Consider the following 45,420-nt stretch of genomic DNA (forward strand, 5'->3'; position numbering starts at 1 on the left):
GCCTTGGCGTAGCAAGAAGATTAAAACAAAATGGATATGAGATTATTTTACATGGCAAAAGCCAAAGCGATGCACTAAAAAAGGCTCAAGATGAACTTAATGCAAAGGCTTTAATATTTGATGTAGCAAATACAGATGAGTGCAAAGCAGTACTTGAGGATTATACTAATACCAATCCAGCCTTATGGGGTATAGTTTTAAATGCTGGTATCACTTGCGATAATACTTTTGTAGCTCTTGAAGATGATGAATGGAAGAGAGTGATTGATGTAAATTTAAATAGCTTTTATAATGTTTTAAAGCCACTTTTAATGCCAATTATAAGACAAAAAGCTGGTAGAATCATAGTAATGAGTTCAGTCTCAGGTATAATTGGCAATAGAGGCCAAAGCAATTATAGTGCTTCAAAAGCTGGATTAATAGGTGCTTCAAAAGCCCTAGCTGTTGAATTAGCAAGCCGTAATATTACAGTTAATGTAGTAGCCCCAGGGCTTATTGATACTGAACTTACAAATGATAAAAATCTCCCTATTGAAGAGATTTTAAAAGCTATACCAGCTAGACGCAGTGGAAGCATAGATGAAGTTGGCGGGCTAGTAAATTTTTTATTAAGCAATGAGGCTAGTTATATTACAAGACAAGTTATTGGAGTTAATGGAGGTTTGTGTTGAGAGTATTTATAACAGGATATGGAATTGTAAGTGCCTTTGGTAAGAGTTGGGCTGAGTTTAGGTCTGCTTTATTAAAAAAACAAAATGCGGTTAAATATATGAAAGATTGGGAACAATATAAGGAGCTAACTACATATCTTGGTGCACCAATTTTGGACTATCATTATCCAAAAGATTGGAACAGAAAGCAGCTAAGAAGCCTAGGTAGAGTCTCGCAATATAGTGTTGAAGCAGCTGGGCTGGCTTTACAAATGGCTGGACTTTATAAAGATGAGAGAATTCAAGATGGCAGAATGGGTGTAGCTAGTGGTTCTAGCACTGGAAGTACAGATGCAGTTATGCAACTTGCAAAGCTTTTATTTATGGGAGAGAGTGATTGTAATGCAAACTCATATATAAAATCAATGCCGCACACTACAGCGGCAAATATAGCTATATTTTATGGCTTAAAAGGTAGAATGATTCCTACATCATCAGCTTGTACTTCAGCTTCACACGCTATAGGCTACTCATATGAGGCTATTAAATATGGCCAAATTCCAATGATGCTAGCTGGCGGAGCTGAGGAGTTATGTCCTAGTGAATGCTATGTATTTAATTCTTTATATGCTACTAGCCAAAAAAATAGCACTCCAAATTTAACACCTAGCCCATTTGATGCAAATCGTGATGGTCTTGTTATAGGAGAAGGAGCTTGTATGCTTTTACTTGAATCTGAAGAGAGTATGCTATCAAGAGGCGCAACACCAATTGCTGAGATTGTAGGATTTGGCTCTACTTGTGATGGCGTACATATTACCAAACCAGAGGCCAAAACTATGCAAAGCGCTATGGAGTTAGCCTTAAAAGATGCTCAAATTTTACCTAGCGATATTGGCTACCTAAATGCTCACGCCACAGCAACTAAATGGGGCGATATAGTAGAATCTCACGCTACGCATAAGGTTTTTGGCGAACAAATTGCAATCAGCTCACTAAAAAGCTACATCGGTCATACTCTTGGAGCATGTGGAGCTATAGAGAGTATAGCTAGTATTGAGATGATGAATGAAGGCCTCTTTGCTCCTACAATAAATTTAAAAGATATCGATAAAGAGTGTGCCAAGCTTGATTATTTACAAGATTTTAGAGAGATTAAAACTAATTATGTGATGAATAATAACTTTGCCTTTGGCGGAGTAAATACATCATTAATCTTTAAAAAAGTTTAAAATATAGCTAGAAACATAAGTAAAAAATTAGGTAAATTTAGCTAAAATTAAAACATTTTTAATTTATTTCAAGGGGTTATTTATGAAAAAAATATTAGTTTCTATTAGCTGCATTAGCGCTCTTAGTCTAAGTGCAGTTGCTGCAGATGATATAATATATCTACCTATTAAACCAGCTATTGATGAGGCTATAAAACAAGGCTATATCGATAATAGTGTTAAGTTTAAATTTGGTAGCCAAAGCGGTGCAAAAGATCAAATTTTTATGAAACAACTAACTACAAATAAAAAAGCAAATAAAGTAGGTAAATCTGCTGAAGAATCTTGCACTAGGGCATTTCACTCAGCACTTATTCAATTTTTTCAGCGTGCCAAACAAGAAGGCGGCACTAAAGTTGTAAATCTTACTGGATGGTTTAAAAAGATTCCATATGATTCAAAAACTAATTTTCAATGCGGTGTCGGTACTTTAATGACTGGTGTAACTCTAAAAGGAGATATTGCCAAATAATGCAAATTGGGATTTTAAAAGCAGACGCTATAATATCTTCAAATTTTATACTACCTGATGAATTTAAAAGCTTAAATATATATCAAAAAGATTTTAAGCTTGATTTTTCAGCCTTAGAACAAAGAAGAATGGGTTATGCTTTAAAATCTGCATTAAGTATAGTAAATTCATTTGATCTTAGCCCACAAGAGCTAAAAACAATACCGATAATATTTAGCTCTTTTAGTGGTGAAAGCAAGCAGTGCGTAAATCTGCTTAAAACATTAAAAGATGATTTTGTATCTCCTACTGCATTTTCACTATCTGTATTAAATGCAACCCCAGCCCAAATGGCAATTCTTTACCAAAATCAAAATGAGATATCAAGTATAAGTGCTAAAAATAGTCTTGAATACGGTATTATTGATGCCTTTATAAAGCCCAATCAAAAGGTAATTTTAATCAATTACGAAGAGTTTTCTAGTGATTTATCTGATTTTTCATATTATGCCTTAGGCTTGCTTTTAGATAAAAATACTGGACGAATTTGCTCACTTGAGTTTAATCAAAATCAACCAAAAAATTTGCAAATTTACACAAGTGCATTTAGCCTATTAAAAGCGTTAAATAATAATTTATGCTCTAATTGGAATATAGATTCTACTCTTAGATGGAACTGGACTTTAAATGATAGTAATTAGAATTTTGCTTGTTGGATTTTTATTTTCTTGGTTTGGATTTATCTGTTTGATTGGAAATATTATTTTTTTACCATTAATTGCCATTAGGCTAAATAGGATTAAATTCTTTGAAAATATTGCTAGAGATTTAGTCTATTTAGCATGGAAATTTTTTATATTTTGTACAAAAATTTTAGGCTATTTAGATTATGAATTTAAAGACTGTAGTCGCCTTGGAAAACCTAGCCAAATAATTATAGCCAACCATCCATCTCTTTTAGATGTTGTCTTTATTCTCTCCAAGGTGCGTCGTATAAACTGCGTAGTAAAAAGCGACCTAGCTAAAAATATATTTCTAAGTCCTGCTATTAAAGCTGCTAACTATATCGTAAATAGCGAAGATGAAGAGCTTTTAAACAAAAGCTTAAGCGTACTAAAATCAGGCGATAGCTTGCTTATATTTCCTGAAGGTACACGCACAAAAGATAGTATAAGTTTTCATAAAGCACCATTTTATATAGCAATTCATGGAGCAAAAATACTCACACCAATATTTATTGATATGAATCCTCGTTCACTCCAAAAAGGAGTTAAATGGTATAAAACACCAAAAAGTAAGATAAAATATAAAATCAAAATATCAGATGATTTGATACTTGATAAATTCTTAATCGATAAGCCAAATACAATTCGTGTCAAAACACTACATAAGCAAATGAATGAAATTTATCAAAAGGAGATTAAATGTTAGTTGATGAAATCAAACAATTAATTATAACATCGCTAAATTTGCCAGATTTAAAACTTAGCGATATAGATGAAAATGCGCCACTTTTTAATGATGGCTTAGGTCTTGATAGCGTCGATGCTTTAGAACTTAGCTTAGCTATTAAAAAACAATACAATATAGAACTAAACGCTAAGACAATGGATTTAAAATCTATATTTTATAGTGTAAAAAGCTTAAGTGAATTTATTGCACAACAAAAGGAAAACCAATGAATAAAATGAGCAAAGAAGAGATATTTGATATGCTTAGTAAGGCTTTAGTTGAATTATTTGAGATCCCTAAAGAAAAAATCAAACTTGAAGCAAAACTATATGAAGATCTAGAGATTGATAGCATTGATGCGATTGATATGATTGATCATATCAAGAAAAAAACAGGCTATAGAATGGAGGCTGCAGCCTTTAAAGAGGTTCGCACTTTAGGAGATATTGTAAATGTTGTCTTTGAGAAATTATCACAAATTTCTTAAACTATTTAATATTATCTTAATTTGCATTGGGATTTGTTATCCCTTTGCGCTCTATTTTTTTCCAGAAAGTGAGATATTATTTGCCTCTATGGCTCTTGTTTGTTTATTGCGAATGTTAAGCGTACAAGAGAGTTATCAACAGGCTATTTGGGCAGTATTAAGCGCTATTTTTTTGATATATTTTTTTGCAAATATACAAGAGCTTGCATATTTATATCCAATCTTTATAAATGCTTTACTTGGTACTATTTTTGCCATATCCTTAAAAGATGAGGCACTAATTACTAAAATAGCCAAAAAGCAAGCCAGTCTAAAAGGTAAAATATTAGACCAAAAAGCTATTAGCTATACTAGAAATTTAACCAAAATTTGGATTATATTTTTTATTTTTAACGCACTTATATCATTTATTTTGATATTTTTAGATGATAAAATATATTGGACTTTATATTGTGGTGTAGTTAGCTATATTTTAATTGGAATATTATTTGGTGCTGAGATTTTGTATAGAAATTTTATTTTACAGGTAGAGTAATGAGAGAGATTTTTAACCCAAATTCAACTTTTATATCTCAAAATAAGATAAAAAGCTTTGATGAATTTTTAGAAGATGTATCTAAATTTGCAACATATAATAAATTCGATGAGATTGATATATTTATATATGATGGATACCTATTTTTAGTAGCATTTTTTGGCTCTATTTTATCTGGTGGCAAGCCATATCTTTTGCCATATTATTATTCTAATAATTCTAGACCATTTATTGATGATGAGGTAGTTGGTGATATTTTAACTAGAAACATCGAGTCAAAAAGTTCTAAAATCAAACTAAATTTAAATTCAACCTTTTATATTCAAACCTCAGGTAGTAGCGGAGAGCGTAAAAATATAGAAAAATCAATTGATCAAATGGTCAAAGAGGGTGAGTTGTTACGCTCATTTTTTAATATCAGCAATACTCATACATTTCTCTCAAGTGTATCTCATCAGCATCTTTTTGGCCTTACTTTTAAGGTTTTTACAGCTTTAATTAGCGGCTGTAAAGTCTATACACAAAACTTAACATATCCAGAGATTTTAGCTCAAAATATTGACCTTTGTAGTGCTGATGATGAATTAATTTTAATTAGTTCTCCAGTGCTTTTAGAATCGCTATCTAAGCAAATAAATATGAGCCAATTTAATAAAATTAAAATGATATTTACAGCTGGGTCAAAACTCAATCTAGATATATTAAAAAGCCTACAAAGCAAGTTAAGCGCTACTATAACTGAAATTTATGGCAGCAGTGAAACTGGTATAATAGCCTATGGTGATGGTGAAAATTTTAAAGCTTTTCCTAGTGTTGATATAAAATGCGATGATAAAAACCGTCTAATCATTCGCTCACCATGGCAAGATTTAGATAATGGATTTATATCTAATGATTGCGCAGAATTTAACAAAGATAGCTTTAAAATTATTGGTAGATATGATAGAATAATCAAACTTCACGACCGCAGAGTAAGCCTAGATGGTATAGAAAATCTCATCAAACAAAGCCCGATTATAAATACTGTAGTCATAGCACAAGATGATAGATACAAGCGTTTAGCAGCTATTTTAGTTTTAAGCGATGAGGGAAAAAAGCTATATAAAACTAAAGGGAAAAAAGCTATAGTAGATGAGATAAGCTCTATAGTTAAAAATAAATACGGCAATAAACTTAGATATTTTTATATACGCTCAAGCCCTCCTATAAATAATCAAGGTAAAATACCTAAAAGCGACTTTCTAGCCTCTATAAATGAGCAGATAAAACCTAAATTTAACTTAATTTCAAAAGAGTCAGATTCACTAAAAGCTAGTGCATACATAGATGAAGGGTGTTTTTATTTTAACGGTCACTTTTTAAATTTTCCCCTTGTTCCTGGATTTGTTCAATTAGGATTTGTATTTGATGTTATTAAAGAGCATTTACAAATCCATAACGAATCTATTACACAAATAGAGAGTATTAAATTTACGAATTTTCTACGCCCATGCGATATGGCGCATTTAGAGATTAAAATAACTTCAAATAAACTATATTTCACACTATTTGCTAATGATAAAGAGTGTGCAAATGGTAGGTTAAAGATCGCCCAATGAATATGAAATTTGCATTTTTAATCCCATATTACAATCATCCTGATACAATTGCTAGCTTATGCAATTATTTAAAGCGTTATAATATTGACATTATAATAGTAGATGATGGCTCAGACCAAAATGCTAAAAATGCTCTAAAAAACTTAAATGCTCAGATTTTAACACGGGCGCAAAATGGCGGTAAAGGTGCAGCTATTAAAAGCGGGCTAGCTCTAGCTAATGAACAAAATTACACCCATATATTTCAAATTGATGCTGATATGCAGCACGAACTAAGCAAGATTGATAAAATTTTAGATTTGTCAAAATCAAATCCAAACGCACTAATTTGCACAAATCCAATATATGGAACAGATGCTCCAAAATCTAGACTATACGGCAGGAAAATAACTAGCTTTTGGGTATATATCAATACCTTAGGTGGCGATATAAAAGATACAATGTGTGGAATGAGAGTCTATCCATTAAAGCTAATATATCCACTGCTTATAAAATGCAAAAGCAATAGAATGGATTTTGATATAGATATCTTACTCTTAGCATATAAGGCTAGAATTTGCTTTAAATGGTGTGATGTATTGGTCAAATATAATGGAGGAATATCGCATTTTAAAGCTCTTAGAGATAATTTGTTAATTAGCAAAATGCATGCTAAGCACTTTTTTAGTCTGCCTAAATTCGCATTCGATAAATATTTTAAAAAGAGTAAAAATGGCTAAAAACTGGTGGCAAAGAAAAGAAAAAGCTGGATATTTTTGGCTAAATTTAACTATAAATTTAGTAAATTTACTACCAAGATTTTTACTTAAAATATGTATATTTTTTGTAACTCTTATATACTTTTTAATCTCTAAAGATGAGAGAGTAAATTTAAGAGAGTTTTATGCTCAAATAGCAAAATTTGGCAATAAAAAACGTGATAATTTTATCAAAGAAAACTATAAAATATATCGTAATTTTTATGAATTTGGTATTGCAATTTGTGATAAAATCGCCGTTTGGAAGGATAAAATCAAATATAGTGACCTTGATATAGCAAATATAGATACGCTAAATAGCGAACTAAGAAGTGGATTAAGAGGTTCAATTTTGCTTGTTAGTCACTATGGAAATATCGAAATTGCTCGTGCTTTATCAAATTCATTCTCAAAACTAACAATTGTCATTTTAGCTTACAAAAGTAATTCTAGCAATTTTATGGAAATGATAAATAAAATTAGCAAAAATAAGTTAAAAATTTTATTTATTGATACGCTTGACTTTAGCGCCATTATTGAACTAGAAAAGATAATAGAAAGTGGTGGACATATAGGAATTATGGGTGATAGAGTAGCTTTAGCAAATGATAAGAATATCAAGCTTGATTTTTTAGGAAAGAGTTGTTGTTTTCCTATGGGGGCATACTTGATAGCTGGAATTTTAAAGACTAGAATTAATCTATTATGGTGCGAGCGTATAGATAATAAATACAAAATTGAGCTAGAGACTATCAGCCGCACCGATGAAAATCCAGATGGAGTAGTAAATTTAGGTAAAGATAAAATATCAAACACAACAAAGCTAATGCAATTATATATAAATTCACTCCAAAAAAGAGTTATAGAAAATCCGCAATTATGGTTTAATTTTTACGATTATTGGAATCAAGATGTTAAAACGAAGATATGAATTTAAAGCTGAATTTTTTGATACTGATCCTATGGGGATAATGTGGCATGGAAACTATGTAAAATATCTAGAGATGGCTAGATGTAAGCTACTTGATGAGATTGGTTATAACTATATTAAAATGCAAGATAATGGCTTTACTCTACCTATTGTAAAAATGGATTTAAAATATATAAATCCTATATACTTTAATGAATACTTTATAGTTGAAATCTCAGTAATAGAGTGCGATATAACTTTAAAATTTAAATATACACTATTATCTAAAGATGAACTCACAATAGCTAAAGCAAGCACAACTCAAGTAGCAGTAACGCTAAATAAAGAGACACTATATTCTATTCCAGATGATTTAAAATTTGCATTAAATCAATAAATTTATTAAAAATTAATATATATATAATTGCAGTTTTATTATAATTTTTAAGGAGTTTTGATGTTTAAGAATTTTCTTTTAGGATTAGGTTTAGCAGCAATGCTAAGTGGATATGCTACGATTTTTGGTCAAGGTGGTTATGTTCATTTTGATATCACTTCAGACCCAAATGAAGCTAAAATAATCATTACTGATTTAACTACAAATAAAGTAGTGATAGATACCAAAACCCCATTAGAGATAGACCTAAAAAAATATAATGGCTATTTTTCTGGTAAATCTTAAGTTTTAGTAAGCAAAGAGGGGTATAAAGATATTGAATTTACTATTAATAGTAGAGCAAATGGAATATACTTAGCTGGTAATTTAGTATTTGGTGGTCTTATAGGTTGGCTAGTTGTAGATCCGCTCACAGGTGCAATGTGGAAAAATCCAAATATAGAAAATAAAAGCAACAATGTATCTATCAAACTAATTAGCGATTTAACAGATGACCAAAAGCAAAATCTAAAACCGATCGCTCAATAAATTTAAATAAAGCATATCTAAATCAGATATGCTTTAATTTTTATATAAATTCAAATTTAAAAACTAAATCTCTCAATTAGATCGCTATGATACTTTTTAGCTACATCTGGATGAGATCTAATCATTCTTTTAAAATAATTTTCTGCAACATTTCTAAGTAGTGGATTTTTAGGGTCTGTATCTACTCCGGTACTCTCTTTTTTAAGGTGCTCTGGCAGTTCTAAAATCGGTATATCCTTATCAAGCTGCACACCTAAAAAATATGCAATAGAAAATCTCTCATTAGGCGTCAAATTTACTCTATGGATAGTAGCTTTTAGATAGCCATTTGTCGCAAGTTCTAAAAACTCACCGATATTTACCACCACAGAGCCTTCCATTGGCGGCACATCAATCCACTCGCCATTTAATAACCCTTGTAATCCCGACTCTTTATCTTGTAAAACAAATGTTATTAAACCGCCATCTTTATGCGATCCAACACCTTGAGTGTTGCCATCAAATGCTGGCGGATAGCGTAATAATTTAGCATGAGCGTATGAGTTTTTTCCATAAAGTTTATCAAAAGAGTCTTGTGGCAACTCAAGAGCTATAGCAAATCCTTTTAGAAGTTTTAAAGTCGCTGTGCTTGTTTGCTTAAACCACTCATTAAAAATAGTTTTAAGCTCTGGAATCTCTTTAGGAAATAAATTTGGGCCTTGAATTCTCATCCAAATAGGCGAGTTTTCATCCCAGTTTAAAGCCTCTTTATCGCTACCAGCGTCTATTTGCTCTCTATAATCCTTGCTGCCAGCTGTATATTCACCACCCTCTTTTGAATAACCACGAAATTGTGGCGATTTAAGCATCGAAATTTGCTCTTTTTGTTCTAAACTTAGAGCAAAAAACTCCTTGCTAAGCCTTTGAAGCTCTTTGCAAAGATCTAAATCGATACCATGATTTATCAAATAACAAGTCCCAAAAGTAGTAAATGCTGCCTTTAAATCTGCTATAAATTTTTCTTGATTACTATCTAACTCACTTAGGTCAAGTACTGGTATATTCATACTTTTCTCCTTAGTTTAAATTTAAAATTCTCATTTTATCATATCTTTTATAATAAAATAGAATATATTAACCAAATTTATGTAAAATTAATTCATAATTTATTAAGAAAAAATATAAAAAGGATAAAAAATGTTCAAATTCTTCACTAAAAAAGCGCTACTACCCCCCCCCATATCTTTAAACGATGAGCTTGAGCGACTACGAATACAAAACCAAGAACTCCTAAAAACCAATGAAGAACTAAAAGAACAGATAAAAGCACTCCAAGAAAACCCAAAATCTAACTACTATGAAGCATTTCATAATATTACAATGAGTATGGCAAATAGCTGTGTATCAAATTTAAATCTACTCCAAAGTGAATTTAGCGACTCTATTACACTGCTAAATGATACTCAAGAACTATCAACTAAAAATCAAAAAAATACTATAAAAATCCAAGATATGCTTCTAGATGAGTTAAGCCATATGGAGGATAGATTGCAAGATTTTCATGAGACAGTAAAGCAAGTGCAAAAAGATTTTGTATCTATCTCTGGTGTAATTTCGCTAATCATTGATATATCTGATCAGACAAATTTACTAGCCTTAAATGCTGCTATAGAAGCAGCACGTGCTGGAGAACATGGTAGAGGCTTTGCCGTAGTAGCTGACGAGGTTAGAAACTTAGCTGAGAGAACTCAAAAGGCTACAAAAGAGATTGAGATGAATATGGCAATAGTTCAACAAAATTTTGCTAAAATGCAATCTGCTACTGATGATGTAGTCGAGCATATGCGCTCTTTAGCTAGTCGTAATGAGACAATGAATGATGTTCATGAACTATCAAATACGATTAATTTCAACTCTCAAAAGGCACTTTCTACTATATTTATCAGCCTTGTTAAATTAGATCACCTATTATTTAAAGTTAAAGGTTATAAGGCGATTTTTGATGAAAACTTAAATGAAAAATTTGCCGATTACCATAGTTGTCGTCTTGGCAAATGGTATGAAACAGGACGCGGCAAAGAGCTATTTAGCAAATATCAACACTATGCTAAATTAGAACCAGTTCATAAAGATGTTCATGAAAATATCGCCAACGCACACAAAATAATGGTAGAACACGGCAAGACAAATGGGTGTTTAGATAAAATTTATAAACAACTAAATGCGGCTGAGAGTGCAAGCAAATCTGTTATAGATATTTTAAATACTCTATTAAATGAGAGAATTATGGAGTTAAAAGTTAAATTTAATAAAAAATAACTATATTAAAATAGTGTTGGCTCATCTATGCTTTGAGCCAACACAGCCTCTACATCTTCATAATTTTCAAAAACTAAAGCATATCTAAACTCATCAAGCTTTTTTATATCTTCTATATCATTATATACAAAATCAGCCATAAACGCTACACTACTACTAGCCCTAGCACAGATAATAATATCACTAAATTTCTGCCTTAAAAGCGTAGCCTCTAGCTTAAAAAGCTCTTCATCGCTTTCGCAAATTATCGCTCTATGACTTTGGCCAAATTCTTTAATCACAAAAAATTTATCAACAAAAATCGCCCTAAAATGGCCAAATTTATCAAAACTATGAACCTTAAATCCCACACCATACTCATCAAAAAACCTCATCACACAAACTAAATCTTTTATAAAAATATTAGGAAATTTAAGCTCACTATAGTAATTATTTTTAAATAAAATTGTAGTGTAAAAAAGCGATCCATTATCCATAAGCTCATAATGTAAATCGCTTAGACTATCATCGCTTAAACTTGCATGAGAAAAGCTAAGCCTATCAATCATCGCCTCATCATAGCTTAAAACTACCATATCGTTTTCTGCCTCAAGTATCTGCATAAAAGCTTTACTAATATCACAGCTAAATAGACACATCGATCTAGGTAAATATAAACACTCCAAAATCGAGCTTTGTAACTTTGTAAGATGGATGAAATTTAACTCTTTTTGTGCTGAGAGAAATCTCATCAATCTTATCATTGCCATAACCACACTATCAACTTTGATTATTGCTATTTCATCATCTTTGCTATTTAAGCTCAAATCAGTGATAATAGCATAAGCTCCACTTTTGATAGCAAGCAATGCGTCTTCTATCGTCGCATTTAAAGCAAAATACGCCATACCAACTTTAACCAAATTTGGATCTAGGCAAAATCCATTTATCATACTGATTTTTGGGCTATTTTTTAATTCGCCATTTAATAGCGTGGTTAGGTTTTCTATTCTCATCTATCCTACAATTGCTCCATTTTTTACACTTGCGTGAGTGCCTAGAAGCGTTAGGCTCCCATCTTCAGCGCTAAGAATCATGCCTTCGCTTAAATGCTTAAATATCTTAGCTGGTTTTAAATTAGCTAGGACGCAAACTTGTTTGCCTATTAGGCTTTTTGGCTCATAGTACTTAGCTATACCACTGATAATCTGTCTTGGTTTTTCTTCGCCTAGATCGATTTTAAATTTAAGTAATTTATCGCTACCTTCGATATTATCGCATTCTAAGATAGTTCCTACCTTTATAACACACTTTTTAAAATCATCAATTTTGATCTCTTCATCTTTTGATTTAATCTCATCAATCTTAGCCACCGGTGCTGGTGCCATCAGCTCGTGTTCTATCTTGGCAAATAGAGGAGTTGTGGCGTTGGCTTTGAAGTTGATTAAATTTGAGTTTATTATAAGCTCATTATAGCTATTTGTATTAATTTCAAATTCCAAAGTATCGGCTATTTTTTGAGCAGTTTGTGGCATAGCTGGACTTAGCAAAATAGCAACTCTAGCCAAAAGATTTGCCACCAATGCTACTAAGGCATTTGCTTCATCAAATTTATTATTCTTTACCAAATTCCAAGGCTCATATTTAGCGATAGTGGCATTTGCTATATTTAAAACCTTCCAAAGCTCCTCTAAATATCTATTTGGCGAGATCTCATCTAGGCTAATTAATGCTTGATTTATATGAATTTTAGCACTCTCAAGCTCATTAGAATAAAATTTATTTACATTTGTTGAGTCAATTATATTATCGCAATATTTAGAGCTCATACCAACTATTCTACTTAGTAAATTTCCTAAATCATTACTCAATTCGCTATTTATACGATCTATCAAGGCTCTTTGTGAAAAATCCCCATCTTGACCGAATGGCACCTCTCTTAATAGAAAATATCTAAACGCCTCTAATCCATAAGTATCGGCCACCTCTTTTGGATTTACCACATTGCCAAGGCTCTTACTCATCTTAACCCCGTCTCTAGTCCACCATCCATGTGCTGCTACGCTTACAGGTAAAGGCAAGTCAAGACTCATCAAAAATGCCGGCCAATAGACCGCATGAAAACGCAAAATATCCTTACCAACTATATGTAAGGTGTTATTCCAATACTCCATTCTCTCTTCATCTCTAGTGTATCCTAAGGCTGAGAGATAATTTACCAACGCATCTAGCCATACATACATCACATGTTTTGGCTCATTTAGCTCTTTTGGTAGTTTAATCCCCCACTCAAAGCTGGTTCTAGTGATAGATAGATCTTTTAGACCGCCTTTTACAAAGCTTATAACCTCATTTTTCTTGCCTTTTGGTAGGACGCATTTGTCATTTTCATACCATTTTAACAACCTATCTTGGTATTTTGAAAGGGCAAAAAAGTAACTCTCCTCTTTTACCAACCTAGTCTTTTTACCGCAATCAGGACAGCACTCATCATCTATTAGCTGATTAGCAGCAAAAAAGCTCTCACAACTCACGCAATAGCTACCCTCATACTCGCCCTTATAGATATCTCCATTTTTAAGCATTTTAGTAAAGACATTTTGGCTAGTTATCTTATGATACTCATCAGTTGTGCGTATGAAGTGATCATAGCTTATACCAAACTCATCCCATAAAGCTCTAAATTTAGCACTTATCTCATCTGCGTACTCTTTTGGGCTTTTGCCTCTAGCCTTAGCGGCCTCTTCTATCTTTTGGCCATGCTCATCAGTCCCTGTCAGAAAAAAGACATCATCGCCCCTTAAGCGATAAAATCTAGCCAAGGTATCGCAGATTATTGTAGTATAAGCGTGTCCGATATGTGGGACATCATTGACATAATATATTGGTGTGGTTATAAATTTTTTCATCATTTTCCTTTAAAATTGTTAAAAATCAAATTGACCGCCACGGCCTTCATTCATCTTTTCATATGTGGATTTGACATAATTTTCCCTTATATCGCAATCAAAAATTCTATCACAATCCATGCAACTACTTAGATTATTGGCCTTTTGACAATCTTTGAGCCTAGCTGTGGCAATATCAAATTGTAAAATTACAAACTCCTTAATCCTATCACATCCAAAGACCCGTTGGCACTTTGAACAGCTATCTCCAGATGAGTTTTGAGCGATACAATTTTTTAGAGCTATCTTTTTAGATTCTAGCTCATCAATAGCGCTAAATTCGGTTATTTCAGCCATTTTTGACTCTATCAATCTCAAATTTAGACCCAAAATAACAAGGCGTAGTTTGGTGAGTCTTTTTAATTTTAATATCTAATAAGCTATCATTTACCCCATCAGTTGTGGCGCCACCAGCTTTTTCATATATATAGGCAAATGGTAAAACCTCAAAAGCAACCCTAAGCTTGCCATTTGGTGCATCGGGCGTGGCTGGATAGCTAAATAACCCACCGCCTTTTAGCAAAACTTGATGAAGATCGCTTACCATAGCGCCACTATATCTAAGCCTATAGCCATCATCAAATAGCGATTTTATCATAGCTCTATGAGAGTCGCTCCAGCCTTTTTGTGTGCCACCTGTGGCATTTATCTTGCCTCTGTCTTTTAGCTCTAAATTTTTAATGAATTTAAACTGATTATCTCTATTTAACCTAAATAATCTCACGCTATCATCGCACACTACCATCTCAAGCCTTGGGCCATAAACTACATAAATCGCCCCTACTAAACTCCTAGAATCCAAAGAGCCTTTATAAATCCCAAATATCGATCCAACAGCGAAATTCACATCCACCAAGCTACTACCATCAAGTGGATCATAAGCTATGATATAATCTGCATTTGAGTTTATCTCTAAAATAGACTCTTTTTCTTCACTAATTATAGCCTTGATATTGCTGAGTTTTTTCAATCTATTTTCTATTATCTCATCACTTAATATATCGAGCTTTAATTGAGTATCACCTGTGGAATTTGAGCTTTGAGCATAGCTAAAATCACCATATTTTAGTAGTTCGCTAATCTCTATAGCGATATCTTCAACTGCTTTTATAATCTCTTTCATTTTACACCTTTTTTGCGTTTTTATCTATCCATTTTATAATTCCATCTATATCATCAAGACCAAATTTATCCCCACAAGCATCAAACTCAACATTACTAGCAAAAGCATCGCTAAATGGGATAAAATCATCTATAACCTCATCTCTAAATATAGTAATTCTAGGAAGTTTTAAGCTCTTTAAGCCCTCAATTATCAAATAATCAAACTCACCAAAATGAGCCACTAAAATCTCTAGCTCACTATCAAAATTATCCAAATTTGGCTCAAATTTCTCATTTTTATCTCTGTGTGATTGTGAGATTATCCTATCTTTACCACCAAATAGCCCACTTTGTAAAAAAATTGATGTTCTATTTGGGCTTACTACTGCGACATCTGCACCGATACTACTATATATATAGCTATCCTTGCCAGGATAATCAAATTTCGCCTTATCACCTGGATCGTGCTTTGTTATCACAACCTTAAATCCACGAGATATAAGCTCTTTTGCCACCTTAGATATGAGCGTTGTCTTGCCACTTCCACTAGCTCCGCTAAAAGCTACAGCCAATCTTTTAATGATATATCCTTTTTGAATTTCTCATAATTTTAGCCAAAAAAATCTTAAAAAATGAAATTATAAATTTATTTAAAATAGCGTATCAAATCGCTAAAAACCTCATAAAGCTTCGCTACTTCATCTATGCTCACTCTCTCATCAACAGCGTGAATTCTATCATTTACCACACCAAATTCCACCACAGGCACCCCAAAAGCCGCAAAATACCTAGCATCACTTGTCCCACCAGTCGTGCTAAGCTCAGGCGCAACCCCGCAAATTCTATTAATGCTATCTGTCAAATTCGTAACAACTTTAGAATTCGCATCTGTTAAAAATGGCTTTGAACCCTCCTTAAGAGTTAGCTCATAATCAAGCCCATTAAATATATGCTCACAATATTGCTTAACATCTTCATAGCTTGTTAGGTCTGAATTTCTGATATTAAACATTATTTTAAGCTCACTTGGCGTTACATTACAAACTTCCATACCACCTCTAATATCGGTAATTACTATCTTTGAAGGATCAAAATATCTACTTCCAGCATCCATATCATATCCAGCAAAATTAGCCAACACGGCACTTGCTTGATGGATTGGATTGATACATTTAGATGGATAAGCCGCATGACCTTGAATGCCCTTAACCTTGATAACACCATTGATAGAGCCACGGCGACCTATCTTTATCATATCACCAATTTTATTAGTAGATGTAGGCTCAGCCACAATAGCAAAATCAGGTAAAGAGTTATTATCTTGTAGATACTTTAACGCCTCTTTAGTTCCATAAATTCCATCACCCTCTTCATCGCTTGTCAAAATAATAGTTAAACTCCCATTAAATTCCCTAGCATCCTTACACGCTTGTAGTATCGCTGCTACTCCACTTTTCATATCTTGAGCGCCTCTAGCATAGATATATCTATCTCTCTGCTCTGGCTCAAATGGATCACTACTCCATCCATCTCCTGGTGGGACTACATCGATATGCCCAGCAAAGCATAAATTTAGCCCATCGCCAAATTTTTTACTAAGGATTAAATTCTTAACCCCATTAATATCCAAAAGCTTAGCATCAAACTCGCTCATAAGTAGTGTGATGTAATTCATAGCACCATCATCATCTGGTGTGATACTTCTAAATTTCAATAGCTCTTTTAAAAGCTCTATAACTTCCATTTTAACCCTTTAAAAATGTATTAAATATCAGCATAATAGCAAATCCCACCATTAAAATTGCCGAGATATATGCAAATGCCATTTGAGTTTTTGCCCCTATAAATTTGCGTGAGCGACTAACTATAAAAGACAAAAACACCACCTAACTCACTATACTAACAACCAACCCGCTAAATCCCATAATCACACTATCATCACCACACCGCTAACAGAGAGCCAAAAGCCAATTATATATGGATTTAAAATATTCATTAAAGCCCCTTTAATAAAACAGCTCCAAAATCCCCCAATACTATCTATCATAATTTCACCACTTTGCTACCAAATCCACCCTCGCTTGGCGCCCCATCTTTAAAGGCTTTAACACTTGGATGGGATTTTAAAAACTCTTTTACGGCATACGCTAGCTTGCCTGTGCCGATACCATGCTTTATTAAAACCTCATCAAATCCCGCTATCAAGGCATCAGAGATAAATTTATCTAATTTTTCAATCGCCTCATCGCTCCTAAGCCCATGAAGATCTATCATCACGCTAGCAGAGCTTGGGCGAGATAGGCTTATATTTATGCTTTTTTGGTTATTTAATGGGCTTTGATTAGTAGCCTTTAAAAGCGATATTGGCACTCTTAGATTAACCCCATTGCTATCTATAATCGCATCATTTTTACTAAGGCTTAAGACCACGCCTTTAATCTTATCATATTTAACTCTATCACCTACTTTTAGCTCTATTGGCTCACTTAAAATCGTAGGTTTTGGGATAGATTTTGCTATGGAATTTGCGTTATTTAGACTTCTTTGTTTCTCTTTTGTATCTTTTAGGTTTATCCCTCTTTTGGCCTCATTTATAGCTTTGTAAAATTCAGCTTCTAATGAGCTTAATCTCGCTCTTAGCGTCTCATCGGCTCTGATTTTAGCCTCTTTTAAATCCTTTAATAGCTCATCTAATTTTAGCTCTTTTTCCTCTACGCTTTTAAGCTTTAATTTTAGCTCTAATTCTAAATTTAAAGCCTTAGATATCATCTCATTTAAATTCTCTTTATCATCGCCATAAGCACTCTTAGCACTTGCTACAAGATTAGCTGGAATTCCATATCTACTAGCAGTCTCAAAGGCGTAAGATTTACCTATAATGCCTTTTAAAAACTCATATTTAGGGCGTGAGTTTTGCTCATCATATAGTGCGGCTATCAGCTCAACTTCGCTATTTTTAGCTAGTAGCATAGCAAGTCGTTTGTGGTGAGTGGTTATAACCATTTTGATATCGCTACTCATCATTGAAGTTAGCAATACGCTATATAGACTAGCTGCCTCTTCAAAGTCTGTCCCTAGCTCTATCTCATCTACACCGATTAAAATCTGCTTTTTGCCTAAAATTTTAGAAAATCCTAGCATTCTACCAGCAAAAGTGGATATATCATTTTTGGAATTTTGTGGATCTTCTATAATAGCCTCAAACTCTTTAAAGCTACCAATGCTAGATTTAGTGCTATTTATGCTCATAGGAAGTAGATATTTAGCTAGTAATGCCGCACTCAATATACTCTTTAATAGCATACTTTTACCACCGGCATTTACCCCAGTGATTAAGAGAATTTTACCACGAAAATCCACGCTAATACGCTTTGGATTTTTAAGTGCTGGATGGGCAAATTCGCTCAAAATTATATCCTTATTAGAATTAGCTAAAACAAAGTTATAATCCCTGCTCTTAGCAAAGCTCACCCTAGCAATCAAGCTATCTATATAATCAAAAGCTGAATTTATAAATTTCAAAAATGGTAAATTTTTATGAAAAATCGCACTAATTATCTTAGCATGCTCAAACAAAATCTCCTCTTTTTTATCCATTAGATCGCTCTGTTCGCTCTTTAATTTACTAACAATATCAGGCAAAACATAGAAATATCCACCGCTACTTCTAGCTATCACTGTGCCTTTTAAAGCGTGATTAAATCCGCCACGCACCAAAAGAGCTTCATTTGAGTTGATATAGTGAATTTGAGTATCGACTAGATATGGGCTTAAATGCTTGGTATAAATGAGCTTTTTTAAGCTCTCATCTATCTGCTTTTTTTTGTTTTTATAAGCTTCGTTTATAGATATTAAACGCTCATCAATGCTCTCTTTAAACTCCCCATTTTCATCAAAATAGTCACAAATTTTATCAATACTAGATGGAATTTCAATCTTATCTAGATATCCACGCATTTTATCACCGAAATTTTGCGATTTTAGGTAGTTAAAATACTCTATAATCTTGCTAAATTCATATATCTCGCTGATATGTAAAACAGCTTGTTTAGATACTCTCATCAAGGCATCATCTAAATTTGCTATCTCTTTTGGGCTTTTTAAATTTAGAGATGAAATCTCTTCTATTTTTTCATAATTTGCCCTGCTATCTCCACTTATAAAAAGCGGTTTAGGCCTAGCTAAAAATTCATTATACGCACTCAAATACTCGCTTAAATCCAACTTCTCAAACAGCTCTTCCATAAAATCTCGCAAAAAAATAATTTAAACCTCAATTATACTAATTTTGGCTTAAATCTATCCATTTTATGGGAGTTTGAATTAAATTTAACTTATCAAATTTAAATCTAAATTTAATAAATTTAAAAATATATTAAATTACTTTATATTGACAAATACCTAGTTTATTGATATAATTTCGCTATTAAAAGATTAATATATCTTTTTACTATATTTTAATAAGGAGATAAAAATGGCAAATTGTGCTATAAATTCATGTACTAGACTAGATCCAATTGACAAAGCAGGTCTAGAGGCTCTAATCAAAGCTGGAAAAGAGAATCCAGATGTTATTAAGACACTTAAATGTCGCACAGTCGCAGAGGGCAAGTTTCGCCACGCAAACTACATAAGAAATCTACCTGCATACATAGTAGATGAGCCACCAACACTACTTGGAGAAGATACCGCACCAAATCCTAGCGAAGCGGTTTTAGCTGCTCTTGGAAGTTGTATAGCAGTAGGAATCCACGCAAACGCAATCGCTCAAAATATAGTTATTACCAAACTTGAAGTTGAGCTTGAGGGAGACCTTAATATAACTGCAGTTTGGGGAACTGGCGATCTAAGCGAAAAGCAACTTGGATTTACAGATGTAAGAGTAAATGTGATATTAGAAAGCAACGCTGATAAGGCTAAACAAGACGCCCTAATAGCTCACGCTTTAAAATACTCACCAGTAGCAAATACTTTGCTTAGAAATGTAAATTTAGAAGTTAAATAAGGATAAAAAATGGCACTACAAAAATTAGCAGAATTAGCACACTCTATAGATAAAGATGGAATTTACCCAAAAGAGTTATTAAAACAGATAGCTCAAAATGGTGATTTCGCTGTTTTAAAAACTAGAAGCGATATATACAAAGCTATAGAAAATATAGCGAAAATTTCAAATATTTGTGGAACTAGTGGATTTTGCATGTGGTGCCAATTTGCGATTATCTACTACTTGATAAATAGCGATAATCAAGAGCTAAAAAACGAGCTATTACCAAAACTATATAGTGGTGAAATTCTAGGTGGAACGGCACTATCAAATCCTATGAAGGCCTTTGCTGGGATTGAGAAAAATCATCTCAAAGCACAAAAAACTGATGGCGGATATATCATAAATGGCAATCTACCATGGGTATCAAATATCACTGAAGATAGCGTATTTGGCGCTATAGCCTTAGATGAAGATGATAAGCCTGTAATGGGCGTAATAAGAGTTGGCAAAAATGCTACTTTAAAATCAAATATCAAATACGCCGCACTTGAGGGCTCAGCTACAAAAAGCGTGGCTATAAAAGATTATTTTTTAGCTAGTAGCGATATTTTAGCCACTAATATCTATGAGTATCTAATCAAAATAACCCCTGGATTTATACTCTTACAAACAGGTATAGCAGCTGGAATCATAAAAGCAGCCTTAGATGAGATAGAAAAATCAAACAAAACTCACGCTGATATAAACTCATATCTAAATATAAATTTAGATGAGTTAAAAAGCGAATTTAACAATCTTTTAAATGAGATTAAGCTTATATCAGAAAATATCGAAAACATAGAGCCAATTAGGGTTTTAACAGCTAGGTTAAATGGCTCACTACTAACTCAAAAGGTCACGAGCGCTGCGGTGTTGTTTTGTGGTACTAAGGGGTATTTTGAGAAGTCTCATGTAGCAAGACTCCAAAGAGAGGGCAATTTCGTCCTTATAGTAACTCCTAGCATAAAGCACCTTTTAAAAGAGATAGCTCAAGTAGAAGCTGGGCGTGGCTGCATAAAATCATGGCGAGAAAAATTATAAAAAGGATAAGATATGAATAGAAGATATGCACTTGGATTTTTAGCTGGTTTTTTGGCTCTTAGTGCGACTAAGAGTGTGGCAAATTCTAAATTTAAAAAAGGTATTAAGATAGGATATCTGCCGATTTGCGATCATTTAATTATAATCGCTAAAGATATCTTTAGTAGTGATGAGTTTGATATTGTTCCTATTAAATTTGCTAATTGGGCGGATTTGAGCGAGGCTCTAAGGGCTAAAGCAGTTGATGGGGCGTTTTTATTAGCTCCGCTTGGGCTTATGCTAAAAGGTAGTGGAGTAGATATCAAAGCCATTATGGCCGCACACAAAAACGGCTCATCTTTGGTGGTAAATAACAGCATTAAGACAATCAATGAATTAGAAGGCAAAAATATAGCAATTCCATCTAGATTTTCTAGCCACTACTATATCTTACACAAGCTTTTAAGCAAGAATAATATAAAAGTAAATTTAGTAGATATGGCACCTACTGAGATGCCTTTTGCCTTGTTAACAAATAGAATTGATGGATATATCGTTGCTGAGCCTTTTGGACAATTAGCCGTAAAAAGAGGTGCTGTTAATCTAATTTTAAGCAAAGATGTAGTGCCAAATCATATATGCTGTTTGCTTAATTATTCTAGCGAGTTAGCAAATTCCAAAATAGCAAATCAGCTAACTAAAGCATTTAAATTAGCAGCAAATTTTATAGAAAAAAACCATAGTGAAGCTGCTACTATGGGATCAAAAATTTTGGCTCAAGATGCAGATATTATAAATAAAATAATCGGTGAAAAAATCGTATCATATAGCGATTTAAAGATAAATAAAGAAGATTTAATAAACCTAAAAGAGTTTTTGATATCTCAAAATTTAGCAAATGATGGGCTAAAAAATTTAGATATAGATAGTTATTTAGTGGAGCAAGTATGAAATATATTTATCAAAGTATAGTTTTAGCTTTTGCTATATTAATATGGCATATATTTAGCTCTGAGCTAATTCCATCGCCTATGCAAGTTTTAGACGCATTTAGGCTAATAATAGATAATAATAGCTTACAAATTGGAATTATAGATTCGCTATATAGATATGGTATTGGGCTTATTTTGGGCGTTATTTTTGGGGTTATAATTGGTTTTATATTTGGGTTTAATCCAAAATTTGCTCAAGCCTTTGATCCGCTATTTAATATTTTGCGTCCTATCTCGCCAATTGCATGGGTGCCAATTATCTTAATAATATTTGGAATTGGAGATTTACCAACTATATTTATTATAGCATATTCAGTATTTTTCCCTATGGTATTATTATCTACAAAAGCCATAAAAGATCTACCTAGCCAACTAATAGTAGTAGCTAAAAATTTTGGTGCTTCTAAATTGCAAATTTTCACTGGAGTTATCATACCATCTAGTTTTTTATCTCTTATATCTAGCCTTAAATTAGCCGCAGCTCTTGCTTGGATAAATCTAGTCGTAGGAGAAATGTTAGGAGCTCAAACTGGACTTGGATATATGATTATCGATAGTAGAAATCAATTAAGAATAGATATATTAATAGCTACAATTATTACTATAGGTATCATTGGTATGATAATTAATACTATATTTGGATATATAGAAAAAGTAGTATCAAGGAGATATGGCTATGATAGAAATTAAAAATCTTAGAAAATCATTTGGCGATATTTGCGTTTTAGATGATATAAATTTAAAGATTAATAATGGTGAGTTTTGCGTACTTTTAGGCTCTAGCGGAAGCGGCAAAAGCACAATATTGAAAATTTTAAGCTCTCTTGAAAGCTTTGATAGTGGTGAGATTAAATTTGATAACGAGAGCTTTAAATCTCAAATTCCAAACTCCAAAGAGCGTCAGATAATAATGCAACACTACTGCTTAATGCCATGGCTTACTGCACTTGATAATATCAAATTTGCTCTAAAGTGTTCTGGCTTAAAGAATAAAAAACTAATAGATGACATAGCTAAAAAATATCTAAGCCTAGTAGGGTTAAAAGATAAAATGAATTTATATCCAAATAGCCTAAGTGGCGGCCAATGCCAAAGAGTTGCGATAGCTAGGGCTTTAGCTCTTGATCCAAAGGTGCTATTTTTAGATGAGCCTTTTAGTGCTTTAGACCCAGTTGTTAGAGCAAATTTACAAACCGAGCTTAAAGAATTAACTAAAAATAAGCAAGTGATATTTGTAACTCACGATATTGATGAGGCTATACTTTTAGGTGATAAAATTGTGATTTTACATGCTGGAAAGATAATTAAAGAGCTACAAAATCCTAAATTTACTCCAAATACTCCAAAATATTTTGAGCTAAAATCTGTAATATATAAGCTAATTAATGGCGAAATAGAAAATATAGAATATATGATTTAAGATAGCCAAATTTGGCTATCTTTATCTATCTTAGAAGTGTTGATACTTGTTGAGCTAGTAAAGTCATATTGTGAGCAGCAGCTAATGTTGTGCTATTGAGCTGTAAATTTGATCTATTTAGATCGCTTAAATTTTTTACTACATCGTTATTTTGTAGCTGTGATTCACTAGCTTTGGCTGAATTTGATGCTGTGATAGAAGAGTTGATATTGCTTAAAAGCCCTTGCTGAGTGCTACCTATATCAGCTCTCATAGCATTAACGCTATCCTTAAAAGCAGCTATGCTATCTTGAGAGCTAATATCAATTGAGCTAATATTTGGACTATTTAGCGATATTGTAGTTGCAGAACTACCAGTTTGAAAGTTCATAGTCGAACCAAATATATTTTGACCATTAAAGCTAGTTGAATTTAGCGTATCTTGCATAGATGTCTTAAGCGCTTGAGCCTCTTTTGTAATAGCAGCTCTTGAGTTACTATCCATAGCTAGACTATTTGAACGAATTGATAGTTCATTTAATCTATCAGCACTATTTGTTAAATTTTGTAATGCTCCATCAGCGATTTGTAAAACACCAATTGCGTCATTTGCATTGTTAACGCCTTGAGAGATGGCATTCGCATTGCTTAAAAGTGTATTAGCGATAACCATATTAGCACTATCACTACCGCTAATAGCACGATTTGCTGAGATATTATCCAAGGCTTTATTAGCACTATTTTGAGCATTGTTTAAATAGTAATTTTGCATACTATTTGAATAGTCATTTATCTTCATTTGATACTCCTTACTTTATTATCTTAAATTTTAACTAAATTTAGCTTAATTTTAACCTAATTTAGGGGTAAATTTAATAAGTTTAAGATATAATTTCGCCACAAAATTTAAAGGAAATTCGTGGATAAAATCCCTGTGGCTTTGCTTATTGGTGCTAGTAGTGAAAGCTTAATTGCTATAGCTTATGCTAAAAAACTTGGACTAAGAGTTGTTGCCTTTGATATTAATCCTACAGCTCCAGGACTTAAAGAAGCCGATATATCATATAACGAAGATATCTCAAATCCAAATAAAATAATAGCAATTTTAGAGCATGATGGATTAATACCAGCAATAATTTTACCCGTACCAATTGGCAGATGTCTTAATACTATTGGTGCTTTAAATGACTATTATAATCTAAATGGTTTTAGTTATAAAATGGCAGATATTTGTACTGATAAGCTCAAATTTGCTACTGCTTTAGCAGATAATGGGGGATTAGGCTCTTTAAGAGATATAAAATTTGATATATTTGATCCAAATTTAAACCACAATAAGATTAAATTTCCACTAATAATCAAGCCAAGATTTGGCAGTGGTAGCAAAGATACGATAGTTATATCTAATCTTGATGAGTTCAAAAATATCACTCAAAATATTAAATTTACTAAAATGGATTTTTTAATCGAAGAGTTTATAGATGGCTTAGAGTATGGGATTGACGCTGTTATTATCAATGGCGCATTTCATCATATTTTATTAAGACAAAAGCTATTAACCCCACTCCCATATAGACAGGCTATCGGATATATTAGTATAGATGAAATTCCATCTATAAGTAGCTATATCCAAAAGGTTATAACCAAATTAAATATAGATAATTGTTTATTACACGCTGATATAATAACCAAAGATAATAGAGCATTTATCATAGAGCTATCTACTCGCCCAAGCGGGCATTATCTAAGTAAATTTATAGAGATTACAACTGGGATAAATCCTACAAAAGAGTGGATAAATAAGTGCCTAAATCTACCATATAACTTCAAGCCAAAATTTAGAAAAAATACAGTAATACGCTATTTTGATTTTGAAGGCGACTGGATAGCGGCTGATTTTGACTTGCTTAAAGATAGCTTAGGGATTGTAGATTATAGGTGCGAAATTAATTCAACACTACCAAAAGTTATAGATGGCTCTACCATAATGGATAGAGGCTATGCGATAATACAAACCAACTCAAAGGAGCAATCACTTATAAACACGCAAAAATTAATATCAAATTTTAAAAGGAAAATAGATGGATGAGATAATAAAAGCTCAAGAGCGCTCATATAAATTATGGGAGCAACATATATCTAACTCAATGCTACTATACCCAAATGAGTATTTGACTCGCTATATCTATGCTAATAAAAGAGATTTTAATAGCATATTGGATTTTGGCTGCGGTGATGGAAGGCACTTAGAGATGATAGCTAGGGCTGGACTAGAGCATATAATTGGCGTAGATTATAACCGTTCAGTGCTAGATATAGCTCAGCAAAGATGTCAAAAATATAATATCAAATGCGAGTTATATCAAAATAATCAAAACTCAAATTTAAAAGATCTAATCCAAAGAGATAATTTAGATTGCGTGGTTTGCTGGGGGATAACCCTTACTAATGCTTATTACGCCATAAGCGATATTTTTAAGCAATTTGCTAAAATATTAAAGCCAAATGGCAAGGTGATAGCTAATTGGAGAGCGCAAGATGACTCACTATATGGCGATGGCAAAGAGATAGCTAAAGATACATTTATAATTGAGCGTGATAGCCATAAAGGAATGCTATATTATATCCCAAATTTAGATGATATAAAAGAGATTTATAGGGGTGCGAATTTAGAGATTATAAGCATAGATAGCGAGAGATTTACTACTGATAATGGCAAGATTATAAACTCATGGCATATCATAGAAGCCAAAAAAATTTAAAATAAAATTTAAAAGTAATTTAATGAAAAATAGCATAAATGATTATAAAGCGCATTTTGATTTATGGGAAGATTTGATATTAAGCGGAGATAGAATTTATCCTAGTGAGTTTGTTGTGCGATTTGCTTTTAAGAATAAATTTAAAAGTGTGCTTGATTTTGGCTGTGCTAATGGTAGGCATTTAGAGTGTTTTAGCAAGGCTGGTGCCACTAGATTAATAGGCATTGACCTAAATCAAAAGCCACTTGATCTAGCCAAAAGTAGATTAGAGCCGATTATAAATAGCCGTGGCGCCACACTAGAGCTATATAGTAATAAAAATAGAGATATTAATGAAATTTTAAAAGATATTAGAGTTGATGCGATACTTCTTTGGGAGATAGCATATTTATATACACCAAATATAGTTTTAAATCTTTTAAACTCACTCAAATCTCATCTAAATCCAAATGGCAAAATGCTTATAAATTTCATTAGTAAAGATGATAGCCTAAAAATCGACGCAAAGCCTTTAGGCGAGAATATTTATGAGATTACAGAGCCAACTCATAGGGGGTTGATTTTTACATTTTATGATTTAGATATGATTACAGAGCTTATGAAAAAGGCTGGTTTAAAAATAATATCTATAGAAAAAAACCACTATTGGCTAGATGGTGGAGCTATCAAGCATGACTATATCAATATTCAAGCCACGCATGATAGCTAAAAATTTAAACCCTAAACTCCACAGAAAGCTTATGAGCCTCTAGCCCTTCAGCATCAGCTAGAGCCATACAAGCCTTACTAAGCTCATCAATTGCTCTTTTATTCATCGAAATTATAGAGCTTTTTTTGATGAAATTACTCACGCTTAAAGGCGAGAAAAATCTAGCGCTACCGCCTGTTGGTAGCGTGTGATTTGGCCCAGCTAGATAGTCCCCTATCGCTTCAGGAGTATAATGGCCTAAAAATATCGCCCCAGCGTGCTTGATGCGTGGTAGATACTCATACGCATTATCACACGCTATCTCTAAATGCTCCACAGCCAACTCATTCATCAATTCCACACACTCATCCATATCACGAGCGACGATTATAGCAGCTTTATTATCTATACTTGCTTTGGCTATCTCATATCTTTTTAAATTTGGCAATAATCTTTGAATTTCACTATTAACCTTAGTAGCAAACTCATCACTAAAAGTAATTAAAAAGCTACTAGCTATCTCATCGTGCTCAGCTTGGCTTAATAGATCGATAGCTATGTGAGTAGGATTGGCACTCTCATCAGCTATCACGCCTATTTCACTAGGGCCTGCTATCATATCTATATTTACATCACCATAAACCATCTTTTTAGCCGTTGCGACAAAGATATTGCCAGGGCCAGTAATTACATCAACTTTTTTAATGCTCTTAGTCCCATACGCCATAGCCGCTATAGCACTAGCGCCACCTACTTTATAGGCGTTTTTGATACCTAAAAGATGCATAGCACCAAGTAATAAAGAATTGACTACACCGCCAACAGCAGGAGTACAAACCACTATATCCTTCACCCCTGCTACTATAGCTGGGACTGCATTCATAATCAATGAGCTAGGATATGCGGCTTTGCCACCTGGGATATATAGCCCTGCTCTATCTACAGGCGTTACCTTTTGACCTAAGAGCGCACCGCTAGGCTCAAAGTCTATCCATGACTTTTCTACCTGTTTTTCGTGGTAAGATTTTATCCTTTTATATGCTACTTCTAAGGCGTTTTTAAGCTCACTATCTAAAGCTTCATAAGCGCTTTTCATCTCATCAGTGCTTATAGCTAGATTATCTTCTACTTCCCACTTATCAAATTTAGCTATTTGGGCTTTTAACGCCTCATCGCCATGGGCTTTAATCTCATTTATAATACCATTTACAATTGGCATTACGCTTTGTATATCCATATTTGAGCGATTGACTAATGAGTTAAACTCATCTTTAAAATTTGCTTGATTGCTATATAAAATTTTCATAAATATCTCCTTGAATTTACAAAATTATACTCTATTTTAAACAACTTAATCTTAATCACCATTAATTTCAAAAATTAACTCAATTTTTAATTTTGTCTTTATAATATTTAATAGACTTAAATTTGGAAATTTAATCTCCATCAACTCATCAAAACTCTTAGCCCCATTTAACGCCAAACAGCGCAAAATAATCCCTCGATAATGCTTAGCAAAGTGGCTGATAGCTCTACCATTTTTTAGGAATTTCATAGTTGTATATGGGGATTTAATAGAGTAGAACTTATCATAATATCCGGCCCTAAGATCTAATATCTCATCACCACCCAATAACTCATCTAAAGCGGTATTAAGCCTAGTTTTATAATACTTCACACTATCTATATCACCTATCATTTGACCTTGCTTAAGCTTATAAAATCTAACATAATCCCCAGCCCTTAACACCCCATAAAGATTAGAAAATATCAATAAATTCTCATCAATATATCTAGCTGATTTTTCATCTAAACTTGGATAATCCAAAGCATCATACGCCACGCCATCATACAAAAGAACAGCCTTGTGATAGAGATTTTGGGCTGATAAATTCGCTATTTTATCAATCTCTTTAGACTCTTTAATCCCAAAAATCTCGCTTAAAGCTCTCTCATCTTTGCTATTTAAAATTTCATAATATCTATTTAAAATTTCATCTCTATCACAATTTATAGCCATCAAAGCCGATTTAAGCGGATTTGGCGTTGGCTTTTTACTCTCACTTGGCGAAAATAGTATTTTCACAACTTAGCCTTTGAAATTCATCTTTTAAGCTCTTAAATTGCTCCATAAATGGAACTCCATGAACTCTAGTATATCCTATGGTTGTTATGAAATTTGTATCCCTCTCCCATCTTGGGACAAGATGATAGTGTATATGCTCGGCTATCCCAGCGCCAGCTGCTGCGCCTAAATTCATACCGATATTGACTCCATTAGCATTTAAAACTCTCTTTAACACATCTACACCGATTTGGACTATTTGACTCATCTCTAACCAAATTTGAGTATCTAAGCTCTCAATATTATCTATATGCTCATATGGAATTACCATAAATTCGCCCAAGGTATATGGATATCTATTCATCAAACCAAAGCAATTTTTAGCCCTAAATAGCATAAAATTCTCACTATCTCTATTCTCATTAGCAATCTTACAAAAGACACATTCGCAATCCTTTGGTCTAGAAAAATACTCCGCTCTCCACGGCGCAAACTCATCTATCATTCAACACCCCTTATATCCATTACCGCTTGGTATATATCATCTTGACGCATAAAATGCTCACCTATCAAAAATCCCCTAATGCCATTTTGATTTAAACTCAAAATCTGATTATATGAGTATAATCCACTCTCAGCCACCACCACTCTATCTGATGGTATAAGCTCTTTTAGCTTTAAGCTAAGCTCCATATCCATATCAAAGGTTTTTAAATTTCTATGATTTATCCCTATAAGTTTAGCATTAGTTTGTAAAGCTTTTTCTAAATCTTCTTCATCGTGAATTTCCATTAATACGGTTAAATTTAACTCATTAGCGTAATTTGATAACTCTATTAAGCTCTTTGTATCCAAAGCCTTCGCAATTAGCAAAATCATATCCGCACCATAAATTCTAGCTTGAGCAATCTGATATCTATCTATGATAAAATCCTTTCTAAGCAAAGGCAAATTCACAAATCTACGCACCAATCCCAAATACTCAATACTACCTAAAAAATAGTGTGGCTCACATAAAACACTTATCGCCCACGCTCCGGCTCTTTCATACTCCAAAGCTATTTGCAGTGGATCAAAATCATCCCTTATAACTCCCTTGCTAGGACTTGCCTTTTTAACTTCAGCTATGATATTTATCCCATCTTTAAGGCTTTTAAGTGGATCAAGTGGGCTGCATGAGTAGCTTATGGCTTTTTGTAATATATTAAATGGTAGCTTCTGTTTTTGCTTCTTAAGATCAAATTTGGTTCTATCTATAATCTGATTTAATATCATTTTTTGCCTTTTATACACTTTGTAATCTTATTGTAATGAGATTTGAATTCATCTTGCTCTAAATACTCTGCGCCGATTTTTTCGATCCACTCAATAGCCATATCACACTTTTTAAGCTTATAATATCCCCAAGCTATTGAGTCTATTATATATGGCGACTTAGGATTTAGCTCATAAGCCTTTAATGCTAGTTCAAGACCTTTAGAGATGTTAATATCATGATCGATTAATATATATCCATAATAATTATAATATACTGAATTATCTAGTTCATAAACAGACTCTTCAAAAAGCTTTATAATCTGTTCTATATTTTTAGTTTTGCTAAATTCATACTTATATATCGCCATTTTGGCTTTATAATCTTTGTTATCAGTTAACTCATAGAGTTGCTCTGCTAAGGCATAGGCCTCTTTATATTCTCCTAGCTGAGCATAAATTTGTGAGAGCAAATCATCGTTAAATTCATACTTTTTAAGCACTCTTTTGGCCTCTTTAAAATTCTCTTTATATAGCAAAATCTCAAGCGCATTAACAAGATACTGACTAGCTTCATTTTCTAAATATAACTTTTCATAAATTTTTACCATATTATCAAAATCAGCCAAATTTGAGTATAAATCTAGCAAGACATAGCAAGTTCTTTGACCACAACCATTTTGATTTATCCACTCATTTGCAATCTTAGTAGCCCCAACACTATCGCCTAAGAAATCGTTAAAAATGCTAACTATACGTATCATATTATCTTCGCTTTGGTCTATCTCATATGCTCTTTTATATAGCTCCATAGCACGCTTTGTATCATCTTCAAAAGCATAGATATTAGCTAATAAAATATAATTTTGGCTACTTTTATCTTTTTTGATTAATTTTTTAGCAAGCTGCTTAGCCTCTTTGAGTTCATAAATTGACAAAGCATAACCGATTTTTAGCCTTAGCGTTTGAGCATCATCGCCCTTTAGCTCATCCATTAATTTATATAACGAATTTGATTTTGCACTTAAAGCTAGTTTAGCAGACTCTTTTAAAAAGACCTCATTTTGACTCTTTTGATATAATTGATAGAATAAATCACTAGCCTTAGCGACCTCGCCATCTTCTACCATCAAATAGGCGTTGATAATCTCTAAATCGCTATTATCTTCTACATCATAAATAGTGCTAAAATGTGGCTGACCTACTCCACAACCACACAAGAAAAAAGCTAAAGCTATAACTGCCTTACGCCAATACATTCTCTCTCCAACTCTTTATAATTTTTTTTAAAATGCTCCCAAAATGGGAAGGTTCTACACTGCTTAGGTCTATACTCATATATAGAGCAATTTTTATTTTTCTCATCAAAAAATATACACGCCCAGCCATTTTGATATGGTTTTTCTTTAATACTATACTTATTATCAAATTTCTCTAAAAATATCTCCTTAATAAGCTCTGGCTTATAGCCTAAATACTCACCCAAACTTCTAATCTCATCTTCACTAATCCATATATATCCACTCTCGCCAGTGCAGCATTTACCACCGCACTCATCGCATTTGCTAGAGTCAAACTCATAATTAAACCCATCTTGCCTTATCACTTATAAACCTTACTTATAGTATTTGCTTTTTTAAAAATCTCTTTTGTCTCTATGCTAAATTCATCCCCATCAAAAACCACCAAAGGTGGCAAAATCTCACACATAGATTTACTACTCTTTTTAGCCTCAAATAGTGCTAGTTTAGCCTTTTGACCTCTTTTAGAATGGACAAATCTAAGCTTTGTTAAATTTAGTTTAAATTTAACCAATAATGCTAAAATCCATCCAATTTGCTTTGCATCATAGCAAAAATATAGCACACCTTTTGGTTTTAGATTTCTATTAGCCCCAGCTAAAAATTGCTCAAGACTTAAAGAGTCATTATATCTTGAGTTTGCTATATGTTTATTTTGGCTTTTTGTTACTCCAAAGTGATAAAATGGCGGATTAGAGATGATAAAATCAAATTTAATCTCACTTTTAAACTCGCTAAAATCTCCTGTGATAAACTCTGCAGTAATACCATTTACACTAGCATTATACTGGCTAATTTGTACATTTATAGGGTTTATATCTATACCTTTTAAGATTACGCTGCTATCACGAGCAACCAAAAGCCCTAAAATCCCACATCCACATCCAACATCTAAAATATCACCCCTAAGCTTGCTAGCGCTGATAAAATCATATAAAAATAGAGTATCGCTATTATATCTATACCCATTTTCAAGCTGATAAAGCTCAAGCTGACTCATTATTATCTCTATTTATCTCTTGGGTTTTGATATTTTTTATTAACTCTTCATAATATTTTTTTTGATTTTCTATCTCTTTACTATGCTCTTTTTTATTCATTTCAATAGTATCTTTAGCTTTTTTTATAATAGTTGCAATTTGTGAGTTTAACTCACTATTTTTAATCTCTAAGTCTGTAATTTTTGAGTTTAATAGCTCATAATTTGCCAGCTTTTTAGTGTTATTCATATCGCTTTTTAGGCTTAAAATTTGCGATTTTAAGCGTTCTATCTCTTTATCCTTACTGGCTGTTTTTTTCTCTAGTTCATCTATTTTTTGTGCGCTTTTATTGGCGTCTCTTATGTTAAATTCAATCTTTTTTCTTAAATCAATTATTGAATCTTTATACTCTTTTTCTTTATTTTTTAACTCTTTTTTATAATTAATCTCTTGATTTACTAGTTTTGCATTTAAGCTAGCAATTGTCATATTTTGATCTTTTAGACTCTTTTCATACTGCTCTTTTATCTTTTTATCGCTTGCAGTTTGAGTCGTTTTATAGCTATTTTGTAGATCTTTTTTGAGCTCTTCTAGCTCTTTTTCTTTATTATCATTTATATTTTTTATAGTTAAATTTAGCTTTTTTATCTCTGAGTTTTTACTATTTAATTCATTAAAATATTCACTCCTTTGCCTATCGATTTGCGCTTGGAGTTCGCTTACATTTTTGGCATTTTGGTTTTGAAGATCAATAAGCGCTAGAGTTTGAGAATGCATAAGTTGATTTATCTCCTCATTTTTGCTAGTTATCTCTTTTTTTAGCGTATTTATCTCCTTTTCTTTTGCACTTAAATTACTATTAGCCTCACTATTGGCTTTTAAATTTTGCGCCTTAAGTGCTGCTATTTCATCACTTAATTTTTGATTACTATTTTGAAGATTTTGATTTTCTAACTTCTCTTTCATAGCGCTATTTTTTACCATCTCATCAGCTACGATTTTAGACTTTTGGAGTTTAGAGTTTAACTCATCAACATTACTTTCTAAATTTACAATTTTCTCTTCATATTTTTTGATACTCTCTATACTTTGAGCCTGTAATTCATTTATTCTTTTTGTTAATTCGTTGATATTTTCTTGGTGCTGAGCTTGCGTAGATTGCAAGGCTTCATTATAGTTATTTTGAGCATTTTTATCAGCATTTATTAGAGCTATTTTTTGGCTTTCAACCTCTTTTGCTAGCTCTAAATTTTGCCGAATCAACTGAACATTATCACTTAATAAAACCCTATTATCACGAATTGCAATCTCTAGGTTATGTTTGAGCAAATTTGGCTCATTTGGTATCTCTAGGACATCGCTTTGGATATTATTACCACGCACCTCAAGCCACGAAAAATAATCCCCAAGTGCCTCATATTCAGATTTTAAGACATATCTATTTTGTTCACTAGGGCTTAAATCATCAAAGCTAACTTGCTTATCATCTCCGCAGCCAACTAGCAATGCGCCAACTAGAAAATACCAAATTTTACTCACTATTACGCCTTATTTATTATATAATTAATAATTTTATGTGCATCATTTAGTGCTGATACAATGCTGGCTCCATTTTTACTAGCGATATCACCACCTACATATAGGCCTTTTACATTAGTTTGTAAATTTTCATCTACGATTGGCTTAGTATCGCTATCAAGCTCTATGCCACATTTTTGTAAAAAATCAACCGGAGTTGAACCGCCAATTGCATATATAATTCTATCATATATAACTACACTTCCATCGCTATAGCTTACTGATACTTTACCATTATCATTTTCTATACCTGTAATATCTACACCTAATTTTAAAGTTAGCTTGCCATCTCTTGCGCTATCTTCTACAGCAGCTAGATTTATATCATTTAATCTAGTAAATGTAGATCTTCTATAATTTAGCGTTACATCATTGCAACCGCTTAAATCTACAGCATATTCAGCTGCTGAGTTTCCGCCACCTACTACAATGATTTTTTCACCGCAATTACAATTATTTAGATTATAATTTACAACTTGGATTAATGAAGGTGGAATTTTATATTCTGGCTTATTTGGCTTGCCCATTCTGCCGATTCCTACCATTACATTTTTAGCTTTAAATACGCCTTTTGCTGTAGTTACAATTAGCAGATCGCCATCTTTTTTTACACTTTCAACCTCAGCATTAAAAACTGCTTCAATATCGCCATCATCAAGCAATTTATCAAAATAATTTAATGTGCTTTCTTTTGTTCCATCAAAGAACTCTACGCAGCCTCTTGTCTCGCTCTCTAAACCTTTATAAACCTTATCTACACGCTTACCATCTTTGTAGAATTTGCGAATTGTTTGAGAGTGATTATCACCTTTTTCTAAAAGAAGAACATTTTTAAATCCTGCTTTTTTAGCCTCAACTACTGAAGCAATACCAAAAGGACCGCCACCAATGACTACCACATCATATAAATTTTCCATATTTTTCTCCATATTATTATATTTTTAAAACATAAAATATTAAATATATCTAAATTCAACTTAAATTACTATTGATTTTTAAAAGTAAATTACTAGATAAATTCAAAATATATTTTAATTAAATAAATACAATACAATTTAAAGATTAAACATATAAATGGTATAATTTAGCAAAAAAGGAAAAAAATGTTAAAAAACCTCACCTTTCTTATCATTTCATTAATGTTGGCTGGTTGTTGGGGAAAAAGCTCACTTCACTCAGATGCTAATCTTAAAAACGAATTATTAGCCTATACGCAAAAACACAACTCTGCTGAAATATTACTAGTTGCTACCTACCTAAATCCAATATATCAAGGAGAATTTACGACTGATATGCAAGATTTTGATACCTTTATAGTATCAATCTATCCACAAAATTTAACTCCAAAATCTGTAACTATAAATTCACTTGATGCTACACTAACTAAACTAGAAAAAGATGATAAACTCTCTACTTTAGTTTCGATGACCATACCTTGGAGTAATTATTATAAAGCCACTATTCCAACTCAAAAATCAAATATCCTAAGCGTAAATATCACTCTAGATAACAACACTACAGCTACGCTAAATTTCCAAAAAGTCGCCCGCTCACTCTACTGGCATACTAGATAAATTTACAAATTTAAAACTAAAAACCAAACAAAGGCAAGCCTAAAAGCTTACCTTTGGCCTAAATCCATCGCTTAACTCAGGGATTAAAACATTGTCAAAAAAGTGCGATATTTTAGTACTTTTACCAAGAGCAGCAAGATATATTATATAATTAGCCAAAACCTTTTTACCATAAATCCTACTCTCAGCATACGGTACTAAATCCATAGACAAAAATGGCTCATATCTGCTATACTCGCTTTTACGATTAAATAGATCCCCACGCAGTAGCATTCGCTTAGTAAAGCCGATTCCACCATTATAAGCGTATGCTATAAATAGCGGATTATATAGATAATTTTCTAAATAATCTAAGTGGAAATTTGCAAATTTATAAGCAATTTCTGGCTTAAACATATCATCAATATCAAATTTATTCATTTCAAGTTTAGCAGCTATATCTTTAGCCAAAAACGGCATAAACTGCATCATCCCAAGAGCGTATGAAGTAGATATCGCACTAGGGACAAATCTACTCTCTTGCCTAGCAAGTGCTAAAATCAGTGCTTGCCGCCTGATATCTTTTGTACCAATGTATTCCATAAATGGCATAGGATAGAAGTGAATTTTATGATTATGCGCTCTTTCCATTATATAGCTATACTCTCCAAGGGTGCTTTGAGTATAAAATCTAGAAGCATATGAGATTAGCTCAGAGCTTGGCATTTTAGCTACTTTCTCTCTTGTGCGTTGCCATGTAAATGGGTCGGTATAATCATATTTTAATAACTCTTTTGTAGCTGGCCTTGGTACTGCTATTTTAATCTTTTCGCCGCTAGTAAATTCTCTAGCGTAAAGGCTATAGATATTGATATCAGCACTTTTAGCAATCTGTTCTAAAATATTCTCATCTTTAGTAATTAGATATATCCAAAAATTAGCATTATCTTTATTGCTAGCAAATTTGGATTTTGTAGCAGCTACTTTAAAAAACTCCACTGCCCTACTCTCATTATGCAATAAAATCGCATTTAACCCAAATATAAATGCCATATCGCTATTGAGTAGCTCAGCACTAACTCCTAATAAACTACTACGAAATTTGGCATTTTTTTTATTAATTACGGAGTCTTGAACAATTGATTTAAATTGCCAATGATTTAGGCTATTTGTGATTAATTTTACACTTGGAATGTAGGTATTTAAAAACTCTTCTTTATTTTTAGCGGCTGCGTAGTGTCTAAAATATCCAACCGGATCACCAACTGCTATATAATAAGCTAGTGGGTCTGCTGTATTAAATCCTTGAATATAATTTACAAATTTAGAACCACTAGTTTTTAAGCGTGTTACTAAATCTGCCCTTTGGCTAGGCATTAAAGAGTTTATAAATCTAGCGCTTATAACCATATTTTGACATGTCCAATTAGCAGTATGAATATTGTTAAAATTATATTTAGAACAATCAGCTACTTTCTCTTTTATAGGGCCAATTTTTTTATCAAAAAGCGCTTTAATGCTACCTTGATAGCGAAAAATCTGCCCTTGTAATTTCTTTAGTTGAGCCTTGCTAGCTTTTTTTTCATTAGCAAATCTATATATATAATAATCCTTGACTAGTCCTTTTGGTGCTGTTTTTAAATTCTCATAGCTTGGCACACTAGCCCAAAGCGGTATAACCAAAAAAGTTAAAAACAGACTAAATTTGATAAGCCAACGCACGGATATATCCTAATACAAATCTACTTATAAACTCCAAACCAAGAAGTATTATAATAGGCGCTATATCGATCCCACCAAAGATCGTTGGAATTCTAAGCTTTCTTATGAGATTATACGCTGGAGCGCTAAGGCGATAAAGTAACTGGACAATAGGATTAAACGGATCAGGCCTAACCCAACTTATAAGCGCCGCTGCGATAATGACAAATATATAAGCCCTTATCACCATATCCAAAATATCAACTACCGAAATAATAAAATGCGTCATCTAGCTACAATCTCCTTAATATCAGATCTTATCAATGGATATAGATCTTTAAGCTCTGGGCCATGCTCAGCGCCCGTTAAAAGCAATCTAAGTGGCATAAATAGCGATTTACCTTTTAAATTTGTCTCATCAGATATCACAATTTTAAGCTCATCAAAGCTATGTGGAATTTGCATATTTAAGATAACTTTTCTTATCTCATCAGCCTCTTTTTGCCATTGTGGCGGGATGATTTTGGCTGAGTTAATAGCGTCAATTTTGGCTATTATCTCTGGGATTAAGCTACTTTCTTGAGTATAGAATCTAGCTAGATCTGGCGAGCTAAATCCAAGCTCAACTAGCCTATCATCACTAGCGAGTTTGATATGCTCTCTATTGATTTGAGCAAGCTTTTCTTCGCTAAATTTAGCTGGCGAGCGTGAAATATTACTTATATCAAACCAACTAGCAGCCTCTTGAATAGTAAAGATTTCACACGGCGTTTTATTGCCTATTAATATTAGATAATTTGCTATCGCCTCAGGCATATAACCCTTATCCAAAAGATAACTAACAGAAGAGCTATTATCCCTTTTGCTCATCTTTTTACCATCCATATTTAGGATTATAGGCAAGTGAGCGTAGCTTATCTCTTGAGTATATCCTAGGGCTTCTCTAATCAAATTTTGCTTTGGAGTATTGCTTACATGATCTTCTCCCCTAATTATCATAGTTACACCCTCAAGCATATCATCAATCGCACAAGCGAAGTTATATGTAGGAGTTTTATCAGCTCTTAATAGCACAAAGCTATCTATATTTTCAGGCTCAAACACTATCTCACCTTTGATTTTGTCTGTGAATTTTTGTGTTGTTTTAGGTGCTTTTAGCCTCAAAGCCGCTGGGCGTGGATTGTTTAAAATCTCTTCATCGCTTAAGTTTTCACAACTCCCATCATATCTATATGCTACGCCATTTCTAGCGGCTTCTTCTCTCTTTTTTTCTAGTGTCTCATCATCACAAAAACACAAAAAAGCCTTCTTATCTATTAAAAGCTTAGCCCCAAACTCTTGATGAAATTTAAGATTTTGGCTTTGATAATAAAGGGTATCCCATTTAATCCCAAATTTCTTTAAAATCTCCATTATCTCTTTATCTTTGCCCTCTATATTTCTCTCTTTATCAGTATCTTCTATACGAAGTATAAAGCCACTCTTATCTTGAAGTGAAGATATATAATTTAATATAGCAACTCTTAAATTCCCAATATGCATATCACCTGTTGGCGATGGCGCAAAACGATACATATCTTAATCCTTAAATTTAATTTTTTTATACTCTACAGGGTCGATTTTGCCACTATCTCTAAACCCTTTTAGTCTTAATAGACAGCTATCGCACTCCCCGCAAGCAGCGTCCCCGCTCTCATAGCAACTCCAAGTATTAGCTAGATTCACACCAAGTTCATAAGCCTTAGAGACTATTTGCGATTTTGATAACCCAATTAAAGGTGCTTTAAAGACAAACTCACATCCAGTGCCCAAATTCACCGCTCTATTCATCGCTTTTAAAAACTCAAGCCGACAATCTGGATACCCACTACTATCAGCCTCTACTAACCCCATATATATAGCCTCGCAATTTCTCACCTGAGCCACACTCGCACCAATAGAGATGAAAATCCCATTTCTAAAGGCAACATAGGTATTTGGCAACTCCTTATCATTTAGTGAGTTTTTTGGAATTTCAATGCTTTTATCAGTGAGAGAATTCCCACCAACACTAGCTATAAAATCAGCATTAATCACAATCCTATCAATAACCCCCAAATCATCGCAAATTTTATCAAAGCATTCACGCTCTTTTAACATTGTTCTTTGATGGTAATCAAAATGCAACCCCACAATCTCATAGCCCTCACTCTTAGCGATACTAGCTGCTACTGCGCTATCCATACCGCCACTTATAATACACAAAGCCCTACGCATTGATATTAGCCATAATTTTATCTACCAAAGCTATAACGCCATTTTGAATTTCTAGCATATTTTGCTCTGAATTTGCTTCAAATCTAGTTACTATCACAGGAGTTGTATTAGACGCTCTTACTAATCCCCAGCCATTTTCAAATTTAATTCTAACCCCATCAATATCGATAATATCAACTATCTTTGGTAGCCCATTATCAGCCCTATTTAACTCAATTTTTAAAGCCTCTATAATCTTAAATTTACTCTCATCATCGGCTTTTATCTTCATCTCATCGGTTGAATATAGCTTAGGTAATTTATCTAACTCCCCATCCAAATCAAATCCATTTGCTATTAGCTCAAGCACCCTTATCATCGCATATACCCCATCATCAAAACCAAAAAATCTCTCTTTGAAAAATATATGCCCACTCACTTCAGCCGCCATATCGATATTTAGCTCTTTCATAGCTTTTTTGATATTGCTATGACCGGTTTTGCCCATGAAGCTTTTACCGATTTTATCTATCTCATCATACATATTTTGGCTACATTTGACCTCGCCTAAAACCCTAGGATTTTTCATATTTTTAGCATACAAATAGGCCAAATCATCCCCTTTTATCGTGCGTTTTGGCGTTAAAACCGCTATTCTATCAGCATCCCCATCAAATCCAAACCCAATATCATAGCCATTTTTCAAAGCCTCTTTTAGCTCTTTTATATTCTTCTCTTCACTAGGATCTGGATGGTGATTTGGAAACTCTCCATCAGGCTCTGGGTATAGAACATTAAACTCTAGCCCAAGTGCCTTAGCTATAGGCATTAGAGTTATACCCGCTACACCATTTCCCGCATCGCAAATAATCTTTGTCTTTAGCCCTTTGAGATGCGAAAATTCCTTAGCATAAAAATCCACATATGAGCTTAAAATATCAAATTTAATAGCACTAAAATTATCTTCAACCACTCCACCACTAGCTATAAATTTATTAACATCATCTTTTAAAGCTTGTAAATCATCACCAAAATAGCTATCTTTTTTAATCGTAATCTTAAATCCATTATACTCCTTTGGATTATGGCTACCAGTTATCATCACATTAGCGTCAAATTTATCCGTAAAAACACTAAAATATCCAACCGGCGTAGGCAACATTCCAATATCATAAATCTCAAGCCCAGCCGCATTAAATCCACTCACCAAATACCCAAATAAATCCCTAGCCGAAACCCTAGCATCATATCCTACGCTTACACTCTTTACTCCACGGCTTTTCATCACATTGCCAAGGCATATTCCTATTGCTTTGACGCTTTGCTCATTTAAATCTTTTTGGTAAATTCCTCTTATATCATACTCTCTAAATATAGAATCAAACATAATTTTAGCCTTAAATCAATAATAAGGCGAGAATTCTAGCCAAATTTTTATAATCATTAGTTTAAATTTTATAAATTTTAATAGGCATTTAATAGCTATTTTGTCTTTTTTGGCTATAATCACACCTATGAAAAAGGTAATAGTAAATTCAATCACAAAAAATGTAAATTCCAACACACTTTCTCAGTTGCGAGCTGAGCTTGGCTTTGATGATAGCGTGATTACCATATATAAAGGCTTTGCTACTAATGATGATTTAGAGCTAAGCGATGGTGATAGCGTAGTTTTTATAAACAAAGGCGAGCTTCCGCCAAAAGAGTGCTTAAAAGAGATGATGAGAGCTAGAAATAGCCCTGAAGTAAATATCGCTCTTGATAGTGCTAAAGTCGGTATAGCTGGGCTTGGTGGCCTTGGTAGTAGCGTGGCTATAGCCTTAGCTAGAGTTGGGGTAAGCTCTTTAAAATTAGTCGATTTCGATACCGTAGATCCATCAAATTTAAATCGCCAACAATACTTCATAGATGACCTTGGCAAATACAAAACCCAAGCCCTAGCAGATATAATCGCCAAAATTAATCCATTTGTAAGCGTAGAGATAGAGACCATAAAACTAGATGAAAACAATATAAATTTAGTATTTCAAAACTATGATATAGTCGCTGAATGCTTTGATAATCCTAAAGCCAAAGCTATGCTTATAAACAATCTCAAAAACAAAATTATAGTCGCCGCAAGCGGTATGGCAGGATATGGTAGAAGCGATGATATCAAAACAATCCAAATGGCCAAAAATCTCTATATCTGCGGAGATTTAAAAAGTGCTGCAAGCATAGGAAATGGCCTTATGGCTCCAAGAGTCGGTATCTGTGCTATGAAACAAGCAAATCAAATTTTAGATATTTTAATAAAGCGAGTAAAAGATAATGGATAAACTAAATTTAGGTGGAAGACTATTTGATTCTAGATTTATTATGGGAAGTGGCAAATTTGACCCCGAGCTAATCACCGCTTGTATAGAAGAAGCAAACGCTCAAATCATCACCCTAGCAATCCGCAGAGTAAATAAAGATAGCGATATAAGCATAACCAAATTTATCCCTCAAAATATCACCCTACTACCAAACACAAGTGGCGCTAGAGACGCTAGTGAAGCCCTTAGAATCGCCCGTTTAGGTAGAGAGCTTGGCTGTGGCGATATGATAAAAATAGAAGTAATTAGAGATAGCAAATTCCTACTACCTGATAACTATCAAACATTAAAAGCCGTTGAGCTTTTAGCTAGTGATGGCTTTATCCCACTTGCTTATATGATGCCAGACCTAGTCGCTGCTAGAGATATGGCAAATGCCGGCGCAGCAGCCATCATGCCCTTAGCCGCACCAATCGGATCAAATAAAGGCCTAAGCAATAAAGATATAATCCAAATTTTAATAGATGAAATAGACCTACCAATCATCGTAGATGCCGGTATCGGTCGCCCTAGCCAAGCGTGTGAGGCTATGGAGATGGGTTGCGCTGCTGTGATGGTAAATACCGCTATTGCCACAGCTGGTGATATAAAAGGCATGGCAAGAGCCTTTAAAAACGCCGTTATAGCCGGTAGAGACGCCTATCTAGCTAAATTTGGTAGAGTTATAAATACCGCTCAAGCTAGCTCGCCACTAACTGGATTTTTAGGACAATAGATGAAATTCATACAAAAAACAGACCCAATGGCTTATCTAGAAGGTCAAGAGCAAATAAATAGTAATATAATGCAAAGAGTGCTTGCAGCTGCTAATAGTGTTGAGTTTGATAAATTTAATGCTATTGATGTAGAACACGCTCTATCTAAAGATAATCTAAATTTAACAGACCTCCAAGCCCTTTTAAGCCCAGTAGCTGCTAATTTCCTTGAAGAGATGGTAGCCAAATCCAAAGCCACAAAAGAGCGATATTTCGGTAAAAATATCTATCTTTTCACCCCGCAATACATAGCAAATCACTGCGATAATAACTGCGTTTATTGCGGATTTAAAGTGGGTAATGATATCAAAAGAGCGCAATTAGACGAAAATGATATCATCAAAGAGCTAGAAAATATCGCCAAAACCGGATTAAAAGAGATACTCATCCTAACAGGCGAATCCCAAACCAAAACACCGCTAAATTATATCGCAAACGCTTGTAGATTAGCTAAAAAATATTTTGATATAGTTGGTGTTGAAATTTATCCATTAAATAGCGATGAATACGCTATTTTACACGATAACGGCGTGGATTTTGTAACCGTTTTTCAAGAGACTTATAACCCTATAAAATATGGCAAAATTCATCTATACGGCAACAAAAGAGTCTTTCCATATAGATTTAACGCTCAAGAAAGAGCATTAATAGGCGGTATGCGTGGCGTGGCATTTGCGGCACTTCTTGGGATCGATGACTGGCGCAAAGATGCTATGGCAACCGCTCTTCACGCATCCTTAATCCAAGCCAAATACCCTCACGCAGAAATTTCCATCTCCGTCCCACGCCTAAGACCGATTATCAACAATAACAAGATAAACCCACGAGATGTAACCGAACGAGCCTTATTACAAGTGATCGCTGCTTATAGGCTGTTTTTACCATACGCCAATATAACGCTTAGTAGCCGTGAGAGTGCGTATTTTAGAGATCATGCCATAGCTCTTGGCGTTACTAAAGTCTCAGCCGGAGTAAGCGTAGCTATCGGCGAACACGGCGGCAAAGATGATGAAAGCAAGGGTGATGGACAATTTGAAATAAGCGATAATAGAGATGTCAATCAAATGAAAATCGCCATCAAAAATGCTGGTTTAACACCAGTAATGAGTGATTATATATACACAGGAGAATAAGATGAATAACGACCCAGTTTTAGGTGGTAGTCAATGCCCTTTTAAGCGCAATGACAGCTAAAATTAAAGCAATTTTTAGAAAAATATTTAAACAAGGCTAAATATTTTAGCTTAAACTTTTAACTAATCATTACTAGCTAACCTATTAGCTAGTAATATTTTAAATAATATCAAGATTGATTTAAATTTTGATAATCTATTAAAATTTATTACAACTTATAAAATATCGTTTATTATAAACTTCTACCAAAACTTTGGAACACCATTTGCTTAGGGCTTTTATAACTTAATAATATTTCTATAAAAGGACTTATAATGGGTTTTAGAATCAACACAAATGTAGCAGCCTTAAATGCGCATGCTAACTCTGTAGTAAATGATAGAGCACTTACTGGCTCTCTTGGTCGCCTTAGCTCAGGCCTTAGAATTCAAACAGCAGCTGATGATGCTTCTGGTATGGCGATAGCTGATAGTCTTCGCTCTCAAGCTAACTCCCTAGGTCAAGCCATATCTAATGGTAATGATGCTGTAGGTATCATCCAAACTGCTGATAAAGCTATGGATGAACAGATTAAAATACTTGATACTATTAAAACTAAAGCTATCCAAGCAGCTCAAGATGGTCAAAATGCTGATTCTAGAAGAGCACTTCAAAATGATATTAGCAGACTTCTTGAAGAACTAGATATGATAGCTACTACTACAAGCTTTAATGGCCAACAACTACTAAATGGAAATTTTTCAAACAAAAACTTCCAAATAGGTGCTTATAGTAATGAAACAGCTAAAGTAAGCATAGGTGCTACAAACTCAAATACAATTGGGCATACTAGGTTTGAGACGCTAAAAAATGTGGTAGCTTCTAATATTTCTCAAATGGCAGATGCAGTTGTTAAGCTAAGTGGTATTGATGGTTATCCGGGTGGTTATGTATTTCAAACGATTAGCGCAAAAACATTACAAACAGATGGTTTAAAAGCTGTAGCTGAAATGATGAATGGCGTAAGCGATAAAACTGGTATAAGAGCTGAAGTTAATAATACTCAAATTTTTGGCCAAGCAATTGCTGCTGGTACAATTAAAGATTTTATGATTAATGGTGTTAAAATCGGTAATATTACCGTAAAAGCTAATGATTCTGACAATGTTCTAATCGGTGCAATTAACGCTAAAAAAGATGAAACCGGAGTAGAAGCAAGCCTAGAAAATGGTAGACTAGTCCTAGCTGCTAAAGATGGTAGAGCTATTAGGCTTGGTTCAACATCTACTGGTG

The 45,420-nt window shown here is 33.4% G+C and carries 51 protein-coding genes and 1 pseudogene (1 of these 52 only partly in view); 28 read left to right on the forward strand and 24 right to left on the reverse strand.

From position 1 onward, the window contains the following. The 13 genes from fabG to CIGNP91_RS03500 all read left to right on the forward strand — a co-directional run. Positions 1-671, forward strand: partial view of a 3-oxoacyl-ACP reductase FabG gene (gene fabG, locus CIGNP91_RS03440; protein WP_086224277.1) — the 3' portion only. Its footprint begins 43 nt before the window's first position; only the last 671 of its 714 coding nucleotides appear in the window; its start codon lies beyond the left edge, outside the window; the stop codon is at positions 669-671. Then, on the forward strand, positions 665-1,882 hold the full coding sequence (locus CIGNP91_RS03445) for a beta-ketoacyl-ACP synthase (RefSeq protein WP_336526381.1): 1,218 nt from the start codon (positions 665-667) through the stop codon (positions 1,880-1,882). The genes fabG and CIGNP91_RS03445 overlap by 7 nt, the downstream gene beginning before the upstream one ends. A gap of 82 nt (positions 1,883-1,964) precedes the next feature. Beyond that, positions 1,965-2,393: a hypothetical protein gene (locus CIGNP91_RS03450; protein WP_086224275.1), complete on the forward strand. Its 429-nt coding sequence runs from the start codon at positions 1,965-1,967 to the stop codon at positions 2,391-2,393. Continuing rightward, on the forward strand, positions 2,393-3,073 hold the full coding sequence (locus CIGNP91_RS03455) for a beta-ketoacyl synthase chain length factor (RefSeq protein ID WP_180383206.1): 681 nt from the start codon (positions 2,393-2,395) through the stop codon (positions 3,071-3,073). The genes CIGNP91_RS03450 and CIGNP91_RS03455 overlap by 1 nt, the downstream gene beginning before the upstream one ends. After that, positions 3,060-3,803: a lysophospholipid acyltransferase family protein gene (locus tag CIGNP91_RS03460; protein ID WP_086253381.1), complete on the forward strand. Its 744-nt coding sequence runs from the start codon at positions 3,060-3,062 to the stop codon at positions 3,801-3,803. The genes CIGNP91_RS03455 and CIGNP91_RS03460 overlap by 14 nt, the downstream gene beginning before the upstream one ends. Continuing rightward, positions 3,797-4,054 carry a phosphopantetheine-binding protein gene (locus CIGNP91_RS03465; protein ID WP_086224269.1) on the forward strand — a complete coding sequence of 86 codons (258 nt, stop codon included), beginning with the start codon at positions 3,797-3,799 and terminating at the stop codon, positions 4,052-4,054. The genes CIGNP91_RS03460 and CIGNP91_RS03465 overlap by 7 nt, the downstream gene beginning before the upstream one ends. After that, positions 4,051-4,311, forward strand: coding sequence for an acyl carrier protein (locus tag CIGNP91_RS03470; protein WP_330524629.1), 261 nt, complete (start codon positions 4,051-4,053; stop codon positions 4,309-4,311). The genes CIGNP91_RS03465 and CIGNP91_RS03470 overlap by 4 nt, the downstream gene beginning before the upstream one ends. 106 nt (positions 4,312-4,417) lie before the next feature. After that, on the forward strand, positions 4,418-4,846 hold the full coding sequence (locus CIGNP91_RS03475; RefSeq protein WP_141081095.1) for a hypothetical protein: 429 nt from the start codon (positions 4,418-4,420) through the stop codon (positions 4,844-4,846). Beyond that, positions 4,846-6,444, forward strand: coding sequence for an AMP-binding protein (locus CIGNP91_RS03480; protein ID WP_086253383.1), 1,599 nt, complete (start codon positions 4,846-4,848; stop codon positions 6,442-6,444). The genes CIGNP91_RS03475 and CIGNP91_RS03480 overlap by 1 nt, the downstream gene beginning before the upstream one ends. Next, on the forward strand, positions 6,441-7,163 hold the full coding sequence (locus CIGNP91_RS03485; RefSeq protein WP_086240075.1) for a glycosyltransferase family 2 protein: 723 nt from the start codon (positions 6,441-6,443) through the stop codon (positions 7,161-7,163). The genes CIGNP91_RS03480 and CIGNP91_RS03485 overlap by 4 nt, the downstream gene beginning before the upstream one ends. Further along, entirely contained in the window at positions 7,156-8,112 is a 957-nt protein-coding gene (locus CIGNP91_RS03490; RefSeq protein ID WP_086253384.1) for an LpxL/LpxP family acyltransferase, read from the forward strand. Before CIGNP91_RS03485 ends, CIGNP91_RS03490 begins: the two co-directional genes overlap by 8 nt. Further along, a complete protein-coding gene (locus CIGNP91_RS03495) occupies positions 8,093-8,488 on the forward strand; it encodes an acyl-CoA thioesterase (RefSeq protein WP_086234387.1) in 396 nt (131 codons plus the stop codon). Before CIGNP91_RS03490 ends, CIGNP91_RS03495 begins: the two co-directional genes overlap by 20 nt. A 60-nt stretch (positions 8,489-8,548) precedes the next feature. Further along, positions 8,549-8,773 carry a hypothetical protein gene (locus CIGNP91_RS03500; protein ID WP_086253385.1) on the forward strand — a complete coding sequence of 75 codons (225 nt, stop codon included), beginning with the start codon at positions 8,549-8,551 and terminating at the stop codon, positions 8,771-8,773. 299 nt (positions 8,774-9,072) lie between these two features. Here CIGNP91_RS03500 and CIGNP91_RS03505 read toward each other — a convergent pair whose 3' ends face one another. Further along, positions 9,073-10,062 carry an isopenicillin N synthase family dioxygenase gene (locus CIGNP91_RS03505; protein ID WP_086253386.1) on the reverse strand — a complete coding sequence of 330 codons (990 nt, stop codon included), beginning with the start codon at positions 10,060-10,062 and terminating at the stop codon, positions 9,073-9,075. A gap of 469 nt (positions 10,063-10,531) precedes the next feature. On the opposite strand from CIGNP91_RS03505, the pseudogene CIGNP91_RS08725 reads away from it, so the two are divergent. Together CIGNP91_RS08725 and CIGNP91_RS08730 are read left to right on the forward strand one after the other, a co-directional pair. Further along, a pseudogene (locus CIGNP91_RS08725) lies at positions 10,532-10,837 on the forward strand (methyl-accepting chemotaxis protein); the annotation flags it as partial. A gap of 30 nt (positions 10,838-10,867) precedes the next feature. Continuing rightward, positions 10,868-11,314, forward strand: a complete 447-nt coding sequence (locus CIGNP91_RS08730; protein WP_236845588.1) for a CZB domain-containing protein — start codon at positions 10,868-10,870, stop codon at positions 11,312-11,314. 5 nt (positions 11,315-11,319) lie between these two features. Here CIGNP91_RS08730 and CIGNP91_RS03515 read toward each other — a convergent pair whose 3' ends face one another. The 8 genes from CIGNP91_RS03515 to CIGNP91_RS03545 form a co-directional block, all read right to left on the reverse strand. Beyond that, positions 11,320-12,309, reverse strand: coding sequence for a hypothetical protein (locus CIGNP91_RS03515; protein WP_086253388.1), 990 nt, complete (start codon positions 12,307-12,309; stop codon positions 11,320-11,322). After that, entirely contained in the window at positions 12,310-14,202 is a 1,893-nt protein-coding gene (gene metG / locus CIGNP91_RS03520; RefSeq protein WP_086253389.1) for a methionine--tRNA ligase, read from the reverse strand. A gap of 18 nt (positions 14,203-14,220) precedes the next feature. Then, the gene (locus CIGNP91_RS08735; protein ID WP_236845022.1) at positions 14,221-14,538 is read right to left on the reverse strand and encodes a hypothetical protein; all 318 of its coding nucleotides are present in this window, start codon (positions 14,536-14,538) and stop codon (positions 14,221-14,223) included. After that, complete coding sequence (locus CIGNP91_RS03530) at positions 14,531-15,364, reverse strand: class 1 fructose-bisphosphatase (protein WP_086253390.1); 834 nt, start codon at positions 15,362-15,364, stop codon at positions 14,531-14,533. Before CIGNP91_RS03530 ends, CIGNP91_RS08735 begins: the two co-directional genes overlap by 8 nt. A gap of 1 nt (position 15,365) precedes the next feature. Next, on the reverse strand, positions 15,366-15,926 hold the full coding sequence (locus CIGNP91_RS03535; protein WP_086253391.1) for a molybdopterin-guanine dinucleotide biosynthesis protein B: 561 nt from the start codon (positions 15,924-15,926) through the stop codon (positions 15,366-15,368). 65 nt (positions 15,927-15,991) lie between these two features. Next, positions 15,992-17,089, reverse strand: a complete 1,098-nt coding sequence (gene dapE, locus CIGNP91_RS03540; RefSeq protein ID WP_086253392.1) for a succinyl-diaminopimelate desuccinylase — start codon at positions 17,087-17,089, stop codon at positions 15,992-15,994. A gap of 1 nt (position 17,090) precedes the next feature. Continuing rightward, positions 17,091-17,222 carry a hypothetical protein gene (locus CIGNP91_RS08815; protein ID WP_272889771.1) on the reverse strand — a complete coding sequence of 44 codons (132 nt, stop codon included), beginning with the start codon at positions 17,220-17,222 and terminating at the stop codon, positions 17,091-17,093. A 166-nt stretch (positions 17,223-17,388) separates the two neighbouring features. Further along, a complete protein-coding gene (locus CIGNP91_RS03545) occupies positions 17,389-19,590 on the reverse strand; it encodes an endonuclease MutS2 (protein ID WP_086253393.1) in 2,202 nt (733 codons plus the stop codon). A gap of 229 nt (positions 19,591-19,819) precedes the next feature. Between CIGNP91_RS03545 and CIGNP91_RS03550 the strand changes: the two genes are divergently transcribed. From CIGNP91_RS03550 to CIGNP91_RS03570, 5 genes are read left to right on the forward strand one after another with little or no spacing between them, the layout of a single operon-like run. After that, the gene (locus CIGNP91_RS03550) at positions 19,820-20,350 is read left to right on the forward strand and encodes an OsmC family protein (protein WP_086243792.1); all 531 of its coding nucleotides are present in this window, start codon (positions 19,820-19,822) and stop codon (positions 20,348-20,350) included. Positions 20,351-20,359: 9 nt separating this feature from the next. Continuing rightward, positions 20,360-21,415, forward strand: a complete 1,056-nt coding sequence (locus CIGNP91_RS03555) for an acyl-CoA dehydrogenase family protein (RefSeq protein ID WP_086253394.1) — start codon at positions 20,360-20,362, stop codon at positions 21,413-21,415. Between the two features lie 12 nt (positions 21,416-21,427). Next, the gene (locus tag CIGNP91_RS03560) at positions 21,428-22,345 is read left to right on the forward strand and encodes an ABC transporter substrate-binding protein (RefSeq protein ID WP_086253395.1); all 918 of its coding nucleotides are present in this window, start codon (positions 21,428-21,430) and stop codon (positions 22,343-22,345) included. After that, positions 22,342-23,076, forward strand: coding sequence for an ABC transporter permease (locus tag CIGNP91_RS03565; RefSeq protein ID WP_086253396.1), 735 nt, complete (start codon positions 22,342-22,344; stop codon positions 23,074-23,076). The genes CIGNP91_RS03560 and CIGNP91_RS03565 overlap by 4 nt, the downstream gene beginning before the upstream one ends. After that, entirely contained in the window at positions 23,063-23,806 is a 744-nt protein-coding gene (locus CIGNP91_RS03570) for an ABC transporter ATP-binding protein (RefSeq protein WP_086224663.1), read from the forward strand. The genes CIGNP91_RS03565 and CIGNP91_RS03570 overlap by 14 nt, the downstream gene beginning before the upstream one ends. Positions 23,807-23,831: 25 nt before the next feature. On the opposite strand, the gene CIGNP91_RS03575 is transcribed toward CIGNP91_RS03570, so the two are convergent. After that, a complete protein-coding gene (locus tag CIGNP91_RS03575; protein WP_086241199.1) occupies positions 23,832-24,584 on the reverse strand; it encodes a flagellin in 753 nt (250 codons plus the stop codon). A gap of 120 nt (positions 24,585-24,704) precedes the next feature. Between CIGNP91_RS03575 and CIGNP91_RS03580 the strand changes: the two genes are divergently transcribed. Genes CIGNP91_RS03580 through CIGNP91_RS03590 form a run of 3 tightly spaced genes read left to right on the forward strand, consistent with a single transcriptional unit; the run spans position 24,705 to position 27,256 of the window. Beyond that, on the forward strand, positions 24,705-25,874 hold the full coding sequence (locus CIGNP91_RS03580; RefSeq protein WP_180383207.1) for an ATP-grasp domain-containing protein: 1,170 nt from the start codon (positions 24,705-24,707) through the stop codon (positions 25,872-25,874). Beyond that, positions 25,867-26,547 (forward strand): class I SAM-dependent methyltransferase, encoded by a 681-nt coding sequence (locus CIGNP91_RS03585; RefSeq protein ID WP_086251706.1) that lies wholly within the window; start codon positions 25,867-25,869, stop codon positions 26,545-26,547. The genes CIGNP91_RS03580 and CIGNP91_RS03585 overlap by 8 nt, the downstream gene beginning before the upstream one ends. Before the next feature lie 22 nt (positions 26,548-26,569). After that, the gene (locus CIGNP91_RS03590) at positions 26,570-27,256 is read left to right on the forward strand and encodes a class I SAM-dependent methyltransferase (RefSeq protein ID WP_086253397.1); all 687 of its coding nucleotides are present in this window, start codon (positions 26,570-26,572) and stop codon (positions 27,254-27,256) included. Between the two features lie 4 nt (positions 27,257-27,260). Here CIGNP91_RS03590 and hisD read toward each other — a convergent pair whose 3' ends face one another. The 9 genes from hisD to CIGNP91_RS03635 are packed head-to-tail and all read right to left on the reverse strand — an operon-like array spanning position 27,261 to position 35,330. Beyond that, a complete protein-coding gene (gene hisD, locus CIGNP91_RS03595; protein WP_086253398.1) occupies positions 27,261-28,541 on the reverse strand; it encodes a histidinol dehydrogenase in 1,281 nt (426 codons plus the stop codon). 51 nt (positions 28,542-28,592) lie between these two features. Next, complete coding sequence (locus tag CIGNP91_RS03600) at positions 28,593-29,321, reverse strand: YaaA family protein (protein ID WP_086253399.1); 729 nt, start codon at positions 29,319-29,321, stop codon at positions 28,593-28,595. After that, positions 29,296-29,805 carry an HIT family protein gene (locus CIGNP91_RS03605; protein WP_086253400.1) on the reverse strand — a complete coding sequence of 170 codons (510 nt, stop codon included), beginning with the start codon at positions 29,803-29,805 and terminating at the stop codon, positions 29,296-29,298. The genes CIGNP91_RS03600 and CIGNP91_RS03605 overlap by 26 nt, the downstream gene beginning before the upstream one ends. Beyond that, positions 29,802-30,575, reverse strand: coding sequence for an indole-3-glycerol phosphate synthase TrpC (gene trpC / locus CIGNP91_RS03610; RefSeq protein ID WP_086253401.1), 774 nt, complete (start codon positions 30,573-30,575; stop codon positions 29,802-29,804). The genes CIGNP91_RS03605 and trpC overlap by 4 nt, the downstream gene beginning before the upstream one ends. Further along, on the reverse strand, positions 30,572-31,813 hold the full coding sequence (locus CIGNP91_RS03615) for a tetratricopeptide repeat protein (protein ID WP_086253402.1): 1,242 nt from the start codon (positions 31,811-31,813) through the stop codon (positions 30,572-30,574). Before CIGNP91_RS03615 ends, trpC begins: the two co-directional genes overlap by 4 nt. Continuing rightward, a complete protein-coding gene (locus CIGNP91_RS03620; RefSeq protein WP_086242982.1) occupies positions 31,789-32,157 on the reverse strand; it encodes a YkgJ family cysteine cluster protein in 369 nt (122 codons plus the stop codon). Before CIGNP91_RS03620 ends, CIGNP91_RS03615 begins: the two co-directional genes overlap by 25 nt. Next, complete coding sequence (locus CIGNP91_RS03625; RefSeq protein ID WP_086253403.1) at positions 32,157-32,855, reverse strand: tRNA1(Val) (adenine(37)-N6)-methyltransferase; 699 nt, start codon at positions 32,853-32,855, stop codon at positions 32,157-32,159. The genes CIGNP91_RS03620 and CIGNP91_RS03625 overlap by 1 nt, the downstream gene beginning before the upstream one ends. Beyond that, positions 32,842-34,374 (reverse strand): hypothetical protein, encoded by a 1,533-nt coding sequence (locus CIGNP91_RS03630; RefSeq protein ID WP_086253404.1) that lies wholly within the window; start codon positions 34,372-34,374, stop codon positions 32,842-32,844. Before CIGNP91_RS03630 ends, CIGNP91_RS03625 begins: the two co-directional genes overlap by 14 nt. Positions 34,375-34,376: 2 nt before the next feature. Next, on the reverse strand, positions 34,377-35,330 hold the full coding sequence (locus tag CIGNP91_RS03635; RefSeq protein ID WP_086224218.1) for an NAD(P)-binding domain-containing protein: 954 nt from the start codon (positions 35,328-35,330) through the stop codon (positions 34,377-34,379). Positions 35,331-35,516: 186 nt separating this feature from the next. On the opposite strand from CIGNP91_RS03635, the gene CIGNP91_RS03640 reads away from it, so the two are divergent. Next, positions 35,517-35,987: a hypothetical protein gene (locus tag CIGNP91_RS03640; protein WP_086234364.1), complete on the forward strand. Its 471-nt coding sequence runs from the start codon at positions 35,517-35,519 to the stop codon at positions 35,985-35,987. Positions 35,988-36,026: 39 nt separating this feature from the next. Here CIGNP91_RS03640 and CIGNP91_RS03645 read toward each other — a convergent pair whose 3' ends face one another. Genes CIGNP91_RS03645 through CIGNP91_RS03665 form a run of 5 tightly spaced genes read right to left on the reverse strand, consistent with a single transcriptional unit; the run spans position 36,027 to position 41,289 of the window. Continuing rightward, positions 36,027-37,688 (reverse strand): lytic transglycosylase domain-containing protein, encoded by a 1,662-nt coding sequence (locus tag CIGNP91_RS03645; RefSeq protein ID WP_086251715.1) that lies wholly within the window; start codon positions 37,686-37,688, stop codon positions 36,027-36,029. Further along, positions 37,666-37,956 carry a YggT family protein gene (locus CIGNP91_RS03650; protein ID WP_086245646.1) on the reverse strand — a complete coding sequence of 97 codons (291 nt, stop codon included), beginning with the start codon at positions 37,954-37,956 and terminating at the stop codon, positions 37,666-37,668. The genes CIGNP91_RS03645 and CIGNP91_RS03650 overlap by 23 nt, the downstream gene beginning before the upstream one ends. Next, complete coding sequence (gltX, locus tag CIGNP91_RS03655; RefSeq protein WP_086253405.1) at positions 37,953-39,242, reverse strand: glutamate--tRNA ligase; 1,290 nt, start codon at positions 39,240-39,242, stop codon at positions 37,953-37,955. The genes CIGNP91_RS03650 and gltX overlap by 4 nt, the downstream gene beginning before the upstream one ends. Positions 39,243-39,245: 3 nt before the next feature. Next, the gene (gene queC / locus CIGNP91_RS03660) at positions 39,246-39,923 is read right to left on the reverse strand and encodes a 7-cyano-7-deazaguanine synthase QueC (protein ID WP_086253406.1); all 678 of its coding nucleotides are present in this window, start codon (positions 39,921-39,923) and stop codon (positions 39,246-39,248) included. Beyond that, complete coding sequence (locus CIGNP91_RS03665; RefSeq protein WP_086245648.1) at positions 39,916-41,289, reverse strand: phosphomannomutase/phosphoglucomutase; 1,374 nt, start codon at positions 41,287-41,289, stop codon at positions 39,916-39,918. Before CIGNP91_RS03665 ends, queC begins: the two co-directional genes overlap by 8 nt. A gap of 127 nt (positions 41,290-41,416) precedes the next feature. Here CIGNP91_RS03665 and thiF point away from each other — a divergent pair, with 127 nt between their 5' ends. The 4 genes from thiF to CIGNP91_RS03685 form a co-directional block, all read left to right on the forward strand. Continuing rightward, positions 41,417-42,220, forward strand: coding sequence for a sulfur carrier protein ThiS adenylyltransferase ThiF (gene thiF / locus CIGNP91_RS03670; protein ID WP_086227213.1), 804 nt, complete (start codon positions 41,417-41,419; stop codon positions 42,218-42,220). Beyond that, positions 42,213-42,974 (forward strand): thiazole synthase, encoded by a 762-nt coding sequence (locus CIGNP91_RS03675; RefSeq protein WP_086234358.1) that lies wholly within the window; start codon positions 42,213-42,215, stop codon positions 42,972-42,974. The genes thiF and CIGNP91_RS03675 overlap by 8 nt, the downstream gene beginning before the upstream one ends. Continuing rightward, a complete protein-coding gene (gene thiH, locus CIGNP91_RS03680; RefSeq protein WP_086253407.1) occupies positions 42,975-44,147 on the forward strand; it encodes a 2-iminoacetate synthase ThiH in 1,173 nt (390 codons plus the stop codon). 315 nt (positions 44,148-44,462) lie between these two features. Continuing rightward, positions 44,463-45,420: flagellin N-terminal helical domain-containing protein (locus CIGNP91_RS03685; RefSeq protein WP_272889772.1), on the forward strand; the 958-nt coding region annotated here is incomplete at its 3' end.

It is taken from the genome of Campylobacter sp. P091 (assembly GCF_002138935.1).
In the GTDB taxonomy this organism is placed as follows: Bacteria; Campylobacterota; Campylobacteria; order Campylobacterales; family Campylobacteraceae; genus Campylobacter; species Campylobacter devanensis.

Excerpts from the sequence above, each read along its gene's own strand:
- CIGNP91_RS03450 (WP_086224275.1), top strand. The coding sequence starts at position 1,965 with ATGAAAAAAATATTAGTTTCTATTAGCTGCATTAGCGCTCTTAGTCTA.
- CIGNP91_RS03455 (WP_180383206.1), top strand. The coding sequence starts at position 2,393 with ATGCAAATTGGGATTTTAAAAGCAGACGCTATAATATCTTCAAATTTT.
- CIGNP91_RS03460 (WP_086253381.1), top strand. The coding sequence starts at position 3,060 with ATGATAGTAATTAGAATTTTGCTTGTTGGATTTTTATTTTCTTGGTTT.
- CIGNP91_RS03465 (WP_086224269.1), top strand. The coding sequence starts at position 3,797 with ATGTTAGTTGATGAAATCAAACAATTAATTATAACATCGCTAAATTTG.
- CIGNP91_RS03470 (WP_330524629.1), top strand. The coding sequence starts at position 4,051 with ATGAATAAAATGAGCAAAGAAGAGATATTTGATATGCTTAGTAAGGCT.
- CIGNP91_RS03480 (WP_086253383.1), top strand. The coding sequence starts at position 4,846 with ATGAGAGAGATTTTTAACCCAAATTCAACTTTTATATCTCAAAATAAG.
- CIGNP91_RS03485 (WP_086240075.1), top strand. The coding sequence starts at position 6,441 with ATGAATATGAAATTTGCATTTTTAATCCCATATTACAATCATCCTGAT.
- CIGNP91_RS03490 (WP_086253384.1), top strand. The coding sequence starts at position 7,156 with ATGGCTAAAAACTGGTGGCAAAGAAAAGAAAAAGCTGGATATTTTTGG.
- CIGNP91_RS03495 (WP_086234387.1), top strand. The coding sequence starts at position 8,093 with ATGTTAAAACGAAGATATGAATTTAAAGCTGAATTTTTTGATACTGAT.
- CIGNP91_RS03500 (WP_086253385.1), top strand. The coding sequence starts at position 8,549 with ATGTTTAAGAATTTTCTTTTAGGATTAGGTTTAGCAGCAATGCTAAGT.
- CIGNP91_RS03505 (WP_086253386.1), bottom strand. The coding sequence starts at position 10,062 with ATGAATATACCAGTACTTGACCTAAGTGAGTTAGATAGTAATCAAGAA.
- CIGNP91_RS08730 (WP_236845588.1), top strand. The coding sequence starts at position 10,868 with ATGAATGATGTTCATGAACTATCAAATACGATTAATTTCAACTCTCAA.
- CIGNP91_RS03515 (WP_086253388.1), bottom strand. The coding sequence starts at position 12,309 with ATGAGAATAGAAAACCTAACCACGCTATTAAATGGCGAATTAAAAAAT.
- metG (WP_086253389.1), bottom strand. The coding sequence starts at position 14,202 with ATGAAAAAATTTATAACCACACCAATATATTATGTCAATGATGTCCCA.
- CIGNP91_RS08735 (WP_236845022.1), bottom strand. The coding sequence starts at position 14,538 with ATGGCTGAAATAACCGAATTTAGCGCTATTGATGAGCTAGAATCTAAA.
- CIGNP91_RS03530 (WP_086253390.1), bottom strand. The coding sequence starts at position 15,364 with ATGAAAGAGATTATAAAAGCAGTTGAAGATATCGCTATAGAGATTAGC.
- dapE (WP_086253392.1), bottom strand. The coding sequence starts at position 17,089 with ATGGAAGTTATAGAGCTTTTAAAAGAGCTATTGAAATTTAGAAGTATC.
- CIGNP91_RS03545 (WP_086253393.1), bottom strand. The coding sequence starts at position 19,590 with ATGGAAGAGCTGTTTGAGAAGTTGGATTTAAGCGAGTATTTGAGTGCG.
- CIGNP91_RS03550 (WP_086243792.1), top strand. The coding sequence starts at position 19,820 with ATGGCAAATTGTGCTATAAATTCATGTACTAGACTAGATCCAATTGAC.
- CIGNP91_RS03555 (WP_086253394.1), top strand. The coding sequence starts at position 20,360 with ATGGCACTACAAAAATTAGCAGAATTAGCACACTCTATAGATAAAGAT.
- CIGNP91_RS03560 (WP_086253395.1), top strand. The coding sequence starts at position 21,428 with ATGAATAGAAGATATGCACTTGGATTTTTAGCTGGTTTTTTGGCTCTT.
- CIGNP91_RS03565 (WP_086253396.1), top strand. The coding sequence starts at position 22,342 with ATGAAATATATTTATCAAAGTATAGTTTTAGCTTTTGCTATATTAATA.
- CIGNP91_RS03570 (WP_086224663.1), top strand. The coding sequence starts at position 23,063 with ATGATAGAAATTAAAAATCTTAGAAAATCATTTGGCGATATTTGCGTT.
- CIGNP91_RS03575 (WP_086241199.1), bottom strand. The coding sequence starts at position 24,584 with ATGAAGATAAATGACTATTCAAATAGTATGCAAAATTACTATTTAAAC.
- CIGNP91_RS03585 (WP_086251706.1), top strand. The coding sequence starts at position 25,867 with ATGGATGAGATAATAAAAGCTCAAGAGCGCTCATATAAATTATGGGAG.
- CIGNP91_RS03590 (WP_086253397.1), top strand. The coding sequence starts at position 26,570 with ATGAAAAATAGCATAAATGATTATAAAGCGCATTTTGATTTATGGGAA.
- hisD (WP_086253398.1), bottom strand. The coding sequence starts at position 28,541 with ATGAAAATTTTATATAGCAATCAAGCAAATTTTAAAGATGAGTTTAAC.
- CIGNP91_RS03605 (WP_086253400.1), bottom strand. The coding sequence starts at position 29,805 with ATGATAGATGAGTTTGCGCCGTGGAGAGCGGAGTATTTTTCTAGACCA.
- trpC (WP_086253401.1), bottom strand. The coding sequence starts at position 30,575 with ATGATATTAAATCAGATTATAGATAGAACCAAATTTGATCTTAAGAAG.
- CIGNP91_RS03615 (WP_086253402.1), bottom strand. The coding sequence starts at position 31,813 with ATGTATTGGCGTAAGGCAGTTATAGCTTTAGCTTTTTTCTTGTGTGGT.
- CIGNP91_RS03625 (WP_086253403.1), bottom strand. The coding sequence starts at position 32,855 with ATGAGTCAGCTTGAGCTTTATCAGCTTGAAAATGGGTATAGATATAAT.
- CIGNP91_RS03635 (WP_086224218.1), bottom strand. The coding sequence starts at position 35,330 with ATGGAAAATTTATATGATGTGGTAGTCATTGGTGGCGGTCCTTTTGGT.
- CIGNP91_RS03640 (WP_086234364.1), top strand. The coding sequence starts at position 35,517 with ATGTTAAAAAACCTCACCTTTCTTATCATTTCATTAATGTTGGCTGGT.
- CIGNP91_RS03650 (WP_086245646.1), bottom strand. The coding sequence starts at position 37,956 with ATGACGCATTTTATTATTTCGGTAGTTGATATTTTGGATATGGTGATA.
- gltX (WP_086253405.1), bottom strand. The coding sequence starts at position 39,242 with ATGTATCGTTTTGCGCCATCGCCAACAGGTGATATGCATATTGGGAAT.
- queC (WP_086253406.1), bottom strand. The coding sequence starts at position 39,923 with ATGCGTAGGGCTTTGTGTATTATAAGTGGCGGTATGGATAGCGCAGTA.
- CIGNP91_RS03665 (WP_086245648.1), bottom strand. The coding sequence starts at position 41,289 with ATGTTTGATTCTATATTTAGAGAGTATGATATAAGAGGAATTTACCAA.
- thiF (WP_086227213.1), top strand. The coding sequence starts at position 41,417 with ATGAAAAAGGTAATAGTAAATTCAATCACAAAAAATGTAAATTCCAAC.
- CIGNP91_RS03675 (WP_086234358.1), top strand. The coding sequence starts at position 42,213 with ATGGATAAACTAAATTTAGGTGGAAGACTATTTGATTCTAGATTTATT.
- thiH (WP_086253407.1), top strand. The coding sequence starts at position 42,975 with ATGAAATTCATACAAAAAACAGACCCAATGGCTTATCTAGAAGGTCAA.